We start from the raw sequence: 57671 nt of genomic DNA on the forward strand, positions 1-57671 counted from the left end.
TCCCGCTCGGCGACGCTCTGCGCCCACCCGCGCCGCCGCACCTCGGCCAGCGTGCGGCCGGTGAACTTGGAGCGGGGGAGCAGCGGCATGACCGCCTCCGGGGGCTCCCAGGCGAGCAGGATCTGCGCCGCCGAGCCGGCGGTCATCGGCAGCACCGAGCCGACCGGGACGGTGTCCCGCAGGCCGCTGGCGCGCTCGGCGGCGGCCACACAGATCCGCTCGTCGGCGCGGCGCAGGTAGAGCTGGGCGCTTTCGCCGGTGGCGTCCCGTAGCGCGGCGAGCAGCGGCTCGGCGGCGGTCAGGAGCACGTCCGGGGCCGCGTTCGCCAACTCGCCCAGGCGTGGGCCCGGGCGCCAGCGCCCCTGGGTGTCCCGGACGAGCATCCGGTGGATCTCCAGCGCCTGTGCCAGCCGGTGCGCGGTGGCCCGGGGCAGCTTGGTGCGTTCAACGAGTTCGGCCAGGCTGGCGCCGTCGACACAGGCGGCCAGGATGACCACCGCCTTGTCGAGAACGCCGACACCGCTCATACTGTGTCCCACAAGCCGAAATTTACCTCCCAGAATTTAGGATGTCCAGATGGTGGGAGTCACTCAACCGAGGACCCTGGCCGAGAAGGTCTGGGACGCACACGTGGTCCGCTCCGCCGCCGGCGAGCCGGACCTGCTCTTCATCGACCTGCACCTGCTGCACGAGGTGACCAGCCCGCAGGCGTTCGACGGGCTGCGTCTGGCCGGGCGCGGGGTCCGCCGTACCGACCTGACGATCGCGACCGAGGACCACAACACCCCGACCGGGTACGACGACCCGGCGTTCCGTTCCCGGCGCGGCGACCTGCTCACGATCGCGGACCCCACCTCCCGCACCCAGATCGAGACGCTGCGCCGCAACTGCGCCGAGTTCGGCGTCCGCCTGCACCCGCTGGGCGACGAGAACCAGGGCATCGTGCACGTCATCGGCCCGCAGCTGGGCCTCACCCAGCCCGGCATGACGATCGTGTGCGGCGACTCGCACACCGCCACCCACGGCGCGTTCGGCGCGCTGGCGTTCGGCATCGGCACCAGTGAGGTCGAACACGTGCTGGCCACGCAGACGCTGCCGCAGGCCCGCCCGAAGACCATGGCCGTGAACGTGGTCGGCGAGCTGGCGCCCGGCGTCACCGCCAAGGACCTGGTGCTCGCGCTGATCGCGCAGGTCGGCACCGGCGGCGGGCGTGGGCACATCGTCGAGTACCGGGGCGAGGCGATCCGCGACCTCTCGATGGAGGGGCGGATGACGATCGCGAACATGTCCATCGAGTGGGGCGCCAAGGCCGGCATGATCGCGCCGGACGAGACCACGTTCGCGTACCTGAAGGGGCGGCCCAACGCGCCCCAGGGCGACGACTGGGACGCGGCGCTGGAGTACTGGCGGACGCTGCCCACCGACGAGGGGGCGACCTTCGACACCGAGGTCACGCTCGACGCGAGCCGGATCACGCCGTTCGTCACCTGGGGCACCAACCCCGGGCAGGGCGTGCCGCTGGGCGCCACCGTGCCAGACCCGGAGGACTTCGTCGCCGAGCCGGAGCGGGTCGCCGCCCGTCGCGCGCTGGAGTACATGGACCTCACCCCGGGCACCCCGATGCGCGACCTCGCGGTGGACGTGGTGTTCGTCGGCTCCTGCACCAACGGCCGCCTGGAGGACCTGCGGGCCGCCGCCGAGGTGCTGCGCGGGCGCCGGGTCGCCGACGGCGTACGCATGCTCGTGGTCCCCGGCTCCGCCGCGGTCCGCGAGGCGGCCGAGATCGAGGGGCTGGACAAGGTCTTCACCGAAGCCGGCGCCGAGTGGCGCTTCGCCGGCTGCTCCATGTGCCTGGGCATGAACCCGGACACGCTGAAGCCGGGTGAGCGCTCCGCCTCGACCTCCAACCGCAACTTCGAGGGCCGCCAGGGCCGGGGCGGGCGTACCCACCTGGTGTCCCCGCCGGTCGCCGCCGCCACCGCCGTGGTCGGCCGGCTGGCCGCCCCCGCCGATCTGTAGAAGGGCAGCCGACTGATGGACAAGTTCACCACCCACACCGGCACGGCCGTGCCGCTGCGCCGATCCAACGTGGACACCGACCAGATCATCCCCGCCGTGTACCTCAAGCGGGTGACCCGGACCGGATTCGCCGACGGTCTGTTCAACGCGTGGCGGGAGGACCCGTCATTCGTCCTCAACGATCCCGCCCATTCAGGTGCGTCGATTCTGATCGCCGGCCCCGAGTTCGGCACCGGATCCTCCCGGGAGCACGCCGTCTGGGCGCTGCGGGACTGGGGCTTCCGGGCCGTCATCTCGCCTCGCTTCGGCGACATCTTCCGCGGCAACGCGCTCAAGGAAGGCCTCCTTCCGGTCGAGCTGGAATTGAAAGCCGTGGAAGAACTGTGGGATCTCGTGGAATCCGAGCCGACCACGCCGATCACTGTCGACCTCGCCGCCCGTCAGGTCCACGCCGGTGACGCCACCTGGGCGTTCCCGCTGGACGACCACAGCCGTTGGCGGCTGATGGAGGGCTTGGACGACATTGGACTCACTCTCCGGCACGAGTCCGAGATCAGCACGTACGAGGCGGCCCGGCCGGCGTTCCTGCCCTCGATCGCCTGACCTCAAGCGCTATTCGCCCCCACCGGTGCATCCGGTGGGGGCGAATCCGTTACGACACAAGGGCTTTTTTCCACCGAATGTTTGTGTCCAGGCAGCACAGGGCATACCGTGCGCGCAGAATGGCTCGCGTCGAGTCAGTTGCACAATCGGGAGGAAGTCGTGAACAAGGCCGAGCTCATCGAGGCGCTCGCCGTTCGCCTGGGGGACCGGAAGACGGCGACGGCCGCGCTCGACGCGGTTCTCGCTGAGGTCCAGGCGGCGGTCACCAAGGGCGAGAAGGTGGCGATCACCGGTTTCGGAGCGTTCGAGAAGCGCGTCCGGGGAGCCCGAACAGCGCGCAATCCGCGGACCGGCGAGGCGGTGAAGGTCAAGAAGACCTCCGTCCCGACGTTCCGGGCGGGCGCGGGCTTCAAGGAGATGGTGGCCAGCGGCAAGGTGCCGAAGGACACCGCCGCCGCGAAGAAGACCACCGGTGCCGCCAAGGCCACCGGCGGCCGGACCACCGCTGCCGCCAAGAAGACCACGGCGGCGAAGGCCACCAAGGCCACCAAGACCACCGCTACCAAGAAGGCCGCGCCGGCGAAGAAGGCCGCCGCGACCAAGACCACGGCGGCGAAGAAGACGACCGCGGCGAAGTCCACCGCGGCGAAGAAGACCGCCACCGCCAAGAAGACGACTGCGGCGAAGTCCGCCACGGCGAAGAAGACCACGGCGGCCAAGAAGGCGCCCGCGAAGAAGGCACCGGCCAAGAAGGCCGCCACCCGGCGCTGACCGGACGGCCCACGAAAGGGCGCCCACCGTTCGCGGTGGGCGCCCTTTCGCATGGGTACGCCGTTGACCGCCCGCCGTCGCGCCCCGCAGAATCGCCGTGCCGAAAACCCCCGTCGGTCACGAGAAGAGGCGCCCCGTGCGGCACCGTCACCTCTCCACCCTCACGCTCGCGCTCGGTATCGCGGTCCTGCTGGACGTGCTCCGCGTCTGGCTCCCGTCGGTCATCACCCTGTTCGGCCAGGCCGCCGAGACACCCGCCGAGCTGCTCGGCGCGTTCGCGCTCGGCTGGTTCGTGCTGGCGCTCGCCGCGCCCACACTCGTACGCCGCATCGGCGCCGCCCCGGTCGGACTCGCCGCGGCGGGCGTGCTGGCGGCGGCCCGGCTGGCGCTGACCGCGCAACCCGGCGGCCCGGCCCAGCTCTGGCTGGCCTGCGCCGGACTGCTCGCCGGCCTGATCTGGCTCGCCGCGATCGCCGCGTCGGTGCCAAGGCCGGTCGCCGGGCTGGCGCTCGGGCTGGCCGGGAACGCGGTCGGGCATGCCCTGCTCGGCACCGAGGACCTGGTGTGGCGCGGCGGTGTGCTCGCCTGGAGCCTGAGCGCCCTGCTGGTGCCGGCGTTCCTGGCCGCCTCGGTGGCGGTACTGCGGGACCGGGCCGCCGCTCCGGTACGCGGCGACGCGGCGCGGACGGCCGCCCCGGCGACGGATGTGGCGGACGGCGACGCCGGGCGGCGCGTGCCCACCCCGGGCCGCCGGGCCTGGTTGCTGTGCGGTCCGGCGCTGTTGCTGGCCGGGCAGGTGGCGCTCGCCCCGGCGCTCTGGAGCGCCGCCGCCGGCACCGGATCGCCTGATTTCCCCGGCCTCGTCCGCCCCGGAAACGGTGCCCTGCCGGGCGCGCTCGCGGTGCTGCTGTTCCTCGCGGCGGCGTTGTTCCGGGCACCGGCGCGCGTGGCGCGGGTGCTGTGGCCGCTCGCGCTGCTCGCCGGGTCGGTGCTGTTCGTGACCGGGCTGCTCGTCCCGGCGTACCTGCTCACCGCCGCCGGCCTCGGCGGCTGCCTGGCCCGCACCGACACGGCCGCCGACGACGGCCCGGCCGGCGCCACTGACGAACGAGGCGCGGACGACGGGCGGGCGGGGACGCGGCGCGGTCGGGCGGCGACGCTCGGGATGCTGGTGTTCGCGGTGGCCACGGTCGCCTACTACGCCGCCTACGACCTGGGGTACCCCAACGGCTGGGCGCCGGTCGCCGCGGCCGTCCTGGTGGCTCTGGTGGCGGCTACCGCGCCCGTCCAGCCCGGCGCGGCCGCACCTGGCCCGGTGCTGCCCGCAACGGTCCGGGTCGCGGCCCTGGCCGGGCTCACCGTGCTGGCCGGGCTCGGCGCCGCGCTGCACGTACCGCCCGCACCGGCCCGGGCCACGACGGCGCCGGCGGCGGTACGGGTGGCGGCGTACAACATCCGGATGGGGTTCGGCCTGGACGGGCGGCTGGACCTGGACGCGGTGGCCCGGGAGTTGCGCGGCGCCGACGTGGTGCTGCTCAGCGAGGTCGACCGGGGCTGGTGGCTCAACGGCGGCCACGACACGCTGGCGCTGCTGGCCGGGCGGCTGGGGATGCCGTACGTCTTCGGGCCCGCCGCCGACCCGGTCTGGGGCGACGCGGTGCTCAGCCGTTTCCCGATGCGGTCCGGGCAGACGCGGCGGCTGACCGCGCACGGCGCGCCGACCGGGGCGCAGGCCCTCGGCGTCACGCTCGAACTCGGCGGGCGGGAACTGGCGGTGGTGGCCACGCACCTGCAACCGCCGCCCGGCCGGGATCCGGTCGAGCAGGCGGGCGAGGTGGCCGAATTCGCCGGCCGGTACGCGAACGGCCGCCCACTGGTGCTCGGCGGTGACCTGAACACCGAGCCGGACGACCCGGCGTTCGCCGAGTTCACCCGCGCGGGGCTGGTGGACGCGCTGGCCGCGGCCCGGCCGCTGCGGACCAGCCCGGCCGACGATCCGCGCACCCAGATCGACCATGTCTTCACCTCGCCGGGGCTGACCGCCACCGAGGTACGCGCGCCGCGCACCGAGGCCAGCGACCACCTCCCGGTGACGCTCACCGTCACGCTGTCCTGAACCGCCTCACAGACGGTCGGGGAGGACCAGCCGGTCACCGGCGAACGGCAGCAGCCAGCCGCCGCCCTTGTCGGTGGTGAAGTCCTCGTCCACCCGGCCGGTGAGCCGTTCCAGCGCGCCCGGGATCACCTTGCCCTGGCTGCACACCGCCACCGTCCCGGCGGCCTGCGCCAGCGCGACGAGCCGGGCCGCGGCGGCGAGCGCGCACTCCTCGACCTGCTGGCCCGGCGCCGGCTCGTCGAAGTCGCCGCAGACCTCGATCGGCAGGTCCAGCCGGGCCGCCGCCGGGTCGAGCGTCTGCACGCAACGCCGGGCCGAGGCGGAGAACAGGCGGGCCGGGCGGACCAGCGCGACGAGCGGGACCAGCGCCCGCGCCTGCGTCCATCCCTTGTCGTCGAGCGGGCGGCCGTGGTCCGGGCCGGTCCAGGTGCCGCGCTTGCCGGCGTGCGCGTGCCGGACCAGCAGCACCGTCGCGGTGACCGGCGGCAGCGCCGCGAACGCGGCGATCACCTCGGCGTCGTGCGGATAGCTGACCCGGCGTACCGCGTCGTCGACCGGGAACCAGGCCACGTCGTCGACCTCGGTGCCGGGCTGGAAACCGCCGGTGCCGGCCGCCCGCATGGACCAGTAGTCGACCGCCTTGGCGAGACCCTCGCTGCGGTAGCGGACGGTGGGCAGGCGGACCTGCGGCACGGCGCGGACGTCTGATTCCTCGGCCACCTCGCGGACGGCGGCCACGAGCGGGTGCTCGCCGCGGTCCAGCTTGCCCTTCGGCAGCGACCAGTCGCCGTACCGGGGGCGGTGCACGAGGCAGACCTCGACGCCGGCCGGACCCGGGCGCCACACCACGCCACCGGCGGCCCGGATCCGTACCGGTTCGTCGTCGCTCACCCGCTCACCGTATGCCCGCCCGGCACCCGCCACGGCCCGGTCAGTCCGCCCGGCCGCCGACCCGGCGCAGCAACAGATCCTGGAGGTGGGTCAGCCGCACGTCGCCGTCCCCGGTACGCCGGTGCCAGGTGCCGTCGGCAGCCAGCTCGAACGCGTCCACGTCCGGATCGAACGCGGCGGTGAGGACGTGGTCCAGTTCGGCCCGGGCCACCGGGTCGCTCACCTGCACCAGCGCCTCGACCCGGCGGTCCAGGTTGCGGTGCATCAGGTCGGCCGAGCCCATCCAGAACTCGGCGTCGCCGTTGTTGCCGAACCGGAAGATCCGGGAGTGTTCCAGGAACCGGCCGAGGATCGAGCGGACCCGGATGTTCTCCGACAGCCCCGGCACGCCCGGCCGCAGCGTGCACATGCCGCGGATCAGCAGGTCCACGTGCACGCCGGCCCGCGACGCCCGGTAGAGCGCGTCGGTGATCTCCTCGTCCACCAGGGAGTTCACCTTGAACTGCACGAGCCCCGGCATGCCCAGCCGGACGTGTTCGATCTCCCTGTCGATGCGTTCGATCAGGCCGCTGCGGATGCCCTGCGGCGCCACCAGCAGCCGCCGGAACGCGGTCTGCCGGCTGTAACCGGTGAGCACGTTGAACAGGTCGGTCAGGTCGGCGCCGATCTCCGGGTCGGCGGTGAGCATGCCGAAGTCCTCGTAGAGCCGGGCCGTCTTCGGGTGGTAGTTGCCGGTGCCGATGTGGCAGTAGCGGCGGATCTGGTTGCCCTCCTGGCGTACCACCAGCGCGGTCTTGCAGTGCGTCTTGAGCCCCACCAGGCCGTACACGACGTGACAGCCGGCCCGTTCCAGCGTGCGGGCCCAGCCGATGTTCGCCACCTCGTCGAAGCGCGCCTTCAGCTCCACCAGCACCACCACCTGCTTGCCGGCGGCGGCCGCGTCGACGAGCGCGTCCACGATCGGGGAGTCGCCGCTGGTGCGGTAGAGCGTCTGCTTGATGGCGAGCACGTTCGGGTCGGCCGCCGCCTGCTCGACGAAGCGCTGCACGCTCGTCGCGAACGAGTGGTACGGGTGGTGCACCAGCACGTCGCCGTCGCGCAGCGTGGCGAAGACGCTGCGCGGCACCTCACCCTCGGCCAGCCGCGGATGGGTGGCCGGCACGAACGACGGGTCCTTCAGGTCGGGCCGGTCCGCCTCGCCGTACACCTGCCACAGCGCGGACAGGTCGAGCAGGCCGCGGACCCGCAGCACGTCGTGGCCGTCCATGTCCAGCTCACGGACCAGCAGCTCCAGCATGTGGTCGGAGATGGACGCGGCGACCTCCAGGCGTACCGGCGGGCCGAACCGGCGCCGGGCCAGCTCCCGTTCCAGCGCCTGGAGCAGGTCCTCGTCGCGGTCCTCGTCCACCTCCACCTCGGCGTTGCGGGTCACCCGGAACAGGTGGCACTCGACCACCTGCATGCCGGAGAACAGCTGGCCGAGGTGCACCGAGATGAGGTCCTCGACCGGCAGGAACCGCACGCCCGGCTGGTCGCGGTGCACCCGGACGAACCGGGGCACGTTGTTCGGCACCTTGACCCGGGCGAACAGCTCCGAGCCGCCGTCCGGGTCGCGCACCGACACGGCCAGGTTCAGCGACCGGCCGGAGATGTACGGGAACGGGTGCGCCGGGTCGACCGCCAGCGGGGTGAGCACCGGGAAGATGTGCTCCCGGAACCAGGTGCGCAGCCGCTCCCGCTCCGCGTCGTCCAGGTCGCTCCAGCGCAGTATGCGGATGTCCTCGGCGGCGAGCTTCGGCAGCACGTCGTCGACCAGGCAGGCGGCGTGCCGGGCGACCAGGCCCGCGGCCTTCTCGGTGATCAGGTCGAGCTGGGTGCGCAGCGGCAGCCGGTCGCCGCCGCGTACCGGCAGGCCGGCGGAGAGCCGCCGCTTCAACCCGGCCACCCGGACCATGTAGAACTCGTCCAGGTTGCTGGCGAAGATGGCCAGGAACTTCGCCCGTTCCAGCAGCGGGGTGCGCGGATCCTCGGCGAGCGCCAGCACCCGGGCGTTGAAGTCGAGCCAGGACAGCTCCCGGTTGAGGAAACGGTCCTCCGGCAGCGGCGGTACGGCCGGCGGGGCGGCGTCCGCGGCGGTCTCGCCGACCGGGCCGGGGCCCTCCACCGGGTCGAGCGGCTCGTCCAGGCCGGTCGCGCCGGCCGCGTCCGGGTCGGCGCCGAGGCGCTCCTCCGGGGGCCGGGTCTGGCGGAACCGCCCGTCCGGGCCGCGGGTGGGGCGGCCGTTGCGGGGCGTGCCGGGGTCGAGGATCGGCGGCGGGCCGTCGGGGTGCTCGCGAGGGGTGCTCACCACCTCATGATTCCCCGATAAGGGTGAACGGAAAATGAACTCGGGCCAGGTTGTTCACGCCATCGTCGGCAAGGTCACCCGGACCACCTCGCCGTCGGCGTCCCGCTCGATCCGGACACGCTGCCCCAAACGGAGCAGCCGCAGCCCGGAGGCGTCGAACGCGCGGGCCGGGAACGCCAGCTCGGTGCCGTCGTCGAGCAGCAGCACGCCGCTGCGGGTCGACGCGTCGTAGGTGGCCACCGTCCCCTGCATGCCAGCACCGTACCGGACCGCCCCGGCGACCCGGGCCAGCAGCGCGGCGGTGCGCGGCCCCACGCCCAGCCCGGCGGCGTCGGCCAGGTCCGCCGGGGTGTCCACGTCCCGGCGCAGGCTGGGCCACTCCCCGGCGAGCGGCAGCGCCCCGCTCGCCGCGTGCGCCGCGGCCGATCCCGGCCCGAACTGCGGCGCCAGCGGCGTCCCGGCCGGCGCGGCGAGCAGCACTGTGCCTCCGCCCGGGGCGTCGGCCACGAACCCGCGTACCCCCTGGCCGGCCCGCAGCGCGGCGGCCAGGTCGGCCGGTCGCAGCGCGGGCAGGTCGGCGGTCAGGCCGGCCACCGCGGCGTGCGGCCCGGCGACGGCCGCGCCGTGCCGGAACGCCGCGTTGAGCCCGCCGCCGGGGTCGGCGGCGACGCCGGCGCCCGCCGCGCCGGCCGCCGCCGCCACCAGCGGGTCGTCGGTGACCACGAGCACCCCGGCGACCGCCGGGCACGCCCGCACCGCGCGCAGCGTGTCGGCCGCCAGGGCCAGCGCCAGCTCCTCATGGGGTACGCCGGGCAGCGCGCCCCGCAGACGGCTCTTCGCCGCCGGAAGGCGCTTCACCGGCATCACCACGGTCCAGCGGGCCTCAGACACGCCGACCATCCTGCCAGCGAGGGCGGCGGTACCCGCACTGGCCGCAGCGGGGGCGAACAGGCATGATTCTGTGCCGGGGCGCGTGGGCGGATCGAGGAGGCAGAGTGGCACGGCGGAGGCTGGGGTTCTGGCGACGACTCGCCGTGGTGCTGGTGAAGCCGCTGATGACGGTCTGGACCCGGCGCACCTGGCGGGGCATGGAGCACCTGCGCGGCGACGGCGGCGTGATCCTCGTGCCGAACCACATCTCGCACGCCGACCCGCTCGTGGTCGCGCACTACATCTACGACGCCGGCCGCTGGCCGCGCTTCCTCGGCAAGGCCAGCGTGTTCCGGGTGCCGGTGGTCGGCGCGATCCTGCACCGCTGCCAGCAGATCCCGGTCGAGCGGGGCACCGTCGAGGCGGTCAAGTCGCTGGACAAGCTGGTCGCCGCGCTGGCCGAGGGGGGTGCCGTGGTGATCTACCCGGAGGGCACCACCACCCGGGAGCCGGACCTGTGGCCGATGAAGGGCAAGACCGGCGCGGCCCGGCTGGCGCTGGCCACCGGCGCCCCGGTGGTCCCGATCGCGATGGTCGGCCCGGAACGGATGTTCGACCCGCGTACGGCCCGGTTCGGGCTGCGCCCGCGTACCCCGGTGACGGTGATCGCCGGGCCGCCGGTGGACCTGAGCCGCTGGGCCGGCGCCACGCCGACCCGGCCGATCCTGGAGGAGATGACGGACACCATCATGCTGCGCATCCGGGATCTGGTCGCGGAGATCCGCGGCGGCACACCACCGCCACTCTGGCAGCGGCCCGCCCGCACCGGCACCCGGGAGGTCACCGAATGAGCGGGCACGTCGCCGTGCTGGGCGCCGGTTCCTGGGGGACCGCGTTCGCCAAGATCCTCGCCGACGCCGGGCGGGACGTGACGGTCCTGGCCCGCCGGGCCGCCGTGGCCGAGGCGATCCGGACCGGGCGGCACAACCCGGAGTACCTGCCGGGGATCCGCCTGCCCGACCGGGTGACCGCCACCGGCGACGCCGCCGAGGCGATCGAGGGGGCCGAGGTGGTGGTGCTCTCGGTGCCCTCGCAGACGCTGCGCGGCAACCTCGCCGACTGGACGCCGTACCTGGCGCCGGACGCCACGCTCGTGTCGCTGATGAAGGGCATCGAGCTGGGCACCACCAAGCGGATGAGCCAGGTGATCACCGAGACCGCCGGGGTGCCCGCCGACCGGGTGGTGGTGGTCTCCGGGCCCAACCTGGCCCCGGAGATCGCCGCCGAACAGCCGGCCGCCACAGTGGTCGCGGGCACCGACAGCCGCCGTACCGCGCTGGTGCAGGCGTCCATCCGCACGCCGTACTTCCGCCCGTACACGAACGACGACGTGATCGGCTGCGAGCTGGGCGGCGCGGTGAAGAACGTGATCGCGCTGGCGTACGGCATCGCCACCGCGATGGGCTTCGGCGACAACACCCGGGCCATGCTGATGACCCGCGGCCTGGCCGAGACCGCCCGGCTGGGCGTGGCGCTCGGCGCCGACCCGATCACGTTCGCCGGGCTGGCCGGCATGGGTGACCTGGTCGCCTCCTGCTCGTCGCCGATGGCCCGCAACCGCACCTTCGGCGAGCACCTGGGCCGGGGCGAGACGCTGGAACAGGCCCAGGCGGCCACCCGGCAGACCGCCGAGGGCGTCAAGAGCTGCCTGGCCATCCGCGACCTGGCCCGCGCGCACGGCGTCGAGATGCCGATCACCGAGCAGATCGAGCGGATCTGCCACGAGGGGATGGATCCGCGCCTGGCGGTGGACGCGCTGATGAGCCGCACCGCCAAGCCCGAGTCGTACGAGTGAGCGGAGCGGAGATGAGCAGCGAGCACTGGGGTGACGGCACGCGCAGCGTGCACGCCGGCCTGCCGGACGCGGTACCCGGGCAGCCGTTGCTGCCCGGCCCGGTCTTCGCCGCGCCGTACCACCTGGACCCCGAGCGCGGCCCGTCGGCGGCGGTGGACGGGTACGGGCGGCCCGACAACCCCACCCGGCGGCTGCTGGAGACGGCGATCGGCGAACTGGAGGGCGGCGACTGCCGGGTCTTCGCCAGCGGCCAGGCCGCCATCACCGGGCTGCTGCTGACAGTGCTGCGCCTCGGCGACACCGTGCTGCTGCCCGCCGACGGCTACTACTCGGTGCGCTCCTTCGCCTCCGGCGCGCTGGAGCAGCTCGGGGTACGCGTGGTGCTCGTGCCCACGGCCGGGCCGTACCCGTCGTTCGACGGTGTGCGGCTGGTGCTGCTGGAGACTCCGGCGAACCCCGGCCTGGACGTCGTCGACGTGGCGGCGGTGGCCGCCGCCGCGCACGCCGCGGGAACGCTGGTGGCGGTGGACAACACCACCGCCACGCCGCTCGGCCAGCGCCCGCTGGACCTCGGCGCGGACGTGGTGGTCGCCTCCGGCACGAAGGCGCTGACCGGCCACTCGGACCTGCTGCTCGGCTACCTGGCGACACGGGACGCCGGGCTGCGGGACGCGACGACCACCTGGCGCAACACCACCGGCGGCGTGCCCGGCGCGTTCGACTGCTGGCTGGCCCACCGGTCGCTGGCCACGCTCGACCTGCGGCTGGCCCGGCAGACCGCGAACGCGCGGGCGCTGGCCGACCTGCTCGCGGACCGCCCGGACGTCACCGGCCTGCGCTGGCCCGGACGGCCGGACGATCCGGCGTACCCGGTCGCGTCGGCCCAGATGCGGCGCGTACCGGGTGTGCTCTCGTTCGACCTGGGTGACGAGCGCCGGGTGGCCCGGTTCCTCGCCGCCTCCCGGTTGGTGGCCGCCGCCACCTCGTTCGGTGGCCTGCACAGCACCGCCGACCGGCGGGCCCAGTGGGGCGACGACACGACGCCGGGCTTCGTGCGGTTCTCCTGCGGCGTCGAGGACACCGCCGACCTGCTCGCCGACGTGACGGCGGCGCTGGACGCGGCGGGCTGACGGCGTATCGGCCGCTGGGCTAAGGTGACGGGCAGCCACGGCCCGTGCGGCCCCGACCCGAGGAGGTGAGTCCGATCCACAAGCAGAGGACCGGTGCTCCCTCCGAGTCCGCGTCGCTTCGGGGTTGAGGCGACGCCGGGGGCGCCGACGAGCGCTTCCCGAAAGGCTTGCCATGGCATCCACCGTGTTCACCCCCGACCGTCCGGCCCTCGTCCGGCGGCTGCGCGCCGCCGGTTGCGTCTTCGCCGAGGACGAGGCGGACCTGCTGATCGCCGCCGCCGACTCGGCGCAGTCGCTGACCCGGCTGGCCGACCGTCGCGTCGCCGGCCTGCCGCTGGAGCATCTGCTCGGCTGGGCCGAGTTCTGCGGCCGCCGCATCGCCGTACACCCGGGGGTATTCGTGCCGCGCGGTCGTACCGCCCTGCTCGTCGACACCGCGACGGCGCTGGCCGGGCCGGCACCCGCGGTGCTCGACCTGTGCTGCGGCTGCGGCGCCGCCGCCGTGGTGCTGCACGAGCGGCTGACGCCGCGCTGGCTGGCCGCCGCCGACATCGACCCGGTGGCGGTGGCCTGCGCCCGGCGCAACCTCGAACCACTGGGCGTCCCGGTCTACCAGGGCGACCTGTTCGACGCGCTGCCGGCCGGCCGGCGCGGGACGCTGGACCTGGTGGTGGCGAACGCGCCGTACGTGCCGACCGCCGCGGTGGCCTCGCTGCCGGCCGAGGCACGCCTGTACGAGGCGCCGGTGGCGCTGGACGGCGGCACCGACGGCCTGGCCGTGCTGCGCCGGGTCGCCTCCGGCGCGGCCGAGTGGCTCGCCCCGGGCGGGCACGTCGTGGTCGAGGTGAGCGTCGCGCAGGCCCCGGAGCTGTGCGCCGTGTTCACCGCCGCGGGGCTGGAGCCGGCGGTGGTCCGCGACGAGGAACGCGAGGCGACAGCGGTGACCGCCCGCCGTCCCGGCTGATCGCGGCGGGGGAGTCCCGCCGGGGGCGTGGCGGGTGGCCCGGACGGGAACTAGCCTCGGGTCAGGCGCGGCGGGAGGCGGTGGCGGTGGGCAGCGCAGGTGTGCCGGTGGTGGTGGGGCTGGACAACGGGGGCACTAGTGACAACGCCACGGTGCTGACCGTCGACGGCCGGTTCCTGGTGGACGGGCTGCTGGAGATCCCGAGCGACGTCGGCGCCGGCCCGGAGGCGGCGGTGGAGGCGCTGGCGCGGGCGTTCGACGGCGTCCTGGCCCACACCGGCGTACCGCGTGACCTGGTCCGCGCGGTCGGGCTGGACACGCCCGGCCCGGCCAGCGCCACCGGTGTGATCTCGTCCCGCGGCTCGACGAACTTCTCCCAGCCCGCCTGGCGGGGCTTCGACGTGCGCACCGCGCTGGAACGGCGGCTGGGCCTGCCTGTGGTGTACGCCAACGACGGCAACGCCGCAGCCCTCTACGCCCACCACGTCTACTTCGGCGCCGGGGCGATGGCCCGGTCGTCGGTGTCCGCGATCGTCGGCACCGGGCTCGGCGGCGGCGTGGTGGAGTCCGGCCGGGTGGTCGGCGGCGCGGCCGGCATGGCCGGCGAGTTCGGGCACGTGCACATCCCGCTGGACGCCCTGATCGAGCCGGACCAGGCGGCGCCGGTCTGCGCCTGCGGTTTCACCGGGGACGCGGAGAGCGTCGCCTCGCTCACCGCGATCCGGCGCAACCTGCTGCCGTACTGGCTGGCCCGGCATCCGGAGCATCCGCTCGCGGCGGAGGAGCCGGACCGGGCGGCGAAGCTGCTGCGCGGCTACGGCGAACGCGGCGACCCGCTGGCCCGCCTGGTCTTCACCCAGCAGGCCAAGGCACTGGGCCGGCTGTTCACCATCGCGGCCAACTTCACCGATCCGCACGCGTACTTCGTCGGCGGGGGCGTGGTGGAGGCGGCGCCGGAGTTCCGGGACTGGTTCCTCGCCGCGGTCGCCGAGCACACGGTGCTCCGGGAGGAGCAGCGGGCGGTGGCCACCTTCGCGCTGGTGCCGGACCGGGACATGGCCGGTGCGCGGGGGGTGGCCATCGCGGCGCTGGAGGCGGTACGCGGTGCCGCCACCGCCGCCGCCCCACTCGGCTGACGTCGCCCGCCGGACGGGCCGCCCAGGCGGTCGGCGTCACGCCCAGGCGGGCGGCGGCGGGCCGCTCAGGCGCTCGGCGGCGCGGCGGTGAACGCGGCCCAGGCGTGCGGCGGGAACACCAGCACCGGGCCGGCCGGGTCCTTCGAGTCGCGGACCGCCACCGCGCCGGGCAGCGGCGCCATCTCCACGCAGGCGCCCTCGTCGCCGCTGTGGCTGCTCTTGCGCCAGCGGGCCGGTGTGGGATTCGTGCCGTTCATCTGGTCACCTCTCGTTCAGCAGGCGGAGGAGCTGGTCCCGACTGGCCGCCGGGCTCAGCGCCACGGTCCGCAGGTGCTCCATGATCTTGGCGCAGGTACGCAGGTCACCCGGCCGGTCGAGGACCATCTGCCCGGCGACTGTCTCCACCGAGGCGATGATCGGGTCCTCCGGGTCGGCGAACTCCAGGATGTGCAGCGAGCCCCGCGTGCCCCGGTGGTAGCCGGCGGCGAGCGGGATCACCTGCACCGTGACGTTCGGCAGCTCGGCCATCTTCAGCAGGTGCTGGAGCTGGCCGGACATGACCGAGCGGTCACCGACCGGGCGCAGCAGCGCGCCCTCGTCGATGATGGCGTCGAGGATCGGCGGCTCGGACCCGGAGAGCCGCTGCTGGCGGTCCAGCCGTAGCTGGACCCGTTGCTCCACCTGCTCGTCGGTGAGCGTGTGCGGCCCGCCGCGCATCACCCCGCGGATGTAGTCGGCGGTCTGGAGCAGACCGGGCACCACCGACGGTTCGAAGTTCGCGATGCCGGTGGCCTCGGCCTCCAGCGCGATGAAGTCGATGGTGCGCTGGTCCAGCAGGTACGAATAGGACACCCACCAGCCCGGCTTGCGGGCGTCCTTCGCCAGCTGCACCGCCGCGGCGATGTCGGCCGGGTCCACGCCGTAGCTGGTCAGCAGCGCGCGCACGGTGGCGGGGCTGACGAGCGTCTGCGCGTTCTCGTAGCGGGACAGCGTGCTCCGGGTGCTGTTGATCTCGTCGGCCGCGGCCTCCAGGGTGAGGCCGACGGCCTCCCGGTGGGTCCGCAGGGCGATGCCGAGCCGTCGGGCCCGGGCGGTCTTCGGCGCCATGTATCGATGGTCGCACATCTCGCGGGAAAGCGGGCATGAGAGAAAGTCGATGAGAGTTGCATTCATGCCGGTGAACCTGTCAATGTGTGACGGCGTCCTCACCGGCGGTTGTCGTGGCGACGGTGGTGGTGAGCGACCGGAGGGGATGGGGCGCGCGGTGGTCGGATTCTTCACTCCCCCACGATCCGACCGCCGCGTGCCCCTGCCGGTCCACGAGACGGGGAGGGGTTGCGCGGTGACCAGGTTCCTGGTGGTCCTGACCGACGTGCGTCCGCCGGACGGCAGCCGGCGTGACGAACGGACCAGCCCGGAACGCCGCCGCCAGGTGGTCGGCGCGAGCAGTCGGGAGGCGGCCGACCGGATCGCCGGCGCGTTCATGGCGCTGGGCATGGTGCGGGCCGGCCGGCAGCGCGTGAAGGTCATCGCGGTCGGCCGCCGGCCCCGGCACCCGGCCTTCTGAGACACACCACTCCGTTACTCCCCGTATATGTCACCTTGACCGTTTGCCACGCGACTCCGCGTCTCCCCGGGTAACGACCACCGCTTGCGGCAACGCACAGTAAGGTCAGTCGGGTGAGCGCCACCGGCGAGCACGGCCAGCCGCAGTCGCGAACGATGAGGTGACCATGACCACCCCAGGCAAGACCCGTGTGGCGATCGTCTTCGGCGGCCGCAGCCCCGAGCACGGCATCTCGTGCGTCAGCGCCGGCAGCGTGCTGGCCGCGCTCGACCCGGACGAGTTCGAGGTGGTCCCGGTCGGCATCACCCGGCACGGCCAGTGGGTGCTCGCCAGCGGCGACCCGAGCCGGCTCGCCATCGCCGACCGCAAACTCCCCGAGGTCACCGCCGGCTCCGGCGCCGAACTGGTGCTGCGCGCCGACCCCGCCGTCGGCGGCCTGATGGTGCTCGACCCCGCCCAGGGGCCGGTCGCGCTGGCCGACGTGGACGTGGTCTTCCCGGTGCTGCACGGCGCGTACGGGGAGGACGGCACCATCCAGGGCATGCTGGAGATGGCCGACATCCCCTACGTCGGCGCGAACGTCTTCGCGTCCGCCGCGGCCATGGACAAGGAGTTCACCAAGAAGCTCTGCGCCGCCGAGGGCATCCCGGTCGGCCCGTACGCGGTGCTGCGCGCCGGGATGTCGCTGAGCGACGAGGACAAGGAGCGCCTCGGGCTGCCCGTCTTCGTCAAGCCGTCCCGCGCCGGCTCCTCGTTCGGCATCACCAAGGTCGACGACTGGGCGGACCTGGACGCCGCGCTCGTCACCGCGCGGGAGATCGACAGCAAGGTGCTCGTCGAGGGCGCCGTGGTCGGCCGCGAGATCGAGTGCGGAGTGCTGGAGGGCGAGGCCGGTGGCGCGCCGGAAGCCTCAGTGCTCGCCGAGGTGCGGATGATCGGCGACCAGGACTGGTACGACTTCGAGGCCAAGTACATCTTCGCCGACCAGGTCTGCGAGTACGACGTACCGGCCGACCTGCCCGAGCCGGTCGCCCGGCAGGTGCGCGACTACGCCACCCGGGCCTTCACCGCGCTCGACTGCTCCGGCCTGGCCCGGGTCGACTTCTTCGTGACCCCGCAGATGGACGTCTACCTCAACGAGATCAACACGATGCCGGGCTTCACCCCGACGTCGATGTTCCCGCGGATGTGGTCGGCCAGCGGGCTGGAGTACCCGAAGCTGGTCAACCGGCTGATCCGTACCGCCCTGCACCGCCGCGCCGGCCGCTGACGGCCGGCACCGCCCGCCGGCCGCTGGGCCGGCGGGCGTCAGGCGGAGCAGCCCGAGGGGGCCTGCTTCGCCGAGGGGACCGAGCTGACGATCGTGTCGGAGATCGAGGTCACCCACTGCAGCGGCGGCTCGTACGACTTCGGCACCCGCACCCGGATCGGGGTCTCCCGGTCGACGGTGGTCAGCACCGTGGCGTCGGCCTCCTGCGCCGCGTGCCAGCAGACCTGGTTGACCTTCCACACCTCGTCGGTGGGCGGGAACTCTGCCGGGCTGCCGCCGCAGGCAACAGTCAGCGCCGGGTCGCCGTACGCGGCGTTCTGCTCCGGGCCCGCGGTGACCGGACGCTGCGGCAGGTCACGCACGCTGTCCGGGAGCTGCGACATCAGGGCCCGGCAGAGGATGGTCGGGCGCTCGGCCAGGGCCGGAGCCGGCATCTCGACCGGCGCGCTGGACTGCGCCCGGGGACTCGCCGACGCGCTCGGCTCGGCGTCCGGCGACTCCGGGGCCAGCTTGGCGAACGTGAACCCGGCGACCGCCAGGGTCACCGGCACCGCGACGAGCGTCGCCCAGAGCGCGGCACGGCGGGTGGCGCCGTCCCGGCGGGGGGAGGTGTCCTTCTCGTCCACTTACAGCCGCACCACCGAACACGTGAGGGTGCGGGTGATGCCGGGCACCATCTGCACCTTGCTGACGATGAGTTTGCCGAGCTCGTCGACGGTGTTCGCCTCGGTGAGCACCACCACGTCGTACGGCCCGGTGACGGCGTCGACCCGCACCACGCCGGCCAGGTCCGCGATCAGACCGGCCACGTCACGCGCCCGGCCGACCTCGGTCTGGATGAGGATGTACGCCTGTACCACGACTCGACCTCCGTCCGTCGCCTCCGGGCGACCCGAAGGGTGAAACTACCGTACTGAGCGGCCGTGATCCCTATCGGTTGCCGGTCGGACGCGGTGAGCGAGCACACGCCGGTACGGACAGGGGTGGGACGTGCGGAACGACGCAGCGGAGCGAGGGGACGGAATGACTGTCACTGATGTCGGCGAGTTCGGCCTGATCGGCCGGGTGACGGCCCGGCTGGCGCAGGGACGGCATTGCCTGCTCGGCCCCGGCGACGACGGCGCGGTGGTGGCCGCGCCGGACCGGCGGGTGGTCGCCTCGACCGACGTGCTGGTGGAGGGGCGGCACTTCCGCCGCGACTGGTCGTCGGCGCGGGACGTGGGACACCGGGCGGCGGCGGCGAACCTCGCCGACATCGCCGCGATGGGCGCCACCCCGACCGCGCTGCTCGTCGCGCTCTGCATGCCGGCCGAGCTGGACCCGGCCTGGGCCGAGGAACTGGCCGACGGGCTGGGCGCGGAGGCGGCGCTGGTCGGCGCGAGCGTGGTCGGCGGGGACATGTCCGGCAGCCCGACGCTCACCGTCGCGGTGACGGCGCTCGGCGACCTGGCCGGCCGCGACCCGGTGGTGCGTTCCGGCGCCCGCCCCGGCGACGTGGTGGCGCTGGCCGGGCGCACCGGCTGGTCGGCGGCCGGCTACACCGTGCTGTCCCGGGGTTTCCGCACGCCCCGGCTGCTGGTCGAGGCGTTCCGCCGCCCCGAGGTGCCGTACGCCGCCGGACCCGCTGCCGCCGCGGCCGGGGCCACCGCCATGATCGACGTGTCGGACGGGCTGCTGGCCGACCTCGGGCACGTGGCGACCGCCAGCGGCGTCGCGATCGACGTGAGCCGCGACGCGTTCGAGGTGCCCCGGCAGATGCGGGACGCGGCGCAGGCGCTCGGCGTCGACCCGTACACCTGGATCCTGGCCGGCGGCGAGGACCACGCGCTGGCGGCGACGTTCCCGGCGGACGCCGCGCTCCCGGACGGCTGGCGGCCGGTCGGGCGGGTGGCGGCCGGCGCCGGGGTCACCGTCGACGGCGCCGCCCACAGCGGCCCGCGCGGCTGGGACCACTTCCGCCGGACGGCGGAATAGCCAGCACAGCCGGCGGACGGCGGAGTGATCTGCGTCCGACCCCGGGCCGCCGGGCCGGGCTCGGACCGGAGGCGGTCGTAACCTGGCACGGTGAGCGAGATCGAGATCCGGGAGCGGCGCTTCGACGCGCCCGAGTCGCAGGCGCTGATCCGGGCGGCGCTGGCCGACCTCGGCGCCCGGTACGGCGGCAGCGGCGACGAGACCCCCGTCGACGCGGCCGAGTTCACCCCGCCGGACGGTACGTTCCTCGTCGCCTACCTGGACGGGCGGCCGGTCGGCTGCGGCGGCTGGCGCAGCCACGGCGAGGACGGCGACACGGCCGAGCTGAAGCGGATGTACACCGACCCGGCGGCCCGGGGCCGGGGCGTGGCCCGCGCGGTGCTCGGCGCGGTCGAGCGGTCCGCCCGCGACCACGGCCGCAAGCGGATCGTGCTGGAGTGCGGCGACAAGCAGCCCGAGGCGATCGCCATGTACACCTCGGCCGGCTACGAGCGGATCCCGAACTTCGGCTTCTACAAGGACGCCCCGGGCTGCCTGTCGTACGGCCGCACGCTCTAGCCGACGGTGATGCGGATCTGGCTCGCGGCGCGGCGGGCGGCGTCCGCCGCCTCGTCCGGGGTGGTGCCCCAGGTCATCAGGTGCCCGCTGCGGTGCGCCGAGGAGAGCAGCTCCGGCACGGTCTGACCGACCTTCGTCTCCACCTGCACGTCGAGCACGCCCGGCACGCGCAGCGCGTCGCGCCTGCCGTCCACGGCGGTGACCCGGCCGGGCGGCGCGATCAGGAACTCGATCGCCGCCGCGCCGGTCGCCCGCGCCGGCAGCTCCGGCCGTTCGCCGCGCAGGATCCGAAGGTACGCCTCGATGACGTCCCGCTCGTAGGCGATCGAGATGAGCGCGGTGATCATGTCGCCGGGCATCCGGGCCGCGCACTCCACCAGCGTCGGCACGCCGTCGGCGAGGATCCACTCGCTGTGCAGCATGCCGCTGCGGAAGCCGGCCGCCTCGGCGAGGCGTACCGCGGCGGCGCGCAGCGCGTCGTTCGCGTCGGCGGGCAGCGCGGACGGCACGGTGTGGCCGGTCTCGACCGGGTAGCGGCCACCGGCGATCCGCTTGTCGGTGACGTTGGCGAAGACCACCTCGCCCTCGGCCACGAGCAGCTCCACGCTGTGCTCGGAACCGACCAGCAGCTCCTCGACCAGCACGCCGGTGGGCAGGCCGCGCTCGGTGGCCTCGGCCGGGTCGGGCGGCGCGGCGCTGGCCGCCCAGCGGGCCGGCACCTCGGCCGCGTCGGTGATCAGCTGCACGCCCAGGCTGCCCGAGCGCCGGGTGGGCTTGAGCACGCACCGGCCGCCGTGCGCCTGCGCGAACTCCACCGCCCGCGCCGGGTCGTCGACCAGCTCGTACGCCGGGTTGGCGAGCCCGATCCGGTCGGCGAGCAGCCGCATCCGGTGCTTGTCGGAGAAGACGTCGGCGGCCTCGACGCCGGCGCCGGGCAGGCCGAGCCGTTCGGCGAGCCGGGCGGTGGCGCCGACCGCGTACTCCAGGCCGGGCAGGACCAGCCGGGCGTCGGCGAGGCCGGGCTCGCGGGCGAGCAGGGCGTCCGGGTCGAAGCCGGTCTGGTACTCGGCCGCGACGAGACGCCCGATCATCGGCAGCCGCTCGGCGAACCGGGCCAGGTCGCGGCGGGCGATCACGTCCGGCTCCTCGACCAGCACCACGCTGCCCGGCGGCAGCTCCTGGTCGAACCAGCTCAGCGAGCCGAACGACGCGCCCACCACCACCAGTTGCTCGCGACCCAGATCGAGGTCCACCGGTCATCCTCCCCACGGCTCGCGCCGGAACCGGACGGCCGGCGCAGCAGCACCCTAACCGGCCGGATCGAGGCGGTCGCCGTACGGTCGGTCAGGGGTGCGGGGGCGGGTCGGCCGATACCGGGCCGGTGGGCACGGCGGGTCGCCGGACACGACAGAAGCCGGCGGACCCCGAAGGGATCCGCCGGCGACCGACGATGTTCCGGTGGCGCTACCGCGTCAGGCGCGGGTGACCTTGCCGGCCTTGATGCACGAGGTGCAGACCTTCAACTTCTTGGTGTTGCCGCCACCGGCCGGGGTGCGCACCGACTGGATGTTCGGGTTCCAGCGGCGGTTGGTCCGCCGGTGCGAGTGGGACACGTTGTGGCCGAAGCCCGGCCCCTTGCCACAGACGTCGCACACGCTAGCCACGGGATACTCCTGGGATTGAAACGTTCATGAGGTCGCCGCCAGGCGCTGCCCGGGCAACCTGGTCAGGTTACCCGATGACAGTCGGTACGCCCAACCGGCCCTTTCGCGAGCCCACCCAGCGTACCGGCGTCCCGGCCGGGCCGTCCGCCGGGGCGGACACGCGGCGACGACCCCGGCGCGTGTCGGTGTGCGCCAGTAGGCTTCCCGACGTGCTGGAGACCCTCGACGCCGCAGCGGTACGCCGCTGGTGCGCGAGCGGGCTGGCCGCCCTCCGGGCCCACCAGGGCGAGATCGACGACCTGAACGTCTACCCGGTGCCCGACGGCGACACCGGCACCAACCTGGTGCTCACGTTCACCTCCGCCCAGCAGGCCCTGGCGATGGACCTCGGCACGCTCCCCGACGACGGGCACACCCCGCACGGGCATGCGCTGCGGCTGATGGCCCGGGGCGCGCTGCTCGGGGCGCGCGGCAACTCCGGGGTGATCCTCTCGCAGATCCTGCGCGGTCTCGCCGACACGCTCGCCGCCGTGCCCGCGGTGCGCGGGCGGCAGCTCGCCGAGGCGCTGGCCGACGCCACCACCGCCGCCTACGCCGCTGTCGCCCGGCCGGTCGAGGGCACGCTGCTGAGCGTGGTCGCCGCCGCGGCGCACGCGGCTCGCCGGGCGGACAGCGACGACCTGCGCGCCGTGGCCAGGGCCGCGAGCGAGGCGGCGGCGCACGCGCTGGCGCGTACCCCCGAGCAGTTGCCGGAGCTGGCCCGCGCCGGCGTGGTCGACGCCGGCGGGCGCGGCCTGTGCCTGCTGCTGGACGCGCTGGTCGAGGTGATCACGGGGGAGAGCCCGGGCCAGCCGGCGCCCGCGCCGCCCGCGCCGCCCGCCCGCCGCGCGCCGGTCACCGCCGTGCGGGAGAGCGGCTCCGACGCGTACGCCTACGAGGTGCAGTACCTGCTCGACGCAGGCGACGAGGCGGTGACCCGGCTGCGCGCCGAGCTGGACGCGCTCGGCGACTCCCTCGCGATCGTCGGCGACGGCGCCGGCACCTGGAACGTGCACGTGCACGTCAACGACATCGGGGCGGCGGTCGAGGCGGGCGTGGTCGCCGGCCGCCCGCACCGGATCAGCGTGAGCCGCTTCGCCGACCAGACCGCCCCGGCGCCGGGGCCGCAGGTGCCGCTGCCGGAGGGGCGGGCCGCCGTGGTGGTCGCCACCGGCGCGGGCATCGCGGAGCTGTTCGCCGCCGAGGGTGCCGTGGTGGTGCCCGCCAACCCGTCCACCGGTGAGCTGCTCGACGCGATCCGGGCCACCGGCGCCGCCCGGGTGGTGGTGCTGCCGAACGACCCGAACACCCAGTCGGTGGCGAGCGCGGCGGCCAAGGAGGCGCACGGCCTCGGCATCAAGGTGAGCGTGGTGCCCACCCGCTCGCCGGTGCAGGCGCTCGCGGCGCTCGCCGTCCGCGATCCGAAGCGGCGGTTCGAGGACGACGTGATCGCGATGGCCGAGGCGGCCGGCGCCTGCCGGTACGCGGAGGTCTGCCACGCCGCCCGGGAAGCGCTCACCGTCGCCGGCCCGGCCCGCCCGGGTGACGTGCTGGCCCTGGTCGAGGGCGAGGTGCACCTGATCGGGCAGGATCTGGTCGACACCTGCACCGCAGTGGTGGACCGGATGCTCGGCGGTGGCGGTGAGCTGGTCACACTGCTCTGCGGCGCCGATGCGCCGGCCGGGCTGGCCGACCGGGTCCGCGCGCACGTCGAGGGGGCCTGGCCGTTCGTCGAGGTGCAGGCGTACGAGGGCGGGCAGCCGCACTATCCGCTCCTGGTGGGGGTCGAATGACTGGTGAAGCGGCCACTGTGGACACGCCGCTGAAGAAGCTGGTCGGTGAGCGCACCGCGAAGGCGCTGGCCGGGCATCTCGACCTGCACACCGCGGGCGACCTGATCTACCACTTCCCGCGCCGGTACGACGAGCGCGGCGAGCACACCGACATCCGCTCGCTCGATGTGGGGGAGCAGGTCACGGTGCTCGCCCAGGTGCAGCGCACCGCGGTGCGCCCGATGCGCCAGCGGCGCGGCAACCTGCTGGAGGTGACCGTCGGCGACGGCTCCGGCGGCGTGCTCACCTGCACGTTCTTCGGTAACCAGGCGTGGCGCGAGCGGGAGCTGCGGCCCGGCCGGTGGGGGCTGTTCGCGGGCAAGGTGACCGAGTTCCGGGGCAAGCGGCAGCTCAACGGCCCGGAGTACGTCCTGCTCGGCGAGGGCGGCGAAGGCGAGGCGGCGGCGAACGAGGAGGTCGAGGAGTTCGCCGGGGCGCTGATCCCGGTCTACCCGGCCGCGGCGGCGGTGCCGACCTGGGTGATCGCCCGCTGCGTCCGCGTCGTGCTCGACACGTTCACCCCGCCGGAAGACCCGCTGCCGGCCACCGTGCGGGCCACCCGCAACCTCGTCGACATCGGCACCGCGCTGCATGAGATCCACCGTCCGACCAGCAAGGAGGCGCTCTACCGGGCCCGCCGCAGGCTGAAGTGGGACGAGGCGTTCGCCGTGCAGCTCACGCTGGTGCAGCGCAAGCAGCGGGCGGCGGCGTCCCCGGGACGGGCCCGGCCGGCGAAGGCGGGCGGTCTGCTCGACGCGTTCGACGCGCGGCTGCCGTACGAGCTGACCTCCGGCCAGCAGGTCGTCGGGCGGGAGATCGCCGCCGACCTGGCCCGGCCGCACCCGATGCACCGGCTGCTCCAGGGCGAGGTGGGCTCCGGCAAGACGGTGGTGGCGCTGCGCGCCATGCTCCAGGTGGTCGACGCCGGTGGGCAGGCCGCGCTGCTGGCCCCGACCGAGGTGCTCGCCGCCCAGCACCACCGGGGCATCCTCGACCTGCTCGGCCCACTCGGCCGGGCCGGTGAGCTGGGCGCCGCCGACGACGCCACGCGGGTGGAACTGGTCACCGGTTCGCTCGGCGCGGCGGCCCGGCGCCGGGCACTGGCCGAGGTGGCCGAGGGCCGCGCCGGGATCGTGCTCGGCACGCACGCCCTGCTCTACGAGGGCGTCGACTTCCACGACCTCGGCCTGGTGGTGGTGGACGAGCAGCACCGCTTCGGCGTGGAGCAGCGCGACGCGCTGCGCGCCAAGGCCGAGCAGCCGCCGCACGTGCTGGTGATGACCGCCACCCCGATCCCGCGCACCGTGGCCATGACCGTCTACGGCGACCTGGAGACCTCCACGCTGTCCCAGCTGCCGCAGGGCCGCTCGCCGATCGCCTCGCACGTGGTCCCGGCCGCCGAGAAGCCGGCGTTCCTCGACCGGGCCTGGCGCCGGTTGCGCGAGGAGGTCACGAAGGGCCACCAGGCGTACGTGGTCTGCCCGCGTATCGGTGAGGGGCCGGTGTCGGACGAGGAGCCGCCGCGGGAGGACGACAACGGCCGGCGTCCGCCGCTGGCGGTGACCGAGGTGGCCCCGCTGCTGGCCGAGGGGCCGCTGCACGGCCTGCGGATCGGGGTGCTGCACGGGCGGCTGCCGGCGGACGAGAAGGACGCGGTGATGCGCGCGTTCGCCGACGGCGAGCTGGACGTGCTGGTCGCGACCACAGTGGTCGAGGTCGGCGTGAACGTGCCGAACGCGACGGTGATGATCGTGCTGGACGCCGACCGGTTCGGTGTCTCCCAGCTGCACCAGTTGCGCGGCCGGGTGGGCCGGGGTTCGGCAGCCGGTCTGTGCCTGCTGGTCACCGAGGCGGCCGAGGGCTCGTCCGCGCGGGAGCGGCTGGACGCGGTCGCCTCCACCACCGACGGCTTCAAGCTCGCCGAACTCGACCTGGAGCAGCGCCGCGAGGGCGACGTGCTGGGCGCCACCCAGTCCGGCCGGCGCTCGCACCTGCGGCTGCTGTCGCTGCTGCGTGACACCGAGCTGATCCGCGACGCGCGGGCCGAGGCGACCGAACTGGTCGAGGACGACCCGGATCTGGCCCGGCACCCGGCGCTCGCGGCGTCGGTGGCCGCACTCGTCGACGAGGAGCGCGCCGAATACCTGGAGAAGGGCTGACGGCGGCCGGTGCGGTCGCGGGGCTGCGGCCCGCGCGTCGCGTGCCTAGGCTCGCGCAGATGTCGACACCATCACTCGAACGCGGCGTGCTGCTGCTGACCCGGGGCGACGAAGTCGTGGTGGACCGGGTGGCCGGAGTCGCCGACGAGGCGTCCGGCCGGCGCTGCACCGCGGCGACGCGGTTCCAGATCGCCTCGATCAGCAAGCAGATGGCCGCCGTGGCGGTGCTGCTGCTCGCCGAGCGGGGAGCGCTGAGCCTGTCCGATCCGGTGGTACGCCGTCTGCCCGGCACGCCGCCGCCACAGTGGTCCGGCATCACGCTGCACCACCTGCTCACCCACACGTCCGGCCTGGGCCACTGGGAGGACTACCCGGCGATCGACCTGCACGGGCCGGCCGAGCCGGACGAACTGCTGGACCGGTTCGCGGCGCTGCCGCCGCTGTTCCGGCCCGGAGCCGGGTGGCACTACAGCAGCCCCGGCTACGTGCTGCTGGCCCGGACCGTCGAGCGGGTGGCCGACCGGCCGTACGCCGAGTTCCTCGCCGAGGAGGTCTTCGCGCCGCTGGGCATGACTGGCAGCTTCGCCGGTTCGGGCGAGGGGCGGCCGGACGTGGCGACCGGACACGAGGGCGGCCGTCCGGTGCCGTCGTGGGACCTGACGACGGTCAGCCTGGGCGCGGGCGACGTCTGGTGCACCGGGGCGGACCTGCTCACCTGGCTCGACGTGCCGCGCCGGGGCCGGCTGCTCGCCCCGGACTCGGTGGCGGCGATGACCGCGCCGCACGCGCCCACCGGGCGGCCCGAGGAGGCGTACGGCTACGGCTTCTTCGTCGGCCCGCTGGCCGGCCGGCGGGCGCTGCACCACTCCGGGGACAACGGCGGCTACAAGGCGTTCGCCGCCTGGCTGCCCGACTCCGACCAGCGGCTCGTGCTGCTGACCAACCGGGCCGAGGTCGATCCGGTCGCGATCACGTCGGTGCTCGACGCGGCCTGACCGCCGTATCCACGGCGAGGGCGCGCCGGCCGGGTGGTCGGCGCGTCGCGTAGCGTCGGGGCATGCGCAGGGAGCGACGGTGACCCGGATCGTGGCCGGCACGCTCGGCGGCCGGCGGATCGCCGCGCCACCGGGTGCCGGAACCCGGCCCACGTCCGATCGGGTCCGTGAGGCGCTGTTCAGCGCCGTGCACTCGCACGTCGACCTGGACGGCGCACGCTTCGCCGACCTGTACGCCGGTTCCGGCGCGGTCGGTCTGGAGGCGCTGTCCCGGGGCGCGGCCCACGTCCTGCTCGTCGAGTCCGACGCGCGGGCCGCCCGGGTGATCCGGGAGAACATCGCCACGCTGCGGGCCGCGCCGGCCGCCCGCCTGGTCACCGGCAAGGTCGCCGGCGTGCTGGCGGCGGGACCGGACGGCGGGCCGTACGACGTGGTCTTCGCCGACCCGCCGTACGCGGTGCCGGACGCGGAGATCACCGCGATGCTGGCGGCGCTGGTCGACGGCGGCTGGCTCGCACCGGACGCCCTGGTGATCGTCGAGCGGTCCAGCCGTACCGGACCGGTCACGTGGGTGGAAGGTGTCACTCCGGAGCGCAGCAGACGTTACGGCGAGACCACTCTTTGGTACGGTCGCCGATCATGAGACGTGCGGTCTGCCCGGGCTCGTTCGACCCGGTCACCAACGGACACCTCGACATCATCGGCCGGGCCAGCCGGCTGTTCGACGAGGTGATCGTCGGAGTGCTGGTCAACCAGTCCAAGCAGGGCCTGTTCACGGTCGAGGAGCGCATCGGGATGCTCCGCGAGGTGACCGCCTCCTACGACAACGTGCGGGTGGAGTCGTTCCGCGGCCTGCTCGTCGACTTCTGCCGGGCGCAGCAGGCGAGTGTGCTGATCAAGGGCCTGCGGGCGGTGAGCGACTTCGACTACGAGCTGCAGATGGCCCAGATGAACATCGGCCTGGCCGGCGTGGAGACGCTCTTCATGCCGACCAACCCGCTCTACTCGTTCATCTCGTCCAGCCTGATCAAGGACGTGGCGAAGTGGGGCGGCGACATCTCCGCCCACGTCCCCGCCCTGGTCCGCGCCCAGCTGACCACCCGCCTCCGCCCCTGACCCCGCCCGCCCCTCCGCCCACCCCACCCCCGCGATCTTGCAGTTTCGGCCCGGACATTCCTCCCGCAAGGGGCGAGCGCCGGGCCGCAAGTGCAAGATCGCCGGGGAGAGGGGCGGGGGAGGGTGAGGGAGCGCGGGGGCGACGCGCCGGGTGGGGCGGGTGGGGCGGTTGTGGCTCGGGCGCGACATGATGTCTGCAGCGCCGAGAACGGGCGCGAGGCCGCATGATGGAGAGCGGCCGACGAAGACAGGAGTGAGGTACCGGTGGACCCGCTCGATCGCATCGACGAACTGATCGCCATGGTGGAGCAGGCCCGCTCCGTCCCGATGTCGCGCAACAACTGCATGGTCGACCGGGGCGAGATGATCGCCGTGCTCGACGAGTTGCGCGCGGAGCTGCCCGCCGACCTGCGCCGCGCCGCCGCGCTGCTCGAGGAGCGGGACAAGATCATGGAGGCCGGCAAGCGCGAGGCCGACCGGATCATCAGCGAGGGTGAGGCGGAACACGCCCGGCTCGTCTCGGTCAACGAGATCACCGTCTCGGCCGAGCACGAGGGCGCGCGGATCATCGCCGAGGCGCGGGCCGAGGCGCAGCGCCTCCGCGAGGAGGTGGACGACTACGTCGACACCGCGCTGGCGAACTTCGAGCAGTTCCTCACCCGGGCGCTGGCCTCGATAGAGCGCGGCCGGGACAAGATGCACGCGCTGCGCGAGATCGGGACCTTCGGCGGGGACGAGGCGGACCGCCCGCTACCCTTCTGAGCGGCGCGCGGGCCGGTCGCCGACAGCCGGCTCCCGCCGGGCCGGAGGTGAGCCCCCGGTTCGACGGTCCGCCCGTCTGGCAGGTAACCTTCTTTGTCGGCCTCTCAACGGCCGGAGTCTGACTATGCCCAAACACTCGCCAAGCACACTCAACCCCAGGTCGCCGCTGGTCCTCGACACGAGGGAACTGCCGCGCCGACCTGGCGCGTTGCGTACGCACAAGCGGGTCGTGCTGGCACCGGCGGACCTCGGCGTGGAGTTGATCGGCGTGCCGGAGGGCGCGGACCTCGACCTCGACCTGAGGTTGGAGTCGGTGTCCGAGGGCGTACTCGTCTCCGGGACCGTCACCGGTCCCGTCAAGGGCGAGTGCGGCCGCTGCCTGCGCGAGATCGACGACTCGTTGGCCGTGACGATCCAGGAGCTGTACGCGTACGAGAACAGCACCACGGACGACACGACCGAGGAGGACGAGGTGGGCCGGATGCAGGGCGATCTGATCGACCTGGAACCGGCGTTGCGGGACGCGGTGGTGCTGGCGCTGCCGACGAACCCGCTCTGCCGGGAGGACTGCCCAGGCCTGTGCCCCGAGTGTGGGGTGCACTGGGACGATCTGCCGGCCGACCACAGCCATCAGCAGGTCGACCCGCGTTGGGCGAGCCTGACGCAACTGACCCGTACAGAGGAGTAAGAACCGTGGCCGTCCCCAAGCGCAAGATGTCGCGCAGCAACACCCGCGCCCGCCGGGCGAACTGGAAGGCCTCGGCGGTGGCGACCGTGGCCTGCCCGCAGTGCAAGTCGGCCAAGCTGCCGCACGCCGCCTGCTCCGTCTGCGGCACCTACAACGGCCGTCAGGTCCTCGAGGTCTGACCCGGCTGCCGAGTGACGTCCCCGACCACCGGTCGGGTGACGCGCGCACCAAGGCTCTCGCCCGGTGCCCCGGCTCCCGCCACCGCCGACCGGTTCCCGGCCGGCGGATCGTCGGAGCCGGGCACCGCGCGGATCGCCGTCGACCTCCTCGGCGGGGACGATGCTCCCGCCGTCGTGGTTGACGGCGCTCTGCGAGCGGTACGCACGGATCCCGCCCTGCACCTGATGCTCGTCGGCCCGATCGAGGTGGCCGACGAGCTGATCGGTGCGCTCGACCCGGCCCAGCGCGCCCGGGTCACGGTCCGCCCGGTACGGACCGCCGTCGGCATGGCCGACCATCCCACCGCCGCTCGCGGCGAGAGCACGGTACGCACCGCCGTGCAGGCCGTCCGCGACGGACTCGCCGACGCGGTCGTCTCCGCCGGCTCGACCGGCGCCACGGTCACCGCCGCCGCGCTCGGCCTCGGCCGCTGGACCGGGATACGCCGTCCCGCGCTCGCCGCCACGCTGCCCGCCGTCGAGGGGCCGGTGGTGCTGCTCGACGTCGGCGGCACGCTCGAACCCGGCCCGGCCACGCTGGCCCGGCACGCCCTCCTCGGCGCCGCCTACGCGTCGGTGGCCCACGCCGTCACCGCACCCCGCGTCGGGTTGCTCTCCGTCGGCCTCGAGACGGGCAAGGGCGACCGGCTGCGCCGCGTCGCCGCGCCCGCGCTCGCCGCCGCGCCGCTGCCCTGCGACGGCCGCTACGTCGGCCTGGTCGAGGGGTACGACATCTCGCTCGGCGCCCGCGCCGACGTCGTGGTGACCGACGGATTCACCGGAAACGTCCTGCTCAAGGCCATCGAGGGCGCGTACGCCATGGCCGGCGGCCCGCCGTCACGCGGCGGTGCCCCGCGTGCCGCGGCGCTGCTCGGGGTGGGCGGCACCGTGGTGGTGTGCCACGGCGCGGCCGGCTCCGAGGACGTCGCCTCCGGTATCGCGCTCGCGGCCCACCTGTGGCGCCGCGACGCCGCCGCGACGGTCCGCTCCCTGCTCGCCGGCATCCCGCACGATCTCGCACCTGACCGACACGACACCGAGGTAGCACCATGACCAACGACAAGCGGCGGCGTGCTCCCGTCGGCCACCTGGAGGCGGCCTTCGGGGTGTCGCTCGACCCGGAACTGCTGGAACGCGCGCTGACCCACCGCTCGTACGCGTACGAGAACGGCGGCCTGCCCACGAACGAGCGGCTGGAGTTCCTGGGCGACTCGGTGCTCGGCGTGGTGATCACCACAGCCCTGTTCCACAACCACCCCGACCTGCCCGAGGGGCAGCTGGCGAAGCTGCGCGCCAGCGTGGTCAACATGCGGGCGCTCGCCGACGTGGCGCGTGGCCTCGGCCCGGACGGGCTCGGGGCGTACCTGCTGCTCGGCAAGGGCGAGGAGGCCACCGGCGGCCGGGACAAGGCGAGCATCCTGGCCGACACGCTGGAGGCGCTGCTGGGCGCGATCTACCTCCAGTACGGCCTGGACACCGCCGCCATCGTCATCCACCGGCTGTTCGACCCGCTGATGGCCGAGTCGGCGGGCCGGGGCGCGGCGCTGGACTGGAAGACCAGCCTCCAGGAGCTGACCGCCGCGCTCGGGCTCGGCGTGCCCGAGTACCGGATCGAGGGCACCGGACCGGATCACCTGAAGACGTTCACCGCCTGGGTGGTGGTGGCCGGCAACCGCTACGGCGGCGCGGAGGGGCGCAGCAAGAAGGAGGCCGAGCAGCGCGCGGCCGAGTCGGCCTGGCGGATGCTCACCGAGCAGGCCGAGGCCGAGGCGGCGGCGCGGGCGGAGGCGGCGGCGCGGGCCGAGGCGGAGACGAGCCCGCAGGACGACACCTCCGACGTGGAGGCGGGCGCCGGCCGTGCCTGAGCTGCCCGAGGTCGAGACCGTCCGGGTGGGACTCGCCCAGTGGGTGATCGGCCGGCGGATCGCCGCCGTCGAGGTGCGCCACCCCCGGGCGGTACGCCGGCACGCGCCCGGCGGCGCGCACTTCGCCGACGTGCTCGCCGGCCGGACGATCACCGGGGTACGCCGCCGGGGCAAGTACCTCTGGCTGCCGCTGGACAGTGGCGACGCGGTGATCGGCCACCTCGGCATGTCCGGCCAGTTGCTGTTGCAGCCGGTCGGCGCGGCCGACGAACTGCACCTGCGGGTCCGGTTCCGGTTCGCCGACGACGGGCCGGAGCTGCGCTTCGTCGACCAGCGCACGTTCGGCGGGCTGTCCGTGTCCGAAGGTGGCGCGGAGCTGCCCGCCGAGATCGCCCACATCGCCCGCGACCCGATGGACCCGGAGTTCTCCGACGAGGCGTTCGTGGCGGCGCTGCGGCGCAAGCGTACGGAGATCAAACGCGCGCTGCTCGACCAGACGCTGATCTCCGGGGTGGGCAACATCTACGCCGACGAGGCACTGTGGCGGGCGAAGCTGCACGGCACCCGCCCGGCCGACGCGCTCACCCGTCCGGCCGCGCTGCGGCTGCTCGGGCACGTGCGGGACGTGCTCGCCGAGGCGATCAAGCAGGGCGGCACCAGCTTCGACGAGCTGTACGTCAACGTCAACGGCGAGAGCGGCTACTTCGACCGGTCGCTGAACGCGTACGGCCGGGAGGGCGAGCCCTGCCCGCGCTGCGGCGCTCCGATCCGGCGGGAGGCGTTCATGAACCGGTCCTCCTACAGCTGCCCGCGATGCCAGCCGCGGCCCCGGGGCACCCTCCGGGGATGACCCCGAGCCGATTCGGGGTTGCGCCGGTGTGCATCGCCCGGCGGTCCCCGGAGACGCGCCGGAGCGTACCCGGAGATGCCCTTTTCCGCCCGGTCCGCGCGGCCGGTTCCGGCCGCGCGGACCTCGCCCGGCGGATCGGGGACGAGCGGGGGCCGTTCCCCGATGTCGGGGCCCCGCCCGCTGCCTAGCGTCATCTGGGGTCGGCACAGGGCCGGCATCAGGAGGGTGGAACCCGGGACATGGGCAGGCGACCGGTGACCGTGCGGCTGGCACGGTGGAGTGCGGAGCATCCGTGGCGCGCGATCGCGTTGTGGGTGGTCTTCGTGGCGGTGTGTTTCGTGGGCGGCAGCGCCGCCGGGCTGAACGAGGCGACCGACGAGGATCAGGCGATCGGCGAGTTCGGACGGGCACAGCTGATCGTCGACAGTGGCGGGTTCGACCGGCCGGCGACCGAGAACGTGCTGATCACCGCCCGTTCGGGTTCGCTCGACCAGGCGGCGGCGAAGGCCGCCGCGCAGGACGCGGCGGACCGTTTGCGGCAGGTCGACGGCGTGGCCTCGATCGGTACGCCGATGCCGTCGCGCGACGGCAGCGCGCTGCTGGTGCCGATCACCATGTCGGGCGACCCGGGCACCGCCGGGGAACGGGTGCAGCCGCTGCGGGACAGCACCGCGAAGGTGCAGGACGCGCACCCGCAGCTACGGGTGGAGCAGGTCGGCGGCGCGTCGATCGACAAGGCGCTCGACGACACGCTCGGCAAGGACTTCAAGCGCGCCGAGCTGCTCAGCCTGCCGGTGACGCTGGCCATCCTGATCATCGCGTTCGGCGCGCTGATCGCCGCCGGGGTGCCGGTGCTGCTGGCGCTGTCCTCGGTGGCCGCCGCGATGGGTCTCTCCACACTCGCCTCGCACCTGGTGCCGGCCACCGACACCACCGCCAGCGTCATCCTGCTGATCGGCATGGCGGTCGGCGTGGACTACTCGCTGTTCTACGTGCGGCGGGAGCGGGAGGAACGGGCGAAGGGCCGATCCGGCCTGGACGCGGTGGAGATCGCGGCGGAGACCTCCGGGCACGCCGTGGTGGTCTCCGGCACCGCCGTGATCATCTCGATGGGCGGTCTGCTGCTCGCCCAGGACGCGATCTTCTCGTCGCTGGCGGTCGGCTCGATCCTGGTGGTGGCGGTCGCGGTGATCGGCTCGCTCACAGTGCTGCCGGCGCTGCTGGCGAAGCTGGGTCGCTGGGTGGACCGGCCGCGGGTGCCGCTGCTGTGGCGCCTCACCGCCCCGCGCAACGGGCAGCCGGCCCGGCCGCGGTTCTGGCCGGCGGTGCTCAAGCCGGCGCTGCGCGCACCGGTGGCCACGCTGCTGATCTCGGTCGCGCTGCTGCTCGCGCTCGCCGCGCCCGCGCTCGGCATGAAGCTGAAGTTCCCCGGCCCGGAGGACGTGCCGCGCACCACCGCCGCCATGCAGGCGTACGACCGGCTCACCGCGGCCTACCCGAGCAACGGCACCAGCCACACGGTCGCCGTGCGGGCGCCCGCCGAGCAGGCCGACCGGGTGCGGGCCGCGCTCACCGACCTGGCCGGCCGTACCGCCGCCGACCCGCTCTTCGCGCCGGCCGAGGGGGACGGCCCGGAGATCCAGGTGTCGGCGGACCGGCAGGTGTCGGTGCTGGAGGTGGCCACGCCGCACGCCAGCCGTTCCGACGAGGCGTCCCGGTCGCTGCACGAGCTGCGCGAGGACCTGGTCCCGGCCACGCTCGGCGGCATCCCGGGCGTGGAGTACGCGGTCGGCGGCGGCGTGGCCGCCAGTGAGGACTACGCCGCCCACATCTGGGCGAAGCTGCCGATCGTCGCCACGTTCGTGCTGGCGCTGACGTTCCTGGTGATGGCGTGGACGTTCCGGTCGATCGTGGTGGCGCTGACCTCGATCGTGCTGAACCTGCTCTCCGCGGGCGCCGCGTACGGGCTGCTGGTGCTGGTCTTCCAGAGCACCTGGGCGGAAGGGCTGCTCGGCTTCACCTCGATGGACGCGATCGTCACCTGGCTGCCGCTGTTCCTGTTCGTGGTGCTGTTCGGACTGTCGATGGACTACCACGTGTTCGTGGTCAGCCGGATCCGTGAGGCGGTCGACCGGGGCATGCCCACCCGGGAGGCGGTGGCGTACGGCATCACCTCCTCGGCCGGTGTGGTGACCAGCGCGGCGGTGGTGATGGTGGCGGTGTTCTCCATCTTCGCCACGCTCAGCATGATCGACTTCAAGCAGCTCGGCATCGGCCTGGCGGCGGCGATCCTGCTGGACGCCACGATCATCCGGGCGGTCGTGCTGCCCTCGGTGATGACGCTGCTGGGCGACGCGAACTGGTGGGCGCCCCGCTTCATGCGCCGCCGGCGGCCCGTCCCGGCGGTCGAGCCGCCGCCCGCCCCGGCACCGGAGCTGGTCGGCGCTCGCTGAGCCCGAGCGGACCCGCCCCGGTCGGCTCGGTCCGGGGCGGGTCCGGGGCTCGGTCCGGCGCCCAACCGGTGGTCCCGAGCCGCTTGACATCGGTTCCGGCTCGTGCAGGCCGCTGAGAAGGCATTCGTGTTCGCGCGGTATACCTGAGAGGCATATTCATGACTCTCAGGTATACCGCCTTCCGTGCATCTGTTCGCCGGTGAGGTCACGGAGAGTGTCGGCAGCTTCGGTGCTGGATGACCGTCATCGGCGCCCCGCTCCCCGGCGGGAGGGGCGGCGGGATGTCACGGCAGGGCGCACGGCTCCCGCCAGGCGTCCAACCGGCGGTCCTTGCGGATCGAGGCGAAGCCGTAGCCGACCGAGGTGACGCAGAAGTCGGCCGGCTCGCCGGTGTACTCGACGTGGAAGACCGGCTTTCCGGCATCGACGAACGGCAGCAGCTTCGCGCACTCGCGGCGGCGTACGCACTCCTGGTTGACCGCGAAGTCGAAGTCGGGGGCCAGCGCCGCCACCTGCGGCACGTCGTCGACCAGGCCGGGGGAGAGGTCCAGCTTGCGGGCCAGCCCGGCCAGCCGGCGGTGGAACAGCAACTGGTCGTCGAAGTCCAGCGGGAAGCCGGAGCGGTGCCGGTAGCCGTCCGCGTCGGCGAGCGCCACCGCGCCGAAGCCCTTGCCCCGGCACAGCCGGAACCGGTCGGCCAGCACCGGCGCGAGCGCGTCCCAGGCCCGTACGTCCAGGAAACGGCTCCCCGGCCGCCCCGGCACCGCCGCGCCGCGTACGGCGGTGGGGAAGCGGGTGGCGTCCGGGTCGTCGGCGGCGTACGTGCCGACCCGGACGTGGCAGACCAGCCGGCGGCCCCGCTCGCGCAGCGCGGCGGTCTCGGCCGAGGTGGTCGCCACCGGGTCGAGGAGGAAGACGTCGGCGTCGACAGTCACGTCCACCGGGGAGGTGAGCTGCCACTGCCACCGCCAGCCGGCGGCCTGCGCGGCCGGCCAGGGCGTGGGCGCGCCGGGCGGCGTGATCGGCCGGCGGCAGGCCGGCACCGGGGCGAGCAGCAGCGCGGTCAGCGCGAGCGCCACGCCCCGGCGCGGGCCACGTCGGCGGACGCGGGCCGGCCGGGAGCGCGGCACGGCCCACACCGGCCGGATCCGCATCGACAGCTCCCCGGACGCGGGCGGCCCGACGCCGCCCCCGACCGGTCAACGAGCGCCGGGCCGGTCACGACGCGCGGTCAGCTCGGGGTGGCGAAGACCTGCGTCCAGTACGGCCCGTTGCTGCGCGCCACACCCACCCCGATCTGGGTGTACGAGCAGTTGAGGATGTTCTTCCGGTGGCCCTCGGAGTTCATCCAGCCCTCCATGACCGCCGCCGGGGTCTGGTAGTTCCAGGCCACGTTCTCGCCCACCATGCGGTAGCTGTAGCCGGCGGCCTTGACCCGGTCCCAGGGCTGGCTGCCGTCGCTGCCCGTGTGGTCCATCTTCTGGTGGTCGGCCTGGTCCTGGCTGTGCCGCTGGGCGGCCAGGTTCAGCTTGGCGTTGACGGTGAGCGCCTTGCAGCCGGCCTTCGCCCGCTCCTGGTTCACGATCGTGACGACCTTCTGGAGCTCGGCGCTCAGCCCGGTCGTGGCGGTGGCCTTGGTGCTCGTGGAGCCGCCGCTGGACCCGCCACTGCTCGACCCGCCGCCGCCCGGGGCGCTGCTGCGCTCCTGCTGCCGCGACGGGGCGGTGCTGCGGCTCGGCTTCGGGGTGGCCTTCTTCGTCGGGCTCGGCGCGGCGGTGGTCGGTACGGCGGACGGGCTCGCCGACTCCGGCGCGGCGGCGTCATCGGTCCCGTCGGGCGCCTGCGGCGCGGCGGCCACCGGCGCGTCGGCGGAGGTGCGCTTCGTGCCCTGGTCGTCGCCGGGCAGCAGGACGGCGCCCACGCCGAGGCTCACCACGAGCGTCGCCGCGGCGGCGGCCCCGCCGATCACGAGTGGCCGGGACAGGCGCCGCTTCGGGCGCCGCCGGTCGTCGGCCGGGGTGTCGGTCGCCGGCTGCCAGGTCGTGGTGGGCTGCTCCCAGCCACCGGCCGGCTGCTCGTGGCCCTGCCACGCGCCGTGCTGTTCCCGGCCCTGCCACGCGGGCTCCTGGCCGTGCCATGCGGTGGTCGGCTGCTCCTCGCCGTTCCACCGGTCCCGGGGGGCCGGGGGCGCGTTCTCCGGGCCGTAGCCCGCAGGGGCCGGGCCGGCGGGCGGCCGCTGCGCGGCGTCCCCGAACAGGTACGACGACCGCGGCTCGGGCCGGTCGCTGAGCCACGCCGGACCCTCGTCGGTCGGCGGCTCGGGACGCCGGCGGGCGTCCTCCGGTTCGATCGGGTCGTTCCAGCGGTACACGCCTGTCCCCTCCACGGGTCGGTTGCGGGCCCGGGTGACGCTACGGGCGCGCTCCGAGCTGCGGCAACGTGGCTAAGAAAGAGTTAAGGCGAAGTCGGCGCCGAGGATGAGTCGTTCACGCATTTCCGGCGTACAGTAAAGGCGTCCGGACAGAGCGTGTCCGCGCCTTCTGGCAGCCCCCGGCGAGTGGACCGGCCGACGTGGAGATGATCTACGGCCTTGGTCAACTTGACGAAGGAGGGGTTTTCGGCTCAATATGTAGGTGTCGCCAGTCGCGCCCAGCCATGCCCCGATGCAGTGGGAATGGCAGCCGCGAACATCATGGGCGCGCGTTGGCCGGCCTTTCCGGCAGCGCACATCAAGGAGTCAGCATGGCGAAGGCCCTCTACGGCCACGTAAGTGCAGCGCCCGACCGGCGTCTGCTCGACGAGGTCACCCGACTGCGTGCCAGGGTTCAGGCACTGGAGTTCGAGATCACGCGTCTGCGCGCCGACAACGATCGGCTTGCGGCGGCAGCGGCGGAGGCCGATGACCTCCTCCGTCTGGCCGAGCCCGCACTGACCTGATCTCCAGTTGTCGGAAAACTGAATCGCACCACACCGAAAAGCGCGCCGACACTCAAGTGCCGGCGCGCAGCCATGTGCGGACCCCTTTTCGTCGCAGCCGTCGCAATTCTCGATCTTGCGGAAGCGCCCGGAATTGCGCCCGGTAATTGTGATCATGCATTTCCGTCCCGTCCGCGACGGCCGGGCGGAAAGCGGACAGCCCGGGCGGCGGGTGGGTCGCGTGGCGGCGGCGCCCCGGTCCCGGGTTAGTCTGCGGGTTCACCAGGTCCGCGCAGCCGGCGACGGTACGGCGGCCACCGGACGAGGATCGAGAAGGTGCATCTCAAGAGCCTGACGGTGAAGGGCTTCAAATCCTTCGCCTCCGCCACGACGTTGAAGCTGGAGCCCGGGATCACCTGCGTGGTGGGCCCGAACGGCTCCGGCAAGTCCAACGTCGTCGACGCCATCGCCTGGGTGCTCGGCGAGCAGGGCGCCAAGGCGCTGCGCGGCGGCAAGATGGAGGACGTCATCTTCGCCGGCACCGCCGGGCGGGCGCCGCTGGGCCGGGCCGAGGTCACCCTCACCATCGACAACACCGACGGCGCGCTGCCGATCGAGTACACCGAGGTCTCCATCACCCGCCGGATGTTCCGCTCCGGCGAGAGCGAGTACGAGATCAACGGCGACTCCTGCCGCCTGCTCGACATCCAGGAGCTGCTGTCCGACTCGGGCATCGGCCGGGAGATGCACATCATCGTCGGGCAGGGCCGGCTCGACGGCATGCTGCACGCCAAGCCGGAGGACCGGCGCGCGTTCATCGAGGAGGCGGCGGGCGTCCTCAAGCACCGCAAGCGCAAGGAGAAGGCGCTGCGGAAGCTCGACGCGATGCAGACCAACCTCAACCGCCTGACCGACCTCACCGCCGAGCTGCGCCGCCAGCTCAAGCCGCTGGGCCGGCAGGCCGAGGTGGCCCGCCGCGCCGCCGGCATCCAGGCCAACCTGCGCGACGCCCGGCTGCGGCTGCTCGCCGACGACCTGCACACGTTGCGGACCACACTGGACAAGGAGATCGCCGACGAGACCGCGCTGCGCGAGCGGCGCGAGCTGATCGAGGCCGAGCACGGCGAGGTGCAGGGCCGCCTCGGCGAGCTGGAGGCGGCGCTGGCCGAGGACGCGCCGCTGCTCGCGGCGGCGCAGGACACCTGGTACCGCCTCTCCGCGCTCCAGGAGCGGTTCCGCTCGATCGAGCAGCTGGCCCGGGAGCGGCTGCGTCACCTCAGCGCCGCCGGCGACGACGAGCGCCCCGGCCGCGACCCGGAGCAGCTGGAGGCGGAGTCGCGGCGGGTCCGCGAGCAGGAGGAGGAGCTGCGGGCCGCGCTCACCGATGACCAGATCCGGCTGGCCGAGGCGGTCGAGCACCGCCAGGAACTGGAACGCCAGCTCGCCGCCGCCGAACGGGAACTGGTCGCCGCGGCCAAGGCGATCGCCGACCGGCGGGAAGGGCTGGCCCGCCTCACCGGGCAGGTCAACTCCGCCCGAGCGCGGACCACGAGCGCCGGTGAGGAGATCGAACGGCTCGCCGCCGCGCACACCGACGCCATGGGCCGGGCCGAGAAGGCGCAGGCCGACCTGGACGCGGTCGCCGAACAGTCGACCGAGGCGGACCGGGACAACGCCGACCTGGACGCCCGGCACGACGAGGCGGTGGCCGTACACGAGCGGGCCCAGGCCGCGGTGCGCAGCCTCGCCGACGGGGAACGCGCCGCCGAGAAGGACGCCGCCACCTGGAAGGCCCGCGAGGAGGCGCTCGCCATGGGCCTGCGCCGCAAGGACGGCGCCGGGGAACTGCTGGCCCGCGCCGACCAGGTGCCCGGCCTGCTCGGCAGCCTCGCCGGGCTGCTCACCGTCGCGCTCGGTGACGAGGCGGCGCTCGCCGCCGCGCTGGGCGGCCTGGCCGACGCGGTGGCGGTCAGCGGCGTGGACGAGGCGGTCGAGGCGATGCGGCTGCTCAAGATCTCCGACGCCGGCCGGGCCGGGCTGCTGGTCGGCAGCCCCGCCGGACCGGGCATGGACGGGCCCGCCGACGCGCTGCGCCCGAAGCTGCCCGAGGGCGCCCGCTGGGCCCCGGACCTGGTGGAGTGCTCGCCCGCGATCCGTCCCGCCGTGCACCGGGCGCTGCGCGACGTGGCGCTCGTCGACGACCTGGCCGCCGCGTCCGCGCTCGTCGCCGCGAACCCGGAGCTGCGCGCGGTCACCCCCGACGGCGACGTGGTAGGTGCGTACGCGGCGGCGGGCGGGTCGGCCAAGGCGCCCAGCTTCATCGAGGTGCAGGCCGCCGTCGAGGAGGCGCGGGCCAACCGGGCCACCGCCGAACGCTCCGCCGCCGAGCTACGTGAACAGCTCGCCGAGGCGCGCGCCGAGGTGGCCGCCGCCAAGGAGGCGGTGCAGCACGCCGCCGCCGCGAAGCGGGAGGCGGAGAGCCACCGCAACGCCGCCGCCCGCCGCCTCGCCGAACTGGGCGCTGCCGCCCGCTCCGCCAAGGCGGAGACCGACCGGCTCGGCGAGTCCCGGGCCCGCGCCGAGGCGGCCCGGGAACGGGACCTCGCGGCGCTGGCCGAGCTGGAGGAACGGCTGCGGCTGGCCGAGGCCACCCCGATCGACGCCGAACCGTCCACCGAGGAACGCGACCAGCTCGCCGCCATGGTGCCGCAGGCACGGCAGAACGAGATGGAGGTCCGGCTCGCGGTGCGTACCGCCGAGGAGCGGGTGGCCTCGATCGCCGGGCGGGCCGACTCGCTGGCCCGGCAGGCCACCGCCGAACGGGCGGCGAGGGAGCGCGCCGCGGCCCGGCGCGCGGCCCGCACGCGCGGCGCCCAGATCGCCCGGGCCGTGGTCGGCGGCGCCCGGGAGGCGCTCACCCGGCTCACCGTCTCGATCGCCCGGGCCGAGGAGCACCGCGACGCCGTCGCCCGCGAACGCGCCGCGCGCGAGGCCGAGCTGTCCGAGGTACGCGGCGCGGCCAAGCGCCTCGCCGCCGAGCTGGAGCGGCTGACCAGCCAGGTGCACCGCGACGAGGTGGCCCGCGCCGAGCAGCGGATGCGCATCGAGCAGCTGGAGGCCAAGGCCGCCGAGGACTTCGGGCTGGACGTGGCCACGCTCGTCGCCGAGTACGGCCCGGACCGGCTCGTCCCGCCCACCGACGCGGACGTGGCGCTCGCCGAGAAGGAGGGCCGGCCGGTGCCCGAGCCGGTCCGTTACGAGCGGCCGGTGCAGGAGAAGCGGGCCGCCAAGGCGGAGCGGGAACTGGCCCTGCTGGGCAAGGTGAACCCGCTCGCGCTGGAGGAGTTCGCCGCGCTGGAGGAGCGCTTCAAGTTCCTCTCCGAGCAGCTGGAGGACCTCAAGGCGACCCGGCGCGACCTGCTCACCGTGGTCAAGGACGTGGACGACCGCATCCTGGAGGTCTTCGCCAGCGCGTTCGAGGACACCGCACGGGAGTTCGAGCAGGTCTTCACCGTGCTGTTCCCCGGCGGCGAGGGCCGGCTCGTGCTCACCGACCCGGAGGACCTGCTCACCACCGGCGTCGAGGTCGAGGCCCGCCCGCCGGGCAAGAAGATCAAGCGGCTCTCGCTGCTCTCCGGCGGGGAGCGGTCGCTGACCGCGGTGGCGATGCTCGTGGCGATCTTCCGCGCCCGGCCCAGCCCGTTCTACATCATGGACGAGGTGGAGGCGGCGCTCGACGACGTGAACCTGGGCCGCCTGATCACGCTGCTGGCGCAGTTGCGGGAGAAGAGCCAGCTCATCGTGATCACGCACCAGAAGCGGACCATGGAGATCGCCGACGCGCTCTACGGAGTGACGATGCGCGCCGGTGTGACCCAGGTGATCAGCCAGCGGCTCAACCGGGCCGACGACGAGGAACAGGTGACGAGCGAGTGAGTCGGGAACGCGCCACGGCGCTCCTGGTGGACTTCGACGGCGTACTGCGCCGCTGGGATCCGGCGGTGGCCGCCGGCGTCGAGCGGGAGTACGGGCTGACCGAGGGCGTCCTCGGTGAGATCGCGATGTCCTGGGGACTGCTCCAGCCGGTGCTCACCGGCCAGGTCAGCCACGCCCAGTGGATGATGAGCGTGGCCGACGCGCTGACCCCCGCCGTCGGCGCGGACCGGGCCCGTGCGGCGGTCCAGGAGTGGCAGAGCTACCGCGGTGAGGTCGACCCGGAGGTGCTGGCGTTCGTCCGCGAGGTGCGGGCTGCGGGCATCCGGGTCGGGCTGGGCACGAACGCCACCGACCTGCTCGACGCCGACCTGGCCGCGCTGGGCCTGACCGAGGAGCTGGACGTGATCGTCAACTCCTCGGTCGTCGGGGTGCACAAGCCGGCGAAGGAGTACTTCCAGGCCGCCTGCGAGGCGCTGGCGACGCCGCCGGGGCGGGTGCTGTTCGTCGACGACGAGGACCGCGCGGTGGCCGGCGCCCGGGTGGCGGGTCTCTCCGCGCACCGCTGGAGCGGCCCGGCCGACCTGCGGTACCTGCGGGCGGCGCTGGCGTACTGAGCCGGCTCAGGCGCCGGTGACGCCGTCGATGCGTTCCCGGATCAGGTCGGCGTGGCCGTTGTGCCGGGCGTACTCCTCGATCATGTGCACGTACACCCAGCGCAGGCTGATCTCGTGCGTGGTGTCGCCCCGGCGGTGGCGGAAGGTGTGCTCCAGCGGCAGGCCGGCCACCGCCTCCCGGGCCGCCTCGATCTCGGCGCGCAGCGTGGCGAACGCCTCGGCCGGGTCGGCGTCGGCGATGTCGTTGAGGTCCGCGTCCGGGTCGGTGCTGTAGTCGTAGAGGTCGGGCAACTCCAGGGCGGCGGCGCGGTGGCGGAACCACCAGCGCTCCACGTCGGCCATGTGCCGGACCAGGCCGAGCAGGGTCAGCCCGGAGGGCTCGACGCTTCGGGTACGCAGTTGCTCGGCGGTCAGCCCGGCGCACTTGTGCACCAGGGTGTCGCGATGGTGGTCGAGCCAGCCTTCGAGCATGGTGCGCTCGTCGGCGACGTACGGCTCGTGGCGGCGGTCGATCTCAGGCACGGTCCAGGTCATGGGCGCAGATGTTAAGAGGGGCCCCCGGTACGACGCGAGGCGTTAACAGGGGGCCCTTCCTTCATGGCACCACGACGACGGGCCAGCGGCCGGTGCGGACCAGCCGGGTGGCGACCGAGCCGACCAGCTTGTGCCCGGCCTGCTCGGACGAGCCGACCACGACCATGTCGGCGCGGTGCTCGTCGGCGGCCCGGCACAGCTCGGTGTAGGCGTCGCCGCGCCGGCACAGGAACGTCACCGGCAGGTCCAGTTCCTCGGCCCCGCGCCGGCACTCGGCACGCAGCTCGTCGGCCAGCTCGTCGTGGGTCTGCTGGACCGCGCCGGCCACCACGCCGGTGAGCATCGCGCTGTACGAGGCGGGCGAGCTGACGAAGACCGCCACCAGCGTGGCGCCCTGCCGCCGGGCCAGTCCGGCGGCGTACGCGGCGGCGCGCATCGAGGTGCGGCTGCCGTCCACGCCGACGAGCACCACCCGTGGCCCGTCCGTACCCCGTTCGTAGGGCAGCGGCCGGGTCTGCGGGCCGTACCGTTCACGCTCCGCGGCGTCCATCGTCAGTCCTTCGTTCCGGCCGGAACGGCCTCGGCCGTCTCCCGCCCGGTGGGGACCGGCTCGGCGTTGGAGCGGCGCAGCGGCACCTCCCGGATGAGGACCACCGCGATCAGGGCGAGCAGCCCGAACGGGGCGGCGGCCAGGAAGATGTCACCGGCGGCGTGGCCGTACGCGGACTCGACCACGGCCCGGATCGGGCCGGGGAGCGTGTGCACGTCCGGCAGGCCGCCGCCACCCGACCCGGAGGCCGGGACGCCGAGGCGGCTCAGGCCGTCGGCCAGGTAGCCGGTGACCCGGTGCCCGAGGATCGCGCCGAGCGCGCTGACGCCGATCGCGCCGCCGAGGCTGCGGAAGAACGCCACCACCGAGCTGGCCGCGCCGAGTTCGTCCGGGCGGACGGTGTTCTGCACGGCCAGCACCAGGTTCTGCATGCTCATGCCGACGCCGAGTCCGATCAGCGCCATGAACACGGCGAGGCGCCAGTACGGGGTGTCCGCGCGCATGGTGCCCATCAGCGCGAAGCCGGCGGTGAGCAGCACCGAGCCGATGACCAGCCAGCTCTTCCAGCGGCCGGTGGCGGTGATGATCCGGCCGACCACCGTCGAGGAGACCAGCAGGCCGCCGATCATGGGCAGCGTCATCAGGCCGGACATGGTCGGGCTGGCGCCACGGCTGATCTGGAAGTACTGGCCGAGGAAGACCGAGGCGCCGAACATGCCGACGCCGACCGCGATGCTGGCGATCACGGCGAGCGTGATGGTGCGGTTGCGGAACAGGTGCGGCGGGATCATCGGTTCCGCGGCACGCTTCTCGACCCGGGCGGCGAGCACGCCGAGCACCGCCGCGCCGGCCACCATCGCACCGCTGGTCCAGGAGATCCAGTCGTACTTGTCGCCGGCCAGGGTGATCCAGACCAGCAGCAGCGAGACGGCGGCGGTGATGAGCGTGGCGCCCCACCAGTCGATCTTCACCTCGCGCTTGACCACCGGCAGGCGCAGCGTCCGCTGGAGCACGACCAGGGCGAGCACGGCGAACGGCACGCCGACGTAGAAGCACCAGCGCCAGCCGAGCCAGGAGGTGTCCACGATCACGCCGCCGATCAGCGGGCCGCCGATGGTGCCGACGGCCATCACCGCGCCGAGGTAGCCGCTGTACCGGCCGCGCTCGCGGGGCGCGATCATCGTCGCCATGATCACCTGGGCCAGGGCGGTGAGGCCGCCCGCGCCGACGCCCTGCACCACGCGGCAGGCGATCAGCTCACCCGTGGTCTGCGCCTGCCCGGCGAGCACCGAGCCCAGCACGAAGACCACCAGGGAGAGCTGGACCAGCAGCTTCTTGCTGAACAGGTCGGAGAGCTTGCCCCAGATGGGCGTGGTCGCGGTGGTCGCCAGCAGCGTCGAGGTGACCACCCAGGTGTACGCGGACTGGCCGCCGCGCAGGTCGGTGATGATCCGCGGCAGCGCGTTGGAGACCACGGTGGAGGAGAGGATCGCGACGAACATGCCCAGCAGCAGGCCGGAGAGTGCCTCCAGGATCTGCCGGTGGGACATGTCGACGGCGGTCGCCCGCGCGGGCGCAGTCGCCTGGGTCATCGTGGATTGCCTCCGGAACGGGGGAGAAAGGTTGCCTCGGGCAACCGTATAAGCCGTTGCCTTGAGCAACAACTCGGGTCGGGCCGGCTTTGTTCCCCCTCGCCGGGGGCTCAGAACGACTCGTTGAAGCGGTGCATCAGCCGGGCCAGGTCCGCCACGTCCTCTTTCGGCCAGCTTTCGAGCGAACGCCTGATCTGTCCGAGTCGTGCCGCCCGGGCCGCGTCGAACCGCCGGGTGCCCTCCTCGGTCAGGCTCAGCTGGGCCGCCCGCCGGTCGGTCGGGTCCGGGTCGCGCCGGACCAGGCCCAGCGCCTCCAGACCGCCGATCTGGCGGCTCAGCGTGCCCTTGCCGATGCCCAGCTTCGCGGCCAGGTCGGTGAGGCGGATCGACCCGGAGCGGCGTAGCCAGAGCAGCAGGCCGTACGCGTTGGGTTCCAGGTTCGGGTGGACCTCGCGGGCGATCTCCCAGGACAACGCCCGGCCGCGGCGCAGCAGCGCGGTCAACTCGTGCTCCACGGCGCGCAGCGTCTCGTCCACGCTCAGAGGGTACTCAGTCCCCGTCGCTGAGTTGCTGGTGCGCCACCGGTCGCAGCTCGCCCTCGCTGGTCGTGCCCTCGATCACCACGGCGGCCCTGCGGCCCTCATGGGTGAGCGTGGCGACCGCGTTGCCGAAGTAGGGCCCGGCCAGCTTCCGCCAGCGCACCGGCGGGCGGCGTACCCCGGCCGAACGCGCCAGCGCCCGGGTCGCCCCGGCCGGCCCCGGATTCCAGCCGAGCGTCATCAGCGGGCGCATGCCGGCCGGCACCTGGTTGTGGATCGGCGAACAGGTGAGCTGGTGCACGGGCGTCCGGACGTCACGGTCGGCGAACCGCGCCCGGGCCACGTACGAGTGGTGCACGTCACCGGAGAGCACGCTGATCGACGCCGGTCGCGCGTACGCCGGCCCGGCGCCCACCCGCGCCCCGGTGCGCGGCGCGGTGCCGCTGCCCAGCCGCGCGAACAGCTCGCCCAGCGCCTCGAACGAGCGCCGGAACGCGGCCCAGTGCTCCAGGTCCAGGGCCCGGCGGATCTGCTCGGAGATCCGCGCCACCCACTGCCGGTTGGAGTCGGCCAGGCGCTCGTTCCACGCCTCGACGTGGTGGATGCCCGGCGGCAGCAGCCACGGCAGCGAGCTGCCCACCACCAGATGGTCGTAGGTGCCGTGCGCCTGGTCGAGGAACCACGACCACTCGCCCGGCGGCAGCATCGCCCGGCTGCCGGGCAGGAGCACCCGGCTGGACCGGTTGTCCAGCATGACCAGGCGGGTGCGGCCCAGGTCCAGCGCGTAGCTCCACTGGTATTGCACGGCCCGCCAGCGCTCGGTGTCGTGCGCCAGGTCGGCCTCCTTGTCGACCCGCTCACCGAACTCGTGCAGCACGCTCGTGGCGTCCTCGGCGGCGATCACCTTCGCGTACACCGGGTCGGCGGCGATCTCGTCCGGGCTGAGGTTGCCCAGGTGCTGGTAGACCCAGTAGGAGGCGAGGCCGCTGCGGATCCGCTCGGCCCACCACGGCTGCTCGCGCATGTCCGCGCGCCACGACTGCGAGGTGTTCCAGTCGTCGATCACCTCGTGGTCGTCGAAGATCATCACGCTCGGCACGGTGGAGAACAGCCAGCGGATCTCCGGGTCGCGCCACGACTCCAGGTAGAGCTTGGTGTACTCGTCGAAGCTCACCACCTGCGTCGCCGGGGCGTCCTTCGGCCGCCGCCGGCGCCGCTTGAGCAGCCGCCGCACGGTCGGCGAGGTCTCGTCCGCGTACACCTGATCGCCGAGCAGCACCAGCAGGTCGGGCAGCACGGCCTCGTCGGGCGCGGCCATCACCCGCCGGGCGTACGCGTCCAGCGCGTCAGGCGGCAGCCGGCGCGCGGTGGAGTGCTGGGTGGTCTCCCGGCACGAGCCGAACAACAGCCGCACCGGCTGGTCGGCGTCGTCGAGCGCGCGGGTGCGGATCACGCTGGGCGGGAACGACGAGTCGGGCAGCGGCCACGCCACCTCGTCGTCGATCAGCACCTCGTAGGTGGTGGCGCTGTCCGGGGTGAGCCCGCTCACCACGACGATCGCGTAGTGGTGGTCGTACGCGGAGAAGGTGGGCGAGCTGCCGGTGGCGCCGTCCGCCGTGCGGACGGTGACCACAGCGGGCGAACTGGTCTCCACCCAGACGGTGGCCCGCGTGTCGACGACCCGGCGCAGCAGCGGGCCGATGAGCAGGCGGGAACCGGGCACGACGCACCTCCGACAAGATCGTTGCGGCTGATTCCTACCCGGCCGGCGGTTGCGGTACGCCTTCCGGTGTGAGCGTACCCGCAGGTTGTTCGCGTGCCGAGGCGGTGAGTGGGACGCCGTCGCCGGCATCTGACAGGATTTCGGGCATGACGGAATACCTCCTCGTCGCTCTCGCCCTGCTCGGCGTGCTGATCATCGGCGGCCTGAGCCTCGTGGTGCCCCGGCTGCGCCGGCGCCCGCAGCCGCCGCTGCCGCGCACGGAGGTCGACACCCGGACGGAGGAGGACCTGGCCGGCCCGCCGGTCGAGGCCCCGGAGGCGGAACTCACCACCGGCGTGGTGGTCGAGGCGCCGCCGGCCCCTCCGGTCGAGGTGCCGCAGGTCGAGGTGCCGGAGCCGACCGCCGGCCGCCTGGTCCGGCTGCGGTCGCGGCTGTCCCGCTCGCAGAACGCCTTCGGCAAGGGCCTGCTCGGCCTGCTCAGCCGCGACCGGCTGGACGAGGACACCTGGGAGGAGATCGAGGACAGCCTGATCACCGCCGACGTCGGCATCGACGCCACCCGGGAGATCGTCGACCGGCTGCGCGAGCGGACCCGGGTGCTCGGCACCCGTACCGGGGACGAGCTGCGCGCGCTGCTCGCCGCCGAGCTGGTCAACGCGCTCGACCCGGGCCTGGACCGCTCGCTGCGCACCGCGCCGAAGGAGGGCGTCCCGGCGGTGGTGCTCGTGGTCGGCGTCAACGGCGCCGGCAAGACCACCACCTGCGGCAAGATCGCCCGGGTGCTCGTCGCGGACGGCCGCAGCGTGCTGCTCGGCGCGGCCGACACGTTCCGGGCCGCCGCCGCCGACCAGCTGGAGACCTGGGGCGGCCGGGTGGGCGCCGAGACGGTCCGCGGGCCCGAGGCCGCCGACCCGGCGAGCGTCGCGTTCGACGCGGTCAAGCGCGGCATCGACACCGGCGTGGACACCGTGCTCATCGACACCGCCGGCCGGCTCCAGAACAAGATCGGCCTGATGGACGAGCTGGGCAAGGTCAAGCGGGTGGTGGAGAAGCACGGCCCGATCGACGAGACGCTGCTGATCCTCGACGCCACCACCGGCCAGAACGGGCTGGAGCAGGCGCGGGTCTTCACCGAGGCGGTGAACGTCACCGGCGTGGTGCTGACCAAGCTCGACGGCACCGCCAAGGGCGGCATCGTGATCGCCGTGCAGCGCAAGCTCGGCATCCCGGTCAAGCTCGTCGGCCTCGGCGAGGGCAAGGACGACCTGGCCCCGTTCGACCCGGCACAGTTCGTCGACGCGTTGCTCGGCACCGAGCCGCTCGCCCGGGACGCGTAGCCTCTCCCGTGACGACTGACGATCGCGCCTACGCGGGGTGGCGCGACCCCAGCCACCCGTCGCCACGCCTCGGGAGACCGTACGTGACTTCGCAGGAGATCCCGCTGCACGGCGGGAACGTGAGCACAGTGGTCCGTGTGGGAGACACGGTCCGGCGCAACGCCGGCCCGTGGACGCCCTCCGTGCACGCGCTGCTGCGCCACCTGGAGTACGTCGGATTCACCGGCGCGCCCCGGGCGCTCGGCATGGACGAGCGCAACCGGGAGGTCCTGTCGTACCTGGAGGGGGAGTGCGGGGAGTACCCGCTGGCCCCGCACTGGGTCACCGACGAGGCCCTGGTCACGGTGGCCACGATGCTGCGGATGTTCCACGACGCGCAGTACGGCTTCACCCCGCCGCCCGGCGCGGTCTGGCGCTCGTTCGGGCCGCCCCCGCCGGACACCGAGGTCATCTGCCACCACGACGCCGCGCCGCACAACGTGATCTGGCGGCCGGACGGCACGCTCGGGCTGATCGACTTCGACCTCGCCTCGCCCGGCGCCCGCATCTACGACGTGGCGTACGCGGCCTGGACCTGGGTGCCGATCTTCTCCGACCGGGACTCGATCACGCTCGGCTGGAAGCACCCGGACCGGCCGCGCCGGCTGCGGCTGTTCGCCGACGCGTACGGGCTGATCCCGCGTGACCGGCACCGGCTGATCCGGACCATCCGCAAGCGCATCGTCGACCACGTCGAGGGCATCCGGCGGATGGCCGCCGCCGGTGAACCGGCGTTCGTCCGGATCGTCCACAAGGGCCACCTGCGTCGCCCTATGCGTGACCTGCGGCTGCTCGACTACGAGCGGCACCAGTTGGAGTACGCGCTGCGCTGACCAAGATCGGCGTTCTTCACACGCCGGAAACAACCCGTCACGCGTCGGAAATCGCGCGGTGTCGCTGAAGGAAACAGCCGGCGACAAAGCTTCCGCGCAACCGGCTGACGGGCGATGCTGCCAGGTCTCAGTCGGAGGGAGGAATACGACAACGAGAGGAGGCAGCGTGGAGATCGACACCGGGAACACTGCCTGGTTGCTTGTCTCGACTGCCCTCGTGCTGCTCATGACCCCCGGTCTCGCGCTGTTCTACGGCGGCCTGAACCGGTCCAAGGGCGTTCTGAACATGATGATGATGAGCTTCTCGTCCATCGGGCTCGTCAGCATCCTGTGGCTTTTCTACGGCTTCACCGTCGCCTTCGGCGAGGGCGGCAGGTTCTGGGGTGACCTGGGCCAGTACCTCGGCACCAAGACCTTCGTCGGCGAGAACGACCTGTGGGGCGAGACCGGCATCCCGATCTACGTCTTCATCGCCTTCCAGATGATGTTCGCGATCATCACCGTGGCGCTGATCAGCGGCGCGCTGTCCGACCGGGTGAAGTTCGCCGGCTGGCTGCTGTTCGCGTTCGGCTGGGCCACCCTGGTCTACTTCCCGGTCGCCCACATGGTCTGGGGCGGCGGGCTGATCGGCGGCGACATCGGCGCGCTGGACTTCGCCGGTGGTACCGCTGTGCACATCAACGCCGGTGCGGCGGCGCTCGCGCTGGTGCTCGTGCTCGGCAAGCGGGTCGGCTGGCCGCGCGAGAGCATGAAGCCGCACAACGTCCCGATGGTCGCCCTCGGCGCCGCGCTGCTGTGGTTCGGCTGGTTCGGCTTCAACGCCGGTTCCGAGCTGACCGCCGACGGGGTCACCGCGCTGGCGTTCATCAACACGCAGGTCGCCACCGCCGCCGCGCTGCTCGGCTGGATCGTGGTGGAGTGGCTGCGCGACGGCAAGCCGACCCTGGTCGGCGCCTCGTCCGGCGCCATCGCCGGCCTGGTCGCGATCACCCCGGCCTGTGCGTTCATCACCCCGGCCGCAGCGGTGCTGCTGGGCGTGGTGGCCGGTGCGGTCTGCGCCCTCGCGGTCGGCCTGAAGTACCGGCTCGGCTACGACGACTCGCTCGACGTGGTAGGCGTGCACTTCGTCGGCGGCTGGATCGGCTGCCTCTGGATCGGCCTGTTCGGCACCGCCTCGGTCAGCTCGCTGGTGGAGACCGACGGTCTGCTCGTCGGCGGCGACGCCTCGCTGCTCGGCAAGCAGGCGATCAGCGCGCTGATCGTCAGCGTCTACTCCTTCGTGGTCGCCTTCGCCCTGGGCTTCGTGATCGACAAGACGATCGGCCTGCGGGTCTCCGCCGAGGCCGAGGTCGACGGCATCGACATCGCCGAGCACGCGGAGAGCGGCTACGACCTGTCGCCCACCACGGGCAGCAGCGGTGGCGCGTTCGCGATGGCCGGGATCGGCGCCGGCAAGCCGGCCGCGGAGCCCGCCGTCGAGACCGACGAGTCCGCGCCGGTCAGCGAGAAGGTCGCCGGTTAACGTTCCTGGGATGGAGGGGTTGGACATGAAGCTGGTGACCGCGGTCATCAAGCCGTACCAGCTGGACGCGGTGAAGGAGGCCCTGCACGCGCTCGGCGTGGCCGGGCTGACCGTCAGCGAGGTCCAGGGCTACGGCCGGCAGAAGGGGCACACCGAGGTCTACCGGGGTGCCGAGTACACGGTCGAGTTCCTGCCCAAGATCCGGGTCGAGGTGCTCACCGACGAGATGGACGTCGACAAGATCGTGGACGCGATCGTCGGCGCCGCCCGGACCGGCAAGATCGGCGACGGCAAGGTCTGGGTGACCGGCGTCGAGGAGGTCGTCCGGGTGCGTACCGGCGAGCGCGGGCTCGACGCCCTCTGATCGCCGGATCCGCCGACGTGACCTCGTTGACCACGGCCGCCGCCCCCACCGGGGACGGCGTGCCCGTGGTCAACGAGGTCGCCGGCGTTCCCGCCGGCATCGGCGCGGCCGCCCGGACCGCCCGGGCCGACGCGCTCGACGCCTGGCTGTGCCGGGCCTTCCCGGACCGGGACGGGGTCGCGCTCGTCGCGGTGGGCGGGCTGGGCCGCCGCCAGTGCGCCCCCTACGGCGACCTCGACCTGGTGCTGCTGCACGCCGGGGTACCCGGCATCGACGAGCTGGCCGCGTCGCTCTGGTATCCGATCTGGGACGCCGGGCTGCGGCTGGACCACTCGGTGCGCACCGTCGCCGAGGCGCTGTCGGTGGCCCAGGACGACGTCAAGGTCGCCCTCGGCCTGCTCGACGCCCGGCACGTGGCGGGCGACCCGGCGCTCACCGACCAGCTCGCGCGTACCGCCACCGACCACTGGCGGCGGACCGCGATCCGCCAGCTCCCCGGCCTGCGCGAGATCACCGCCGCGCGCTGGGAGGCGCACGGCGAACTGGCCTTCCTGCTCGAAGGCGACCTCAAGGAGGCGGCCGGCGGGCTGCGCGACGTGGGCATCCTGCGCGCCATCGCCACCGCCGGCGTCACCGACGCGCTCCGCCCCGCCGTACACGCGGCGCACCGGCGGCTGCTGGACACCCGCGACGCGCTGCACCAGCAGGTGGGCCGCCGGGTCGACCGCCTGGTCGCCCAGGAACGCGACGGCGTGGCGCGGCTGCTCGGCGCCGAGGACGGCGACGCGCTGCTGCGGCTCGTGGCCGGCGACGCCCGCACCGTCAGCCACGCCCTGGACGACGCCTGGCGGGCCGCCGACCGGCTCCGCTCCGGCCGGCACCGCGCCGCGCCCGGCCGCCCGCTGCGCCGCCCGGTCGCCCGGGACGTGGTCGAGCAGGACGGCGAACTCGTGCTCGCCCGCACCGCCATCGGGGCCCGCCCCGACCCGAGCCTGTCGCTACGTGTGGCCGCCGCCGCTGCCACCACCCGGCTGCCGATCGCGCGCGCCACCTGCGAGTGGCTCGCCGCGTACTGCCCGCCGCTGCCCGCGCCCTGGCCGCCGGCGGCCCGCGCCGCGCTGATCACCCTGCTCGGCGCCGGTCCCGGCCTGGTGCCCGCCTGGGAGACCTGCGACAGGTACGGGCTGATCGACCGCTGGCTGCCCGAGTGGACCCGGATGCGCAGCCTGCCCCAGCACAACCCGGTGCACCGGTTCACGCTCGACCGGCACCTGGTGCAGACCGCGTACGAGGCGAGCCGGCACACCCGCGACGTGGAACGGCCCGACCTGCTGCTGCTCGGCGCGTTCCTGCACGACATCGGCAAAGGGCTGGACGGCGACCACTCGACTGTCGGCGCGCCGCTGGCCGAGGCGGTCGCCACCCGGATCGGGCTGCCGCCCGAGGAGGCGGCGCTCATCGGCACGCTGGTCCGGCTGCACCTGCTGCTGCCCGACGTGGCCACCCGCCGTGACCTGTCCGACCCGAAGACCGTCGCCGGTGTCGCCGAGCGGGTCGGCGACACCGGCACGCTGGAACTCCTGCACGCCCTGGTCCGCGCCGACGCCGCCGCCACCGGCCCGGCCGCCTGGTCCGGCTGGAAGGGCCGGCTGATCGCCGAACTGGTGAGCCGGGTACGCACCACGCTGGACACCGGCGTGGTACCCGCCCCGCCGGCCCCGGACCCGGCGCTCGTGGCCGGGCCGCTGCCTGTCGTACACCTGGGGGAGGACCGGGTGTCGGTGGCCGCGGCCGACCGGCGTGGGCTGCTCGCGACGGTGGCCGGGTGCCTGGCGCTGCACCGCCTGGAGGTGATCTCCGCGGATGCCGCCACCGTCGACGGCCGCGCCCTGGTCGAGTGCCGGGTGCAGCCGCGCTACGGGCTGGCCCCGGACCCGATCGCGCTCAGCGCCGACCTGCGCCGCGCGGTCGGCGGTGACGTCTCGGTCATCCAGCGGCTGCGCGGCCGGGCGCTCGCCGCGCGCAGCCAGGGCGCCGCACCCCGGGTGGTGTGGCACCGGGAGGCGGCCACCGACGCAGTGCTGCTGGAGCTGCGGGCCGCCGACGCCGCAGGGCTGCTCTACCGGGTCACCTGCGCGCTGGACGAGGCGGGCGCCCAGGTGCGGGCGGCCCGGATCTCGACGCTGGGTGGCGACGTGGTGGACGCGTTCTACCTGGTCGGCGGCTGGCCGTCGGACGAGGAACGGACCCGGATCGAGGCCGCCGTCCTCGCCGCCGTGTAGCGGAACGGGCCGCCGGGCCGGAGCGGGGGTGCGGGCGGCGGGCTACCCTAACGGTGGGCTGGACCACCGGCCCGGCAGCATGTGCCCGCCGAAAACGACAAACGGGATGTTCGCGTGTTTGACACCTTGAGTGACCGCCTGTCCGGGATCTTCACCAAGCTCCGCGGCAAGGGCCGGCTCACCGACGCCGACATCGACGCCACCGCGCGCGAGATCCGGATGGCGTTGCTGGAGGCCGACGTCGCCCTGCCGGTGGTCAAGGGCTTCATCGCGAACGTCAAGGAGCGGGCGCGCGGCGCCGAGGTCTCCCAGGCGCTCAACCCGGCGCAGCAGATCGTCAAGATCGTCAACGAGGAGCTGATCAAGGTCCTCGGTGGCGAGGGGCGGCGGCTCCAGTTCGCCAAGCACCCGCCGACCGTGATCATGCTGGCCGGTCTCCAGGGTTCCGGTAAGACGACGCTCGCCGGCAAGCTGGCCCGCTGGCTCAAGAGCCAGGGCCACCAGCCGCTGCTCGTCGCCGCCGACCTCCAGCGTCCCAACGCCGTCGGTCAGCTCCAGGTGCTCGGTGGCCGGGCCGGTGTCGAGGTGTACGCCCCGGCGCCCGGCAACGGCGTCGGCGACCCGGTGCAGGTGGCCCGCGACTCGATCGAGCACGCCCGCCGCGCCGCCCGGGACATCGTCATCGTCGACACCGCCGGCCGGCTCGGTATCGACACCGAGATGATGCAGCAGGCCGCGAACATCCGCGACGCGGTCCAGCCCGACGAGGTCATCTTCGTCATCGACGCCATGGTCGGCCAGGACGCGGTGCGCACCGCCGAGGCGTTCCGCGACGGCGTGGGCATCACCGGCGTGGTGCTGTCCAAGCTCGACGGCGACGCCCGCGGTGGTGCCGCGCTCTCCGTCCGTGAGGTGACCGGCCAGCCGATCCTGTTCGCCTCCACCGGCGAGAAGCTGGAGGACTTCGACGTCTTCCACCCGGACCGGATGGCCAGCCGGATCCTCGGCATGGGCGACGTCCTCACTCTGATCGAGCAGGCCGAGGCGGCCTTCGACTCCGATCAGAAGGAGAAGATGACCGCCAAGCTGATGGGCGGAGAGACCTTCACGCTGGAGGACTTCCTCGATCAGCTCATCGCGGTCCGGCGGATGGGCCCGATCGCCAACGTGCTGTCCATGATGCCGGGCATGGGGCAGATGAAGGACCAGCTCGCCGAGCTGGACGACAAGCACTTCGACCGGGTCACCGCGATCATCAGGTCGATGACCCCGGCCGAGCGCACCAACCCGAAGATCATCAACGGCTCCCGCCGGGCCCGGATCGCGAACGGCTCCGGCGTCACCGTCATGGACGTCAACCAGCTGCTCAACCGCTTCGCCGACGCGCAGAAGATGATGAAGCAGATGGGCGGCATGATGGGCCTGCCCGGCGGCGGCCGGCGCAAGGCGACCAAGTCGCCGAAGAACAAGCGCAAGGGTACGAAGGGTGGCGGCCGGCCGCGTACCGGTGCCGGGATGCCGGGCGGCTTCCCGGGCGGCATGCCGCAGCTCCCGCCGGGCCTGGACCCGGGTGACCTGGCCGGTGGACAGGGCCTGCCGCCGGGCTTCAAACTCCCGAAGATCGACTTCAACAAGCTCGGCAAGGGTGGCGACAAGGGCCCGCGCTAGCGTGTCGGTGACGGTGGGCGACATCGCTGTCTCTTAAAGTGATGTCGCCCCCTGGAGGGAGATGTCAATGACCGCGGTCCCGATCCTGCCGGAGCGGCACGAGTGGACGGTCGACGACCTGGGCGAGCTGCCCAAGGACCTTCCGTACGAACTGATCAACGGAAGGTTGATCGTGCCGTCGCCCACTCTGCTGCACCAGGACATGTGCGTCGAGTTGCTGCTCGCGCTTCGCGTCAACTGCCCGAAGGAGTATCAGGTCGGGATCGACCTGTCGATGCGGGTCGACCACCGGAACGAGCCCCGGCCGGACGTCGTCGCGGTCGTGCGGGGTAACGCCAACCGGAGCCCGTTGCCGGTCGAGGACGCGGTGCTCGCCGTCGAGGTCATCTCGCCGACCTCCACCTTCCGCGACATGTACGACAAGGCCAGGGTCTACGCGCACGCCGGTGTCCGCTCCTACTGGGTGCTCGACCCGGTCAAGGAGAAGATCACGCTGACTGAGTACGTGCTTGGCGCCAATCGCGAGTACAAGCAGGTCAGTCAGGCCGAGGACCTGTTCGTCACCGAGCGGCCCTGGAAGGTCTCTGTCGATCTGCCGGCGCTGACCGCGCGCCGCAACGACCTGCTCGCCGGCGAGGAGGACTGATCGGGTAGGACTGTGCACATGGCTCTGCACGTGCGCGGTGTGTTCCTTCCCGACGACGAGGTCCGGGACGTCTGGCTAATCGGCGACCGGGTGACATTCGAACCGGTGCCCGGCGCCGAGACGGTGGCCGACGGTGGCTTCGTGCTGCCCGGCCTGACCGACGCGCACTGCCACATCGGCATCGCCCGCGGCGGCAGCCCGATCACCTCGCTCGACCAGGCACGGGATCTGGCCCGGATCGACCGGGACGCGGGCGTGCTGGCGATCCGGGACGCCGGGTCGCCGTACCCGTACCCGGAACTGGAGGACGAGCCGGACCTGCCGCGACTGGCCCGCGCGGGCCGGCACGTCGCCCCGCCGAAGCGCTACCTGCGCGACATCGGCGTGGAGGTCGGCGCGGCGGAGGTCGCCGCGACGGTGGCCGCGCAGGCCGCGGCCGGCAACGGCTGGGTCAAGCTGGTCGGCGACTGGATCGACAGGGGAGTGGGCGACCTGGCGCCGGCCTGGGACGCCGACACCATGACCGCGGCGGTCGCCGCCGCGCACGCCGCCGGGGTACGCGCCGCGGTGCACACGTTCTCCGAGTCGGCGGTGGAGATCATGGTGCGGGCCGGGGTGGACTCGGTGGAGCACGGCACCGGGCTGAGCCTCGACCTGATCGACCTGATGGCCCGGCAGGGCACCGCCCTGGTCCCCACGATGATCAACATCCGGACGTTCGGCCACATCGCCGAGCAGGCCCGGCCCAAGTTCCCCGGGTACGCCGACCACATGCTCGCCCTGCGCGACCGCTTCCCCGAGGTGGTGCGCGCCGCGCACGAGGCGGGCGTGCCGATCTACGTCGGCACCGACGCGGGCGGCGGCATCGACCACGGCCTCGCGGCCGAGGAGATGCTTCTGCTGCACGAGCAGGCCGGCATGTCCGCCCCGGACGTGCTCGCCGCCGCCTCCTGGCGGGCCCGGGAGTGGCTCGGCTTCCCCGGGCTGGTCGAGGGCGGCCTCGCCGACCTGGTGGTCTACCCCGAGGATCCGCGCCGCGACCTGCGCGTGGTCCGGACGCCCAGCCGGATCGTGCTGCGCGGCCGGGTCGTCCGCTGACCTGCGGTCGGCGGCGGGGGTGACCGGCCGCCGCCGGCGCCCCTAGCGGGCCGTCGCCGCCATCAGGAACAGGCGCACCGCCAGGTCGGCCAGCCGGTCGGCGGTCTCGTCCACCGCGCCCCCGGGCAACACGATGTGGCTCACCACCAGGCGTACGACGCTGTCCGCCGCGAACGCCAGGGCGGCCGGATCGGCGTCGGGCAGACGCTCACCGGTCCACTCCAGCAGCGCCCGCGCGGCCTCGGCGAGCACCAGCTCGGACCGGGTGGTGAGGTAGGGCAGCAGCTCCTCCGATCCGCCCCGGGTGCTGGTCAGCACCGCCCGCACCAGCGGGTTCTCGGCGGCCGAGGCGAGCGTGCGGTGGATCGCCGCGTACGCGGCCGCGCGGACGTCGGAGTCGTGCTCGTCCAGCGCGGACCGGACCTGGCCGACGAACCGGTCCACCTCGTGCCGGGCCAGCGCCTCGCCCAGGCCCGCCTTGGTGCCGAACTCGTTGTAGACCGTCTGCCGGCTCACCCCCGCGGCGCTCGCGACCGCACCCATCCGGACCCCGGCCCAGCCGGTCGTGACGGTCAGCGAACGGGCGGCGTCGACGATCGTGTCACGCACCGGCGTGACGTTCTTCGGCTTGCGCATGGTGATCGAAGTCTACGGGCGCTGTTCAGCGCACCTCGAGTTCGTACTCCGCCTCGACCCGGAACCGTCCGCCGTCGTGGCCGCCGAAGGTCAGGTGGTGCGTCCCCGGCGCGGGCGGCGGCACCAGACC

Annotated in this window: 54 protein-coding genes and 1 pseudogene (2 of these 55 running past the window's edge); 36 read left to right on the forward strand and 19 right to left on the reverse strand. The window is 73.8% G+C overall.

Annotated features, from left to right (window positions below; all coding sequences use genetic code 11):
* Positions 1–527, reverse strand: partial view of an IclR family transcriptional regulator gene (locus SM452_RS12085; protein ID WP_013284529.1) — the 5' portion only. 160 nt of this gene lie to the left of the window's left edge; the window shows 527 of its 687 coding nt (coding positions 1–527); it begins with the start codon at positions 525–527; the stop codon falls past the left edge of the window.
* 49 nt (positions 528–576) lie between these two features.
* Here SM452_RS12085 and leuC point away from each other — a divergent pair, with 49 nt between their 5' ends.
* The 4 genes from leuC (at position 577) to SM452_RS12105 (ending at position 5509) form a co-directional block, all read left to right on the forward strand.
* Positions 577–2019 carry a 3-isopropylmalate dehydratase large subunit gene (gene leuC, locus SM452_RS12090; RefSeq protein WP_463839933.1) on the forward strand — a complete coding sequence of 481 codons (1443 nt, stop codon included), beginning with the start codon at positions 577–579 and terminating at the stop codon, positions 2017–2019.
* Positions 2020–2034: 15 nt separating this feature from the next.
* The gene (gene leuD / locus SM452_RS12095) at positions 2035–2622 is read left to right on the forward strand and encodes a 3-isopropylmalate dehydratase small subunit (protein WP_262014748.1); all 588 of its coding nucleotides are present in this window, start codon (positions 2035–2037) and stop codon (positions 2620–2622) included.
* Between the two features lie 159 nt (positions 2623–2781).
* Positions 2782–3393 carry an HU family DNA-binding protein gene (locus SM452_RS12100; RefSeq protein WP_262014749.1) on the forward strand — a complete coding sequence of 204 codons (612 nt, stop codon included), beginning with the start codon at positions 2782–2784 and terminating at the stop codon, positions 3391–3393.
* A gap of 136 nt (positions 3394–3529) precedes the next feature.
* The gene (locus tag SM452_RS12105) at positions 3530–5509 is read left to right on the forward strand and encodes an endonuclease/exonuclease/phosphatase family protein (protein WP_262014750.1); all 1980 of its coding nucleotides are present in this window, start codon (positions 3530–3532) and stop codon (positions 5507–5509) included.
* 6 nt (positions 5510–5515) lie between these two features.
* Here SM452_RS12105 and SM452_RS12110 read toward each other — a convergent pair whose 3' ends face one another.
* The 3 genes and pseudogenes from SM452_RS12110 to cofC form a co-directional block, all read right to left on the reverse strand.
* Positions 5516–6433, reverse strand: a complete 918-nt coding sequence (locus SM452_RS12110) for an NUDIX hydrolase (RefSeq protein WP_355514010.1) — start codon at positions 6431–6433, stop codon at positions 5516–5518.
* Positions 6434–6440: 7 nt separating this feature from the next.
* Positions 6441–8747 carry an RNA degradosome polyphosphate kinase gene (locus tag SM452_RS12115; protein WP_463839934.1) on the reverse strand — a complete coding sequence of 769 codons (2307 nt, stop codon included), beginning with the start codon at positions 8745–8747 and terminating at the stop codon, positions 6441–6443.
* A gap of 276 nt (positions 8748–9023) precedes the next feature.
* A pseudogene (gene cofC, locus SM452_RS12120) lies at positions 9024–9647 on the reverse strand (2-phospho-L-lactate guanylyltransferase); the annotation flags it as partial.
* A 95-nt stretch (positions 9648–9742) separates the two neighbouring features.
* Between cofC and SM452_RS12125 the strand changes: the two are divergent.
* The 5 genes from SM452_RS12125 to SM452_RS12145 all read left to right on the forward strand — a co-directional run bounded on the left by SM452_RS12125 (position 9743) and on the right by SM452_RS12145 (position 14702).
* On the forward strand, positions 9743–10468 hold the full coding sequence (locus SM452_RS12125) for a lysophospholipid acyltransferase family protein (protein ID WP_463839935.1): 726 nt from the start codon (positions 9743–9745) through the stop codon (positions 10466–10468).
* Positions 10465–11472: an NAD(P)H-dependent glycerol-3-phosphate dehydrogenase gene (locus tag SM452_RS12130; RefSeq protein WP_463839936.1), complete on the forward strand. Its 1008-nt coding sequence runs from the start codon at positions 10465–10467 to the stop codon at positions 11470–11472. The genes SM452_RS12125 and SM452_RS12130 overlap by 4 nt, the downstream gene beginning before the upstream one ends.
* An 11-nt stretch (positions 11473–11483) precedes the next feature.
* Positions 11484–12602 carry a cystathionine gamma-lyase gene (locus SM452_RS12135; RefSeq protein ID WP_463839937.1) on the forward strand — a complete coding sequence of 373 codons (1119 nt, stop codon included), beginning with the start codon at positions 11484–11486 and terminating at the stop codon, positions 12600–12602.
* A 172-nt stretch (positions 12603–12774) separates the two neighbouring features.
* On the forward strand, positions 12775–13566 hold the full coding sequence (locus tag SM452_RS12140) for a putative protein N(5)-glutamine methyltransferase (RefSeq protein WP_262014754.1): 792 nt from the start codon (positions 12775–12777) through the stop codon (positions 13564–13566).
* An 86-nt stretch (positions 13567–13652) separates the two neighbouring features.
* On the forward strand, positions 13653–14702 hold the full coding sequence (locus SM452_RS12145; RefSeq protein WP_355514019.1) for an ROK family protein: 1050 nt from the start codon (positions 13653–13655) through the stop codon (positions 14700–14702).
* 65 nt (positions 14703–14767) lie between these two features.
* Here the strand turns inward: SM452_RS12145 and SM452_RS12150 are convergent, their stop codons facing one another.
* Together SM452_RS12150 and SM452_RS12155 are read right to left on the reverse strand one after the other, a co-directional pair.
* Positions 14768–14959: a DUF397 domain-containing protein gene (locus SM452_RS12150; RefSeq protein ID WP_262014756.1), complete on the reverse strand. Its 192-nt coding sequence runs from the start codon at positions 14957–14959 to the stop codon at positions 14768–14770.
* Between the two features lie 4 nt (positions 14960–14963).
* A complete protein-coding gene (locus SM452_RS12155) occupies positions 14964–15809 on the reverse strand; it encodes a helix-turn-helix domain-containing protein (protein WP_262014757.1) in 846 nt (281 codons plus the stop codon).
* Between the two features lie 235 nt (positions 15810–16044).
* On the opposite strand from SM452_RS12155, the gene SM452_RS12160 reads away from it, so the two are divergent.
* Positions 16045–16269, forward strand: coding sequence for a hypothetical protein (locus SM452_RS12160; protein WP_194799685.1), 225 nt, complete (start codon positions 16045–16047; stop codon positions 16267–16269).
* Positions 16270–16435: 166 nt separating this feature from the next.
* Positions 16436–17539 (forward strand): D-alanine--D-alanine ligase family protein, encoded by a 1104-nt coding sequence (locus SM452_RS12165; RefSeq protein ID WP_463839938.1) that lies wholly within the window; start codon positions 16436–16438, stop codon positions 17537–17539.
* Between the two features lie 38 nt (positions 17540–17577).
* On the opposite strand, the gene SM452_RS12170 is transcribed toward SM452_RS12165, so the two are convergent.
* Entirely contained in the window at positions 17578–18165 is a 588-nt protein-coding gene (locus tag SM452_RS12170) for a DUF3515 domain-containing protein (RefSeq protein WP_262014758.1), read from the reverse strand.
* Positions 18166–18399: an Lrp/AsnC ligand binding domain-containing protein gene (locus SM452_RS12175; protein WP_013284547.1), complete on the reverse strand. Its 234-nt coding sequence runs from the start codon at positions 18397–18399 to the stop codon at positions 18166–18168.
* A 163-nt stretch (positions 18400–18562) separates the two neighbouring features.
* On the opposite strand from SM452_RS12175, the gene SM452_RS12180 reads away from it, so the two are divergent.
* Both SM452_RS12180 and SM452_RS12185 read left to right on the forward strand, forming a co-directional pair.
* Positions 18563–19513 carry a thiamine-phosphate kinase gene (locus tag SM452_RS12180; protein ID WP_355514027.1) on the forward strand — a complete coding sequence of 317 codons (951 nt, stop codon included), beginning with the start codon at positions 18563–18565 and terminating at the stop codon, positions 19511–19513.
* 90 nt (positions 19514–19603) lie between these two features.
* Positions 19604–20071: a GNAT family N-acetyltransferase gene (locus SM452_RS12185; RefSeq protein ID WP_135243728.1), complete on the forward strand. Its 468-nt coding sequence runs from the start codon at positions 19604–19606 to the stop codon at positions 20069–20071.
* Here SM452_RS12185 and SM452_RS12190 read toward each other — a convergent pair.
* Together SM452_RS12190 and rpmB are read right to left on the reverse strand one after the other, a co-directional pair.
* Complete coding sequence (locus tag SM452_RS12190) at positions 20068–21324, reverse strand: ATP-grasp domain-containing protein (RefSeq protein WP_262014760.1); 1257 nt, start codon at positions 21322–21324, stop codon at positions 20068–20070. The two genes, SM452_RS12185 and SM452_RS12190, sit on opposite strands and share 4 nt — an antisense overlap.
* 219 nt (positions 21325–21543) lie before the next feature.
* Positions 21544–21735, reverse strand: a complete 192-nt coding sequence (rpmB, locus tag SM452_RS12195) for a 50S ribosomal protein L28 (protein WP_011905179.1) — start codon at positions 21733–21735, stop codon at positions 21544–21546.
* A 209-nt stretch (positions 21736–21944) separates the two neighbouring features.
* Here rpmB and SM452_RS12200 point away from each other — a divergent pair, with 209 nt between their 5' ends.
* From SM452_RS12200 to SM452_RS12255, 12 genes are all read left to right on the forward strand, one after another.
* The gene (locus SM452_RS12200; RefSeq protein ID WP_463839939.1) at positions 21945–23567 is read left to right on the forward strand and encodes a DAK2 domain-containing protein; all 1623 of its coding nucleotides are present in this window, start codon (positions 21945–21947) and stop codon (positions 23565–23567) included.
* The gene (gene recG / locus SM452_RS12205) at positions 23564–25765 is read left to right on the forward strand and encodes an ATP-dependent DNA helicase RecG (protein ID WP_463839940.1); all 2202 of its coding nucleotides are present in this window, start codon (positions 23564–23566) and stop codon (positions 25763–25765) included. Before SM452_RS12200 ends, recG begins: the two co-directional genes overlap by 4 nt.
* Positions 25766–25824: 59 nt before the next feature.
* On the forward strand, positions 25825–26760 hold the full coding sequence (locus SM452_RS12210) for a serine hydrolase domain-containing protein (RefSeq protein WP_463839941.1): 936 nt from the start codon (positions 25825–25827) through the stop codon (positions 26758–26760).
* Between the two features lie 79 nt (positions 26761–26839).
* A complete protein-coding gene (rsmD, locus tag SM452_RS12215) occupies positions 26840–27403 on the forward strand; it encodes a 16S rRNA (guanine(966)-N(2))-methyltransferase RsmD (protein WP_262014765.1) in 564 nt (187 codons plus the stop codon).
* Positions 27400–27876, forward strand: coding sequence for a pantetheine-phosphate adenylyltransferase (coaD, locus tag SM452_RS12220; protein ID WP_463839942.1), 477 nt, complete (start codon positions 27400–27402; stop codon positions 27874–27876). The genes rsmD and coaD overlap by 4 nt, the downstream gene beginning before the upstream one ends.
* Before the next feature lie 264 nt (positions 27877–28140).
* Positions 28141–28638, forward strand: a complete 498-nt coding sequence (locus SM452_RS12225; protein ID WP_262014767.1) for an SPFH domain-containing protein — start codon at positions 28141–28143, stop codon at positions 28636–28638.
* A 124-nt stretch (positions 28639–28762) separates the two neighbouring features.
* Positions 28763–29326: a YceD family protein gene (locus tag SM452_RS12230; RefSeq protein ID WP_355514042.1), complete on the forward strand. Its 564-nt coding sequence runs from the start codon at positions 28763–28765 to the stop codon at positions 29324–29326.
* Between the two features lie 5 nt (positions 29327–29331).
* Positions 29332–29505, forward strand: coding sequence for a 50S ribosomal protein L32 (gene rpmF / locus SM452_RS12235; RefSeq protein ID WP_030500827.1), 174 nt, complete (start codon positions 29332–29334; stop codon positions 29503–29505).
* A gap of 132 nt (positions 29506–29637) precedes the next feature.
* Positions 29638–30597 (forward strand): phosphate acyltransferase PlsX, encoded by a 960-nt coding sequence (locus SM452_RS12240; RefSeq protein ID WP_262014827.1) that lies wholly within the window; start codon positions 29638–29640, stop codon positions 30595–30597.
* Positions 30594–31409 carry a ribonuclease III gene (gene rnc, locus SM452_RS12245; RefSeq protein ID WP_262014768.1) on the forward strand — a complete coding sequence of 272 codons (816 nt, stop codon included), beginning with the start codon at positions 30594–30596 and terminating at the stop codon, positions 31407–31409. Before SM452_RS12240 ends, rnc begins: the two co-directional genes overlap by 4 nt.
* The gene (gene mutM / locus SM452_RS12250; RefSeq protein ID WP_262014769.1) at positions 31402–32259 is read left to right on the forward strand and encodes a bifunctional DNA-formamidopyrimidine glycosylase/DNA-(apurinic or apyrimidinic site) lyase; all 858 of its coding nucleotides are present in this window, start codon (positions 31402–31404) and stop codon (positions 32257–32259) included. The genes rnc and mutM overlap by 8 nt, the downstream gene beginning before the upstream one ends.
* A 239-nt stretch (positions 32260–32498) precedes the next feature.
* Positions 32499–34712: an MMPL family transporter gene (locus SM452_RS12255; RefSeq protein ID WP_463839943.1), complete on the forward strand. Its 2214-nt coding sequence runs from the start codon at positions 32499–32501 to the stop codon at positions 34710–34712.
* A gap of 284 nt (positions 34713–34996) precedes the next feature.
* Here the strand turns inward: SM452_RS12255 and SM452_RS12260 are convergent, their stop codons facing one another.
* Entirely contained in the window at positions 34997–35866 is an 870-nt protein-coding gene (locus SM452_RS12260) for an endo alpha-1,4 polygalactosaminidase (protein ID WP_262014771.1), read from the reverse strand.
* A gap of 77 nt (positions 35867–35943) precedes the next feature.
* Positions 35944–37083 carry a CAP domain-containing protein gene (locus SM452_RS12265; protein WP_463839944.1) on the reverse strand — a complete coding sequence of 380 codons (1140 nt, stop codon included), beginning with the start codon at positions 37081–37083 and terminating at the stop codon, positions 35944–35946.
* 371 nt (positions 37084–37454) lie between these two features.
* Between SM452_RS12265 and SM452_RS12270 the strand changes: the two genes are divergently transcribed.
* From SM452_RS12270 to SM452_RS12280, 3 genes are all read left to right on the forward strand, one after another.
* Positions 37455–37649, forward strand: coding sequence for a hypothetical protein (locus SM452_RS12270; protein ID WP_013284566.1), 195 nt, complete (start codon positions 37455–37457; stop codon positions 37647–37649).
* 315 nt (positions 37650–37964) lie between these two features.
* Complete coding sequence (smc, locus tag SM452_RS12275; protein ID WP_463839945.1) at positions 37965–41564, forward strand: chromosome segregation protein SMC; 3600 nt, start codon at positions 37965–37967, stop codon at positions 41562–41564.
* Entirely contained in the window at positions 41561–42178 is a 618-nt protein-coding gene (locus SM452_RS12280; RefSeq protein WP_357210696.1) for an HAD family hydrolase, read from the forward strand. The genes smc and SM452_RS12280 overlap by 4 nt, the downstream gene beginning before the upstream one ends.
* Before the next feature lie 6 nt (positions 42179–42184).
* Here the strand turns inward: SM452_RS12280 and SM452_RS12285 are convergent, their stop codons facing one another.
* The 5 genes from SM452_RS12285 to SM452_RS12305 form a co-directional block, all read right to left on the reverse strand.
* Complete coding sequence (locus SM452_RS12285) at positions 42185–42712, reverse strand: DinB family protein (protein WP_262014775.1); 528 nt, start codon at positions 42710–42712, stop codon at positions 42185–42187.
* Between the two features lie 61 nt (positions 42713–42773).
* Positions 42774–43262, reverse strand: coding sequence for a universal stress protein (locus SM452_RS12290; protein ID WP_355506835.1), 489 nt, complete (start codon positions 43260–43262; stop codon positions 42774–42776).
* Between the two features lie 2 nt (positions 43263–43264).
* The gene (locus SM452_RS12295; protein WP_262014776.1) at positions 43265–44854 is read right to left on the reverse strand and encodes an MDR family MFS transporter; all 1590 of its coding nucleotides are present in this window, start codon (positions 44852–44854) and stop codon (positions 43265–43267) included.
* Positions 44855–44964: 110 nt separating this feature from the next.
* Complete coding sequence (locus SM452_RS12300) at positions 44965–45390, reverse strand: MarR family winged helix-turn-helix transcriptional regulator (protein WP_013284573.1); 426 nt, start codon at positions 45388–45390, stop codon at positions 44965–44967.
* 13 nt (positions 45391–45403) lie between these two features.
* On the reverse strand, positions 45404–47116 hold the full coding sequence (locus SM452_RS12305; protein WP_366621064.1) for an alkaline phosphatase D family protein: 1713 nt from the start codon (positions 47114–47116) through the stop codon (positions 45404–45406).
* A gap of 146 nt (positions 47117–47262) precedes the next feature.
* On the opposite strand from SM452_RS12305, the gene ftsY reads away from it, so the two are divergent.
* The 8 genes from ftsY (at position 47263) to SM452_RS12345 (ending at position 56905) form a co-directional block, all read left to right on the forward strand.
* Positions 47263–48453 carry a signal recognition particle-docking protein FtsY gene (gene ftsY, locus SM452_RS12310; protein ID WP_262014778.1) on the forward strand — a complete coding sequence of 397 codons (1191 nt, stop codon included), beginning with the start codon at positions 47263–47265 and terminating at the stop codon, positions 48451–48453.
* 8 nt (positions 48454–48461) lie between these two features.
* On the forward strand, positions 48462–49325 hold the full coding sequence (locus tag SM452_RS12315; protein WP_174361701.1) for a phosphotransferase: 864 nt from the start codon (positions 48462–48464) through the stop codon (positions 49323–49325).
* A gap of 166 nt (positions 49326–49491) precedes the next feature.
* Positions 49492–50847 (forward strand): ammonium transporter, encoded by a 1356-nt coding sequence (locus SM452_RS12320; RefSeq protein ID WP_262014779.1) that lies wholly within the window; start codon positions 49492–49494, stop codon positions 50845–50847.
* Positions 50848–50872: 25 nt separating this feature from the next.
* On the forward strand, positions 50873–51211 hold the full coding sequence (locus SM452_RS12325; RefSeq protein WP_013284578.1) for a P-II family nitrogen regulator: 339 nt from the start codon (positions 50873–50875) through the stop codon (positions 51209–51211).
* Between the two features lie 17 nt (positions 51212–51228).
* Positions 51229–53493 carry a [protein-PII] uridylyltransferase gene (locus SM452_RS12330; RefSeq protein WP_463839946.1) on the forward strand — a complete coding sequence of 755 codons (2265 nt, stop codon included), beginning with the start codon at positions 51229–51231 and terminating at the stop codon, positions 53491–53493.
* Positions 53494–53607: 114 nt separating this feature from the next.
* On the forward strand, positions 53608–55161 hold the full coding sequence (ffh, locus tag SM452_RS12335) for a signal recognition particle protein (protein ID WP_262014781.1): 1554 nt from the start codon (positions 53608–53610) through the stop codon (positions 55159–55161).
* 67 nt (positions 55162–55228) lie between these two features.
* On the forward strand, positions 55229–55807 hold the full coding sequence (locus tag SM452_RS12340; protein WP_463839947.1) for a Uma2 family endonuclease: 579 nt from the start codon (positions 55229–55231) through the stop codon (positions 55805–55807).
* 18 nt (positions 55808–55825) lie between these two features.
* Entirely contained in the window at positions 55826–56905 is a 1080-nt protein-coding gene (locus SM452_RS12345; RefSeq protein ID WP_463839948.1) for an amidohydrolase family protein, read from the forward strand.
* A 42-nt stretch (positions 56906–56947) separates the two neighbouring features.
* On the opposite strand, the gene SM452_RS12350 is transcribed toward SM452_RS12345, so the two are convergent.
* Both SM452_RS12350 and SM452_RS12355 read right to left on the reverse strand, forming a co-directional pair.
* Positions 56948–57541 carry a TetR/AcrR family transcriptional regulator gene (locus SM452_RS12350; RefSeq protein WP_463839949.1) on the reverse strand — a complete coding sequence of 198 codons (594 nt, stop codon included), beginning with the start codon at positions 57539–57541 and terminating at the stop codon, positions 56948–56950.
* 25 nt (positions 57542–57566) lie between these two features.
* A protein-coding gene (locus SM452_RS12355) for a hypothetical protein (protein WP_463839950.1) crosses the window boundary here: on the reverse strand, positions 57567–57671 show its final stretch. The gene runs 426 nt beyond the window's last position; only the last 105 of its 531 coding nucleotides appear in the window; its start codon lies beyond the right edge, outside the window; its stop codon occupies positions 57567–57569.

The organism is Micromonospora sp. SYSU B005, from assembly GCF_055362685.1.

What these genes read in the sequence shown, in the direction of transcription:
- leuC (WP_463839933.1), top strand. Translation starts at nt 577, where the DNA reads ATGGTGGGAGTCACTCAACCGAGGACCCTGGCCGAGAAGGTCTGGGAC.
- leuD (WP_262014748.1), top strand. Translation starts at nt 2,035, where the DNA reads ATGGACAAGTTCACCACCCACACCGGCACGGCCGTGCCGCTGCGCCGA.
- SM452_RS12130 (WP_463839936.1), top strand. Translation starts at nt 10,465, where the DNA reads ATGAGCGGGCACGTCGCCGTGCTGGGCGCCGGTTCCTGGGGGACCGCG.
- SM452_RS12135 (WP_463839937.1), top strand. Translation starts at nt 11,484, where the DNA reads ATGAGCAGCGAGCACTGGGGTGACGGCACGCGCAGCGTGCACGCCGGC.
- SM452_RS12140 (WP_262014754.1), top strand. Translation starts at nt 12,775, where the DNA reads ATGGCATCCACCGTGTTCACCCCCGACCGTCCGGCCCTCGTCCGGCGG.
- SM452_RS12150 (WP_262014756.1), bottom strand. Translation starts at nt 14,959, where the DNA reads ATGAACGGCACGAATCCCACACCGGCCCGCTGGCGCAAGAGCAGCCAC.
- SM452_RS12155 (WP_262014757.1), bottom strand. Translation starts at nt 15,809, where the DNA reads ATGGCGCCGAAGACCGCCCGGGCCCGACGGCTCGGCATCGCCCTGCGG.
- SM452_RS12165 (WP_463839938.1), top strand. Translation starts at nt 16,436, where the DNA reads ATGACCACCCCAGGCAAGACCCGTGTGGCGATCGTCTTCGGCGGCCGC.
- SM452_RS12180 (WP_355514027.1), top strand. Translation starts at nt 18,563, where the DNA reads ATGACTGTCACTGATGTCGGCGAGTTCGGCCTGATCGGCCGGGTGACG.
- recG (WP_463839940.1), top strand. Translation starts at nt 23,564, where the DNA reads ATGACTGGTGAAGCGGCCACTGTGGACACGCCGCTGAAGAAGCTGGTC.
- SM452_RS12210 (WP_463839941.1), top strand. Translation starts at nt 25,825, where the DNA reads ATGTCGACACCATCACTCGAACGCGGCGTGCTGCTGCTGACCCGGGGC.
- coaD (WP_463839942.1), top strand. Translation starts at nt 27,400, where the DNA reads ATGAGACGTGCGGTCTGCCCGGGCTCGTTCGACCCGGTCACCAACGGA.
- SM452_RS12230 (WP_355514042.1), top strand. Translation starts at nt 28,763, where the DNA reads ATGCCCAAACACTCGCCAAGCACACTCAACCCCAGGTCGCCGCTGGTC.
- rnc (WP_262014768.1), top strand. Translation starts at nt 30,594, where the DNA reads ATGACCAACGACAAGCGGCGGCGTGCTCCCGTCGGCCACCTGGAGGCG.
- SM452_RS12255 (WP_463839943.1), top strand. Translation starts at nt 32,499, where the DNA reads ATGGGCAGGCGACCGGTGACCGTGCGGCTGGCACGGTGGAGTGCGGAG.
- SM452_RS12260 (WP_262014771.1), bottom strand. Translation starts at nt 35,866, where the DNA reads ATGCGGATCCGGCCGGTGTGGGCCGTGCCGCGCTCCCGGCCGGCCCGC.
- SM452_RS12270 (WP_013284566.1), top strand. Translation starts at nt 37,455, where the DNA reads ATGGCGAAGGCCCTCTACGGCCACGTAAGTGCAGCGCCCGACCGGCGT.
- SM452_RS12285 (WP_262014775.1), bottom strand. Translation starts at nt 42,712, where the DNA reads ATGACCTGGACCGTGCCTGAGATCGACCGCCGCCACGAGCCGTACGTC.
- SM452_RS12290 (WP_355506835.1), bottom strand. Translation starts at nt 43,262, where the DNA reads ATGGACGCCGCGGAGCGTGAACGGTACGGCCCGCAGACCCGGCCGCTG.
- SM452_RS12295 (WP_262014776.1), bottom strand. Translation starts at nt 44,854, where the DNA reads ATGACCCAGGCGACTGCGCCCGCGCGGGCGACCGCCGTCGACATGTCC.
- ftsY (WP_262014778.1), top strand. Translation starts at nt 47,263, where the DNA reads ATGACGGAATACCTCCTCGTCGCTCTCGCCCTGCTCGGCGTGCTGATC.
- SM452_RS12325 (WP_013284578.1), top strand. Translation starts at nt 50,873, where the DNA reads ATGAAGCTGGTGACCGCGGTCATCAAGCCGTACCAGCTGGACGCGGTG.
- SM452_RS12340 (WP_463839947.1), top strand. Translation starts at nt 55,229, where the DNA reads ATGACCGCGGTCCCGATCCTGCCGGAGCGGCACGAGTGGACGGTCGAC.
- SM452_RS12345 (WP_463839948.1), top strand. Translation starts at nt 55,826, where the DNA reads ATGGCTCTGCACGTGCGCGGTGTGTTCCTTCCCGACGACGAGGTCCGG.
- SM452_RS12350 (WP_463839949.1), bottom strand. Translation starts at nt 57,541, where the DNA reads ATGCGCAAGCCGAAGAACGTCACGCCGGTGCGTGACACGATCGTCGAC.